Raw genomic sequence first — 55,614 nt, 5'->3', positions numbered from 1 at the left:
CAACGGAGCACTCGGCCGGCTGAGGCGGCCGGCGATCATCTGAGGCCGCGGTGCCGGGCATGCCCGTGCGGGCGGGCTGCCATGCCTCCGACGCGCTTGACCGTCGCGCCCGAGTTGATACGTCTCGGCGCGCCGCCGGCAGCCACCCAGGGGAGGCGTGGCGGCGAACACACATCACGGGCGCAGGGGCCGTGTCCTTGACGCCCTTGGTCCGCTTGTCCACGTTTACAGCACGCGGGGATCCGATCGGGGCCGGATCAAAGGAGCTGACGGATGGAAGGTTTCGGCTGGATCATGACGATCGTCATCGGCGCGCTCGCGGGGTGGATCGCCGAGAAGATCATGAAGGCGGATCACGGCCTGCTCATGAACATCATCCTGGGCATACTCGGCGCGGTCATCCTGAACGCGATCCTCTACGCGCTGATGGACCGGACCCTCGGCGGGTTCTTCGGACAGCTCATCGTGGCGGTCATTGGCGCCAGCCTCCTGATCTGGATGGGACGGCACATAAAGGGCCGCAGATAGGGAGAAAGTCCTGGTCACGCTGATCGACACGCTTCGCCCCGAGGGCGAAGCCCGGCCCCGCCATCCCGAGAAGGCGCATCGTCCCGATACGCCGCTCCTGCGGAAGCCCGAATGGATCCGTGTCCGCGCCCCCGGTTCACCCGGGTGGCGCGAGACGCACGACATCGTGCGCGAGCACAAGCTCGTCACCGTCTGCGAGGAGGCCGGCTGCCCCAACATGGGCGAATGCTGGTCGAAGAAGCACGCCTCCTTCATGATCCTCGGCGACACCTGCACGCGCGCCTGCGCCTTCTGCAACGTCCGCACCGGCCTGCCCGGGCCGGTCGATCCGGACGAGCCCGCCCATGTCGCTGACGCGGTCGCGAAGATGGGCCTGACCCATGTCGTCGTCACCTCCGTGGACCGCGACGACCTCGACGACGGCGGGGCAGGGCACTTCGCTTCCGTCATCCGCGCCATCCGCCGGCAGTCGCCGGCGACCACGGTCGAGGTGCTGACGCCCGATTTCCTGCGCAAGCCCGGGGCGCTCGAGACCGTCGTCGAGGCGAAGCCGGACGTCTTCAACCACAATCTGGAGACCGTGCCGTCGCGCTACCTGACGGTCCGGCCCGGCGCGCGCTACTTCCACTCCATCCGCCTGCTGCAGCGGGCGAAGGAGCTCGACCCGACGCTCTTCACCAAGTCCGGCATCATGGTCGGGCTCGGCGAGGAGCGGAACGAGGTGCTGCAGCTGATGGACGACTTGCGGACGGCGGACGTGGACTTCCTGACCATCGGCCAGTACCTCCAGCCGACCCGCAAGCACCACCCGGTGAAGGAATACGTGACGCCGGCTTCCTTCAAGTCCTACGAGACGATCGCCTATGCCAAGGGCTTCCTGCTCGTCTCCGCGAGCCCGCTGACGCGCTCCTCGCACCATGCCGGCGAGGATTTCGCCCGCCTGAAGGCGGCCCGCGCGAGCCGCGGCTGACGCGGGCGGTCCCGATGCCCGAGTTCCGGACGACCCGCCGGGTCCCGCACCCGCCCGAGCTGATGTTCGACCTCGTCGCAGACGTCGAGCGCTATCCCGAGTTCGTGCCGTTCTGCGAGCGCCTCGACGTGCGGGCCAGGCGGCGCGACGGCGAGCGCGAGATCCTCGTCGCCGACATGACGGTCGGCTACAAGCTCCTGCGCGAGACCTTCACCAGCAAGGTCACGCTCGACCGGCCGACGCTGGAGATCCGCGCCGACTACCTCGACGGCCCGTTCCGCTCGATGGAGAACAGCTGGAGCTTCGAGCCGCACCCCGAGGGCGGCTCGCTCATCAGCTTCTGCATCCAGTACGAGTTCCGCAGCCGCGCCCTCGCGCTTCTCATGGGCGCCATGTTCGACCGCGTCTTCCGCACCTTCGCCGACGCCTTCGAGGCGCGCGCCGCCGTCATCTACAGCGCCGCCGTCCCGATCGACGCCTGAGCCTACTCCGCCATCCGGCGCAGGAGCGTGAGCGCGGTCTCAACGGTAGCGAAGCGCACGGCCTGGCGGCCGCGGTCGCCGAAGCGGCATTCGAGGTGCTCCACGCCGGCGCCGCGCATCGCCGCGGCGATGTGGACGAGGCCGACCGGCTTGGCGGCCGTCCCGCCGCCCGGCCCGGCGACGCCCGTAACCGCGACCGCGATGTCCGCCGCGGAGCGGGCGAGCGCCCCTTCGGCCATCGCGCGGGCGACCTTCTCGCTCACCGCGCCCTCCGCCTCGATCAGCGCGGCGGCGATGCCGAGGAGGTCGGTCTTCGCGGCATTCGAATAGGTCACGAAACCGCGGTCGAAGACGGCGGAGGAGCCCGGTACCTCGGTCAGCGCCGCCGCAATCAGCCCACCGGTGCAGGATTCCGCCGTGGCGATCCGCAGGCCCTTCTCCTTGCAGAGGGCGACCAGGCCGGCGGCCCCCGCCGCGAGGTCGGCGAAGCCGTTCATGGGGCGTCGCAGGGCAGCGCGACCGTCGCCGTGGCGAAAGCGGCGATCCCCTCGCGCCGTCCCGTGAAGCCGAGCCGCTCGCTCGTGGTCGCCTTCACGCTGACGCGTTCCACGGAAACGTCCGCGATCGCGGCAACGGTGCTGCGCATCGCGTCCCGGTGCGGCCCGATCCGGGGCGCTTCGCAGACGAGCGTCACGTCGAGGTTCACGATCCGGCCGCCGCGGGCGCGCACCCGCGCGGCGGCATGCGCCAGGAAGCGCGCTGAATCGGCGCCCCGCCATTGCGGGTCGCTCGGCGGGAAATGGGCGCCGATGTCGCCGTCGGCGATCGCGCCGAGGACGGCGTCCGTCAGCGCATGGAGCCCGACATCGGCGTCGGAATGGCCGTGGAGGCTTGCCTCGTGCGGGACGCTCACGCCGCAGAGCGTCACCGCGTTTCCCACCGCGAAGGCGTGCACGTCGTAGCCGTGGCCGATGCGCGTTTCGTGCATGTCCTGCAGCATCCTTTCGGCGAATGCGAAATCGTCCGGCGTCGTCAGCTTGAGATTGGCGCGGTCGCCCGCGACGGTGCGGGTCGGAAGGCCGGCGATCGACGCGGCGGCCGCATCGTCGGTGAGATTGCCGAGGCCGAGCGCCTGCGCCTCCCGATGGGCGGCGATGATTGCGGCGAAGGGAAAGGCCTGCGGCGTCTGCACCGCGGAGACCCCCTCGCGCGGAACGTCTTCGACGATCAGCCCGCCGGCCGACCGTTTCAGTGTCTCCGCCACCGCGATCGCCGGGAGAGCGCCGTGCCCGGCGTCGCAGGCCTCCACCACGCGCGCGATGAGCGCGGGCGACACGAAGGGCCTTGCGGCATCGTGGATGAGCACGATCTCGGGCGGGTCGTCGGCGAGCGCCTCGAGGCCGAGGCGCACCGAATCCTGGCGCGTGGCGCCGCCGGAGACGGGAGGGGTGAGGCCCGGCAGGCCTGCCGTTGCTTCGTCGTAGGCGAGGCGGTCGTCTGGATGGATGACGACCGTGATCCGCGAGAAGACCTCGGCGCCCTGCAGCGCGCGGAGCGTGCGGCGGAGCACCGGCTCGCCCGCGAGCGGGGCATATTGCTTCGGGAGGGACCTGCCCGACCGGGCGCCGCGCCCGGCGGCGACGACGAGGGCGGCGATGTCGCGCCCAGAGGAGGAGAGGGTGGATGGCACAGCGTCGCAATAGCACAAGCGTCGCATATCCGTCGCCGCGGCTTGAGCTTGCCCTTTGTCCATAATATGTGCAGAAATCGAGATGATGAAGAATTGTTCAGTGACTGGGATTTGCTATCCCGCGCCGCTCCGGATCGGGCCGCTCGAGGTCCCGAACAGGGCTTTTCTTGCGCCGATGTCCGGCGTGACGGACCTGCCCTTCCGCCGCATCGCCGCGCGCTGGGGCGCGGGCCTCGTCGTGTCCGAGATGGTCGCGTGCGAGGCGAGCGGGCGCGTCACCGAGGAGGCGCGGCTGAGAGCCGAAGGTGAGGGGATCGATCTCCACGTCGTGCAGCTTTCGGGCCGGGAGCCCGACGCGATGGCGGAGGGCGTGCGGGTCGCCGAGGGCGCGGGAGCGCGCATCGTCGACATCAACATGGGCTGCCCAGCCAAGCGGGTGACGACCGGCTATGCCGGATCCGCCTTGATGCGCGATCCGGAGCGCGCCCTGCGCATCGTCGAGGCGGTCGTCGCCGCCGCGTCCGTGCCCGTCACGCTGAAGATGCGGCTCGGCTGGGACGACGCTTCGCTGAATGCGCCCGAGCTCGCAGCCCGCGCCGAAGCCGCCGGCGTGGCGCTGGTCACGGTGCACGGGCGGACGCGCTGTCAGTTCTACAAGGGCGCGGCCGATTGGAGCGCGATTCGCCGGGTGAAGGAGGCGGTCGCAATTCCGGTCATCGCCAATGGCGACCTCGCCGATGCTGCCGATCTCGATGCGATGCTCGCGGCCTCGGGCGCCGACGGCGTGATGATCGGGCGCGGCAGCTGCGGCCGCCCCTGGATCGTCGGGCAGATCGGCGCGCTCCTCGCCGGCCTCAAGCCGCGGGAACGGCCGGTCGGCTCGGCGCTCGGCACGCTCGTTCTCGGCCATTACGACGCGATCCTTGCCCATTATGGCACCGGGATCGGCATCCGCGCGGCCCGCAAGCACCTCGCCTGGTACCTCGACCATTCCGGCACCGCCGTGCCGGCAGCCCTGCGGCAGGCCGCGCTCACTTGCGAGGACCCGCGAGTTGTTGCCCGCCTGATCGCCTCGATCTTCGACGACACCCGGCAGGAGGCGGCATGAGAGCCAGAGCAGCAGTGCCCGTCGAACCGGGCGGTTCGGCCTGGGCCGGGAATGCGGGCGCGGTGCTGAATGCCCTGCCGCATCCGGTCCTGCTGATCGACCCGGACGGCCGCATCGCCGGCGCGAACACGGCGGCGGAGGATTTCTTCCAGGCGAGCGTGACGGTGCTCGCCCGCTACGACCTCGAGCGTTTCGCCCCGTTCGGCAGCCCGCTCCTGAATCTCCTCGACCAGGTGCGGGAGCGCGGGGCGACCGTGTCGGAGTACCGCGTCGACATCAGCTCGCCGCGCATCGGCTCGGAGCGGGTGGTGGACATCTACGCTTCGCCCGTCCCGGAGCAGCCGGGCTCCGTCACGCTCATGTTCCTGCCGCGCTCGGTCACCGAGAAGATCGACCGGCAGCTCACGCATCGCAGCGCCGCCCGCACGGTGACGGGGCTTGCCGCCATGCTCGCCCACGAGATCAAGAACCCGCTGTCCGGCATCCGCGGTGCGGCCGAGCTCCTGGAGACCGACGCCGAGCCGGCCGACAAGGCGCTGACGCAGCTGATCCAGGAGGAGACCGACCGGATCGTCGGCCTCGTCGACCGGATGGAGGTGTTCGCCGACGAGCGCCCGGTGCAGCGCGAGCCGGTCAACATTCACGTCGTGCTGGAGCGGGTGAAGACGATCGCCCGGACCGGCTTTGCGAGGAACATCAGGATCGTCGAGGAATACGACCCCTCGCTGCCCCCGGTCTACGCCAACCGCGACCAGCTCGTGCAGGTCTTCCTCAATCTCCTGAAGAACGCCGCGGAGGCGATCGGGTCGGCGCGCGACGGCGAGATCATGCTGAAGACCGCCTTCCGGCCCGGCATCCGCATGGCGGTCCCCGGCAGCCGGAGCAAGGTCAGCCTGCCGCTCGAGTTCTCCGTCACCGACAACGGTCCCGGCGTGCCCGAGGACCTGCTGCCCTATCTGTTCGATCCCTTCGTCACCTCCAAGGCGAACGGCACCGGCCTCGGCCTCGCTTTGGTGGCCAAGATCATCGGCGACCATGGCGGCGTCATCGAATGCGAATCGCAGCCGCGCCGCACCACCTTCCGTCTCCTGATGCCCGCCTTCACGCCGCAAGAGGGCCACGAACCCGCCGAGGACCTGAAATGACCACCGGGACAGTCCTGGTCGCCGACGACGACGCCGCAATCCGGACGGTCCTGAACCAGGCCCTTTCGCGCGCCGGCTACTCCGTCCGCCTCACCTCCAATGCCGCCACGCTCTGGCGCTGGGTCGCGGAGGGCGACGGTGACGTCGTGGTCACCGACGTCGTCATGCCGGACGAGAACGTGTTCGACCTCCTGCCGCGCATCAAGCGGACCCGTCCCGACCTGCCGGTCGTCGTCATGAGCGCGCAGAACACCTTCATGACGGCGATCAGGGCCTCGGAGAAGGGCGCCTACGACTACCTGCCGAAGCCGTTCAACCTGAAGGAGCTCGTCGCGGTCGTCGGGAGGGCGATGGCCGAGCCGCGCGGCCCGCGCCGCAACGCCGATGCCGAGGACGCGCCGGATGAGCTTCCGCTCGTCGGCCGGTCGCCGGCGATGCAGGACATCTACCGCATCCTCGCGCGGCTGATGCAGACCGACCTCACCGTCATGATCAGCGGCGAATCCGGCACCGGCAAGGAACTGGTCGCCCGCGCCCTCCATGATTACGGGAAGCGCCGCAAGGGACCGTTCGTCGCCGTCAACATGGCCGCGATCCCGCGCGACCTCATCGAATCTGAGCTCTTCGGGCATGAGCGCGGCGCCTTCACGGGCGCGCAGACGCGCTCCGCCGGCCGCTTCGAGCAGGCCGAAGGCGGCACGCTCTTCCTCGACGAGATCGGCGACATGCCGATGGACGCGCAGACCCGGCTCCTCCGCGTCCTGCAGCAGGGCGAATACACCACCGTCGGCGGCCGCACGCCGATCCGCACCGACGTCCGCATCGTTGCGGCAACCAACAAGGATCTCCGCAACCTCATCCGCCAGGGCCTTTTCCGCGAGGACCTGTTCTTCCGGCTGAACGTCGTGCCGATCCGCCTTCCGCCCCTTCGCGAAAGGGCCGACGACATTCCGGACCTCGTGCGCCATTTCCTCGCCCTCGCCGAAAAGGAGGGCCTCGCCGCCAAGACGGTGGAGCCGGACGCGCTCGAGGCCATGCAGCGCTACCGCTGGCCCGGCAATATCCGCGAGCTCGAGAACCTCATCCGCCGCCTGACTGCGCTTTATCCGCAGGAGCGGATCACGGCAGCGGTCGTGGAGAGCGAGCTCAACCCGGGCATCGAGGTCGGCGCACAGGAGGCGGAGGCCGGCCCGCACGATCTCGGCGGCGCGGTGGAGCGTTTTCTGACGCGCTACTTCGCCGAGTTCGGGGCGAACCTGCCGCCGCCCGGCCTCTATCACCGCATTCTGCGCGAGGTGGAGCTTCCCCTCATCAGCGCGGCTCTCGGCGCGACGCGAGGCAACCAGATCAAGGCCTCCGAACTGCTCGGCGTGAACCGGAACACCCTCAGAAAGAAGATGCGCGACCTCGACATCCAGGTCTCTCGGCGCGGCGTTTAGCCCGCCGGTTCCGCAGAATTTGCCGCGCCGGGCAAAAAAGACGCCACGCCGATTGATCCAGATCACCAAGCGGACCGCGCCGATCCGCTAACGGTACGGCAGAAGGACGCAATTCGGGCGCGAACGCGATGCTGAAGATACCGGACCCCGGGCCAGCGGCCGGCACGAAGACCGCCGAAGTCGAGGCGGCGCTGGGGCTCGGCCCCGGCGCGCAACGCGCAAGCCGTCTGCGCCGGGGCATGCGCTGGCTGTTGCTCGTCGTCCTCGCCGCAGGCGCTGCGCTCGGCGCCTACCTGTTCTGGGGCGGCAATGCGCCCGCGGTCACCTACGTGACCCAACCGGTCGGGCAGGGCGCCCTGACGGTCACGGTCAGCGCCACGGGTTCGATCCAGCCGACCAACCAGGTCGACGTGTCGAGCGAGCTTTCCGGCACGGTGCGGGCCGTCTTCGTGGACTTCAACAGCCCCGTCGAGGCTGGCCAGGCGCTCGCCGAGCTCGACGCGGACAAGCTGGTCGCCACCGTCGAGAACGGCCGGGCGAAGCTGAAGGCGGCGCACGCCGCGGTCGCGGAGGCGGAGGCGACGGTTGCGGAGCGGGAGGCGGCGCTCAGGCGGGCGAAGTCGCTGTCCGACCGGCAGGTCAGCTCGGTGCAGGACTACGAGGCCGCGCAGGCGGCCGCGGCCCGCGCCGCCGCCGCCCGCGACAGCGCGCTCGCCCAGGTTGAGGTTGCGCGCGCGGAGCTGCGGATCAGCGAAACCAATCTCGACAAGGCGCGCATCCTGTCGCCCATCAACGGCGTCGTGCTGACGCGGAGCGTCGATCCCGGCCAGACGGTCGCCGCGTCGCTGCAGGCGCCGATCCTCTTCACCATCGCCGAAGACCTGCGCGAGATGGAGCTGCAGGTGGACGTCGACGAAGCCGATGTCGGCCAGATCGCCGTCGGCCAGACGGCGACGTTCACCGTCGACGCCTATCCCGCGCGCGGCTTTCCCGCCGACATACGCACCATCCGCTATGCGCCGGAAACCGTGCAGGGGGTCGTCACCTACAAGGCGGTCCTCAATGTCGACAATTCCGGTCTCCTGCTGCGGCCCGGCATGACGGCGACCGCCGAGATCGTCGTGGAGCAGGTGGCGGACGCCCTTCTCGTGCCGAACGAGGCGCTCCGCTACACGCCTGAAGTCCAGGCGGAAGGCGAGTCGGGGCTGAGCTTCGTGCAGCGGCTGCTCCCGCGCATGCCGAGCTTCCGCCCGGCGAGCCGCCCCGACGCGACAGGCGCGGAACGTACGATCTGGGTCCTGCGCGACGGCGCGCCGGTCGCGGTGGTCGTTTCCGTCGGCGCCACCGACGGGCGGCGAACGGCGGTCGTCGACGGCGATATCGCCGCCGGAAGCGCGGTCATCGTCGACAGCGCCGTTCGCGGGCGACGCTGATGCCCGCCCGCCCCGCGGAGCCGCTGATCGAGCTCAGGGACGTGCGGAAGATCTACGGCTCGGGCGAGGCGTCCGTGGCGGCGCTCGCCGGCGTGGATCTCGTCATCGGCGACGGCGAGTTCGTCGCCATCATGGGTCCGTCCGGCTCCGGCAAGTCGACGGCCATGAACATCATCGGCTGCCTCGATACGCCGACTTCCGGCGAGTACCTGTTCAGGGGCGTTTCCCTGGGCGGACTCAGCCGGCGGCAGCGCACCCTGCTGCGGCGCAACTTCCTCGGCTTCGTCTTCCAGGGCTTCAACCTCCTGCCGCGGACGACGGCGCTGGAGAACGTCGAGCTGCCGCTGCTCTATCGCGGCACGCCGCCGGCGGAGCGGCGCGCCCTCGCATCGGCGGCGCTCGGCCGGGTCGGGCTCGCCGGCCGCGAGCACCACACCTCATCGGAGCTCTCCGGCGGACAGCAGCAAAGGGTCGCGATCGCCCGCGCGCTCGTCACCAGTCCCGACGTGCTTCTGGCCGACGAGCCGACCGGCAATCTCGACACGCGCACCAGCGGCGACATCATGAACCTGGTGACGAGCCTCAATCGCGACCAGGGCATCAGCGTCATCATGGTGACGCACGAGCCCGACATCGCTGCCTATGCCGACCGGACGATCGTCTTCCGCGACGGCGTGGTCGCATCTGACGAGCAGTCGGAGGAGGCCGCCTGATGCTCCTGGAGACGATCAGGCTCGCCGTCGGCGCGATCAGGCGGAATGCCCTGCGCTCGTCGCTCACCGTGCTCGGCATAGTCATCGGCGTTGCGGCGGTGATCGCGATGGTGACCATCGGCAACGGCACGACCGCCAAGGTCAGCGCCGACCTCGCCAAGCTCGGCAACAACCTCCTCTTCGTCCGGCCCGGCCAGATGGGCCCCGTGCGCGCCAGCGCGGAGGCCCGCCCGTTCAACGCGCGCGACGTGGAGGCGCTGTCCACGCAGATCCCGACGCTGCAGGCGGTGGCGCCCGTCGTGCAGGCCTCGGCGACCGTGATCTATCGCGGCGAGAGCCGTGCGACCCTCGTCACCGGGAGCGACGCCGGACTGCTCGTCGCGCAGGACTGGACCATCGCCTCCGGGCGCGCCTTCCAGGACAGCGAGGTCAGGGCCGGGCGCGCGGTCTGCCTGCTCGGCGAGACGGTCCGGGAGAAGCTCTTCGGAAGGGCCGATCCGGTCGGCGAGCGCATCAGGGTGAAGAACATCTCCTGCGAGGTGATCGCCGTGCTCGGCGCCAAGGGCCAGTCGAGCACGGGTTCGGATCAGGACGACACCGTGATCATGCCGCTGCGCACCGTCCAGCGGCGCCTGACGGGTTCGACCGACATATCGACGATCCTGCTCTCGGCCCGCGACGGCGTCGATACCGCCAAGGTGCAGGCGGACGTGGAGCGGCTCCTGCGCGAGCGGCGCAATATCACGCCCGGCAGCGAGGACGATTTCAGCGTGCGGGACATGAAGGAGCTCGTGCGCACGGTCACCAGCACCACGGCGATCATGACCGCGCTCCTCGGCGCCGTCGCCGCCGTCAGCCTGCTCGTCGGCGGGATCGGCATCATGAACATCATGCTCGTGTCGGTGACGGAACGAACCCGCGAGATCGGCATCCGGCTCGCGATCGGGGCGCTGGAAGGGCAGGTGCTCACCCAGTTCCTCGTCGAGGCGGCCGTGCTGTCGCTCTTCGGCGGGCTCGCCGGCATCGGGCTCGGCCTGGGATTGGCCTGGCTGGCGTCGAAGGGGATGGCCATCCCGTTCCTCTTCGACGGCAACATCGTCCTCGTCGCCTTCGGCTTCTCGGCGCTGATCGGCATCCTGTTCGGGTTCTTCCCGGCCCGGCGCGCCGCCCGCCTCGACCCGATCGAGGCGCTCCGGCACGAGTAGCGCGACGCGCCTTTCTCAGCTCGACGGGGGCGTGCGGCTCCCGATCCGGAAGAAGCCGATCCGGTCGAGGATCGCCCAATAGTGCGTGCTGAGGCTGTTCACGAACAGCGAGCGCGTGATGTGGAAGCCGGTGACGATGGCGACGTTGAGGTGGAGCGCTTCGGCGGTCGCCGCCATCTCGGCGAACCCGCCCGGCGAGGCGGACAGCGCCGCGCTGCCGAAGTCGATCCCGCCCCAATGGGCGATCAGCAGGCCGTAGAGGATGAGCAGCGCCGTGATGACCACGACGAGGAAGGCGCCCGAAACGGCGACGCGCGCGAGCTTCAGGACGATCTCGCGCCGGAAGCGCGCGCCGATGACGATGCCGATCAGGAACTGCCCGAGATAGAAGACCGGCCGCGGCATCCGGCCCTCCAGCAGTCCGGTGGCGGAGAGCGTTGCGGCGCCGATCAGCGCGCCGACCACCCAGGGATTGTTGAGCGGCGTCAGGCGCAGGAGCATGACGGCGGCGAGCCCGCCGGCAAGGAGCAGCGGAACCTCGATCGCCGGCAGGTCGGAGAGCCTGTCGAGCGCGTGGAAGTCGCCGGCGACGCCGAGGCTCACGATGAGCGGCGGCAGGATGCACACGACGAGCGCGATCCGGACCGCCTGGACGAGCGCGATCGGCTCGCTCTGCGCGCCCTCCCGGGCGCCGACATTCGCCATCTCGGCGAGGCCGCCGGGCATCAGGGCGAAATAGGCCGACTTCACGTCGATCCGCCCGAGCCTGGCGAGCGCCCGCGCGAAGGACGCGCTCACCAGGATCGAGACGAGCGCGCTCACGATCATGAGCGGCAGCCAGCCGACCAGCATGCCGAAGATCTCGGGCGTGAGGTTAAGGCCGATCGTCGAGCCGACGAGCAGCTGGCCGATGCGGCGGCCGGTGACCGGCGCGAACGGCTCCATGCCCGTCAGCAGCGTGAAAGTCGCCGTCGCGATCAGCGGCCCGAGCACCCAGGCGAGCGGCACGTGGAGCGAATAGGCGGCGGCACCGGCAGCCCCCGCAAGGAGCAGGCCGACCGTTGCCGCCGGCCCCGGCATCCGCCCGCCCCAGCCTCCGGTTTTCCCCACGTTCAGTCCCACCGCTCGTGTCTCGTGCGGCCGTCCCTGGCGGGGTGGTTCGGCGGGCGCGGCATCGCGCGCGTGCTTCGCTCGGCGCTTTTCGGCATGGCGGGGCTGCTCTGGCGGTGGAACGCGGTTGCGGGTGGCGCGTGCGGTTGCAGAGGGCTGCCTTAGACCTCTCTTCGCCGCCTGCCCAGCCGGAAATCGCGTCGCCCGCTTCGTACGTCACCGGCGGATGAAACGTATCTCGCCTTTGGCGATTGATCGCGCAGCCTTCCTTCCTGTAGCGCTCGCCGCAGGGCGCCGCCGCGCTACCCCGATCAGGAGCAGCCATTGCCTAAACCCGACGCGACGCGCCCGGAAGCACGCCAAGCCACCATGCGCGCCGCCGTTTTGACCGGGCCGGGAGAGTTGCACATTGCGGCGGTGCCGCTCCGCGCGCCGGGTGCGGGCGAGGTGCGGGTCAAGCTCGAAGGCTGCGGCGTCTGCGCCTCCAATCTCACGCCCTGGGCCGGGCCGGACTGGATGCGCTTCCCGACCGAGCCCGGCGCGCTCGGCCATGAGGGCTGGGGCGTGGTCGACGCTGTCGGCGAGGGCGTGGAAGGCGTGACCGTCGGAGACCGCGTCGCCGCGCTCTTCTACAACAGCTATGCCGGCTACGACTTCGGCCCGGCGGAGAACGTCGTCCGCATTCCGGACGACCTCGCCGGCCGGCCCTTTCCTGGCGAGCCGCTCGGCTGCGCGATGAACATCTTCCGCCGGAGCGGGATCGAGGCCGGCCAGGCGGTCGCGATCGTCGGGATCGGTTTCCTCGGCGCCATCCTGACGCGGCTCGCGAGCGAGGCCGGGGCCCGCGTGATCGCGATCTCGCGCAGGGCCTTCTCCCTCGACGTGGCGCGCCGGATGGGCGCGGCCGAGACGATCCCGATGGAGGATCACTGGGCTATCGTCGAGCGGGTGCGCGACCTGACCGGCGGGACGTTCTGCGACGTGGTGATCGAGGCGGTCGGCAAGCAATGGCCGCTCGATCTCGCCGGCGAACTCACGAAGGAGCGTGGCCGGCTCGTCGTCGCCGGCTACCACCAGGACGGCCCGCGGCAGGTCAACATGCAGCTCTGGAACTGGCGCGGGCTCGACGTGATCAACGCCCACGAACGCGACCCGAAGGTCTATCTGCAGGGCATCCGCGAAGCGGTCGAGGCGGTCGCCTCCGGGCGCCTCGACCCGACGCCGCTCTATACGCATGCCTTCCCGCTCGAGCGGCTCGACGAGGCGCTGAACGCCACGCGCGACCGCCCCGACGGCTTCCTCAAGGCGCTGGTGACCTGCTCATGAACGAGCATCCGGCCGGCGCACTGGCCGCGGCGACCCGCCGGCCGCGGCTCGGCTTTCTCGGCGTGGGCTGGATCGGCCGCCACCGCATGGAGGCGATCGCCCGCACCGGCGCGGCGGAGGTGGCTGCAATCGCCGACGCGTCTCCCGAGATGGCGGCGGAGGCGGCCCGCCTCGCGCCGGGTGCCGCGCTCGCCGGCGGGCTCGACGATCTCCTCCGGGCCGACCTCGACGGCATCGTCATCGCCACGCCGAGCGCGCTCCACGCCGAGCAGTCGATCCGGGCGCTCGAGCACGGCATCGCCGTCTTCTGCCAGAAGCCGCTCGGCCGGACGGCCGCGGAGGCGAGGGCGGTGGTGGACGCGGCGCGCGCCGCCGACCGGCTCCTCGCGGTCGACCTTTCCTACCGCCATACCGAGGGCATGCGGCGGATCCGGGAGCTTGTCGCGGGCGGCGCGCTCGGCCGGATCTACGCCGTAGACGTCGTGTTCCACAACGCCTACGGGCCCGACAAGCCGTGGTTCTACGACCCGGCGCTCTCCGGCGGCGGCTGCGTCATGGATCTCGGCGTCCACCTGGTGGATCTCGCCTTGTGGACGCTCGGCTTTCCGGCCGTGCCGGAGGTCTCCGCGAGCCTCGTTTCGGGCGGCGAGAGGCTCGGGGCCGCGCCCGACCGGGTCGAGGATTATGCGGTGGCGACGCTCAGCCTGGACACCGGGGCGGTCGTCCGGCTCGCCTGTTCGTGGCGCCTTCCGGCCGGCTGCGACGCGGTGATCTCGGCCGCCTTCTACGGCACGGAGGGCGGCGCCGCGCTCACGAACGTGAACGGTTCGTTCTACGACTTCACTGCCGAGCATTACCGCGGCACCGCGCGCGAGACGCTTGCGCTGCCCCCCGATGAATGGGGCGGCCGTGCCGCGGCCGACTGGGCGCTCCGGCTGGCATCCGGAGCGCGGTTCGACCCCGAGGCGGAACGGCTCGTGGTGGTCGCCGAGGTGCTCGACCGCATCTACGGCCGGTGAGGGGAGAGCCGGAGAAGCGTTGTTGCGGTTGCAACTACTATCGAAAGATCGTAGTTTCCGGCCTTACTGGAAACGCGCAGAACGAGACCGGGGCGGCGACAATGGCGATCGTGGACGTGAAGACGGACATCACCGGGAACGTCTGGAAGATTGTCGCCGAGATCGGCGCCGACCTGTCCGAGGACGACCCGATCCTGATCCTCGAATCCATGAAGATGGAAATCCCGGTCGCCGCGCCCGAGGACGGCAAGCTCGTCGAGATCCTGGTGGCCGAGGGTGACGTCGCCACCGAGGGCACGGTGGTCGCCCGCATCGAGGCCTGACCCGATGCGCAAGGTGCTGGTCGCGAACCGCGGCGAGATCGCGCGGCGGATCTTCCGTTCCTGCCGGGGCCTCGGGATCGGCACCGTCGCCGTCTATTCGGACGCCGACGCGGGTGCCGCCCATGTCGCGGATGCCGACGAGGCCGTCCATGTCGGTCCGGCGGCCGCGCGCGAGAGCTACCTTCGCGCCGACCGGGTGCTGGAGGCGGCGCGGTCGAGCGGCGCGGACGCGATCCACCCGGGCTACGGCTTTCTCTCCGAGAACGCGGATTTCGCCACCGCCGTCGCGGATGCCGGGCTGACCTGGATCGGCCCTTCGCCCGAGAGCCTCCGCCAGATGGGCGACAAGCAGCGCGCCCGCGACATCGCCGCGGCGAGCGGCGTTCCGGTCGTGCCGGGCAGCCGCCGCTTCGAGGCGGGCGATCTCGCCGGGCTCGACGAGGCGGCTGCGGCCGTCGGATATCCGCTTCTCGTGAAGGCGTCGGCCGGCGGCGGCGGGATCGGCATGCGCCGCGTCGATGCGCCGGAGAAGCTCGCCGAGGTGGTTGCCGGCACGCAGTCCATGGCCGAGAAGGCATTCGGGGACGGTGCGGTCTTCCTCGAGCGCTTCGTCCCGAAGGCCCGCCACGTCGAGATCCAGGTCTTCGGCTTCGGCAACGGCGAGGCGGTCCATCTCTTCGAGCGCGACTGCTCGCTCCAGCGCCGCTTCCAGAAGGTCATCGAGGAGAGCCGCGCGCCGCTCCTGCCGGCCGAGGTGCGGCAGGCGATGGCCGATGCCGCGGTGCGCCTGTGCAGGGCGACCGGCTATAGCGGCGCGGGGACCGTCGAGTTCATTGTCGATGCCGAAACCTTCGAGTTCTTCTTCCTGGAGATGAACACGCGCATCCAGGTCGAGCATCCGGTGACGGAAGCGATCACCGGAACGGATCTCGTCGGCATGCAGATCGATTTCGCCCGCGGCGCGCTCTCCGGGCTCGACCAGGCGAGCATCGCCCCGCGCGGCCACGCCATCGAGTGCCGGCTCTACGCCGAGAACCCCGAGAAGATGTTCATGCCGTCGCCGGGTACGCTGGAGGCGTTCCGGCTGCCCGAGGACATGGAGCACGTCCGCATCGACAGCGGCTACCGCGAGGGCGATGCGGTGACGCCGTTCTACGATCCGATGGTTGCCAAGGTGATCGTCTGGGGCGCCGACCGCGACGAGGCGCGCGAGCGTGCGATCGAGGCGCTGTCGCGGAGCCGCGTGGAGGGCATCCGCAGCAACCGCGCGTTCCTGGTCGCCTGCCTCGCCGACCCGGTCTTCGCCGCCGGGGACGTCCACACCGGCTTCATCGAGGCGCGGAAGAAGGACCTGCTCGCCGCGTGAGGCCGCGTGCGGGTTCAAGCGGCCGGGCGGAATGCCGTTCCGGCGAGGGAGCAGCGATGGTCGGTAAGCTCGCAGTCGAGGAATTGCCGTCGGCCGGGATCTTCGCCGACCTCAAGCGGCTCGGCTTCACCGAGTACGAATCGCGCGTCTACGTCCAGCTCCTGCGGGAGAGTCCCGCCACCGCCTACGAGGTCGCCAAGGCGGCGGGCATCCCGCGGCCGAACACCTATCACGCGCTCGACGCGCTCGCCCGGCGCGGCGCGGTGCTTCCCGTCAGCGAGAATCCGGTGCGCTACACCGCCGCCGACCCGCGCACGCTGCTCCAGACGATCGCGCGCCAGACCGACGCGCTCTGCTCCGATCTCGCCGGCAAGCTCGCCGCGCTGAAGCCCGCGGGCGAGGACCAGTACGTCTGGACGCTCCGCGGCGACGCGGTCGTCCACGACCGGATCGGGGCGCTCATCGCCGAGAGCCGCGAGACGGTCTGGGTGAAGGCTGCCGACACCGTGCTCCGGCGCCAGAAGGAGCGCCTCCGCGCCGCGGCCGAGCGCGGCGTCGCGCTCCTCATCGTGCTCTTCGGGCAGGATGCCGACGAGTTCCGCTTCACCGATGCCTGCCGCGTCTATCTCCACGAGGCGAGCGGCGTGCGCATGGGCACGGCCGACAACCTCTTCACGCTCGCCGTCGATCACGTCGAGATGCTGACGGCGGCGATGGATGAGGACGTGATCGCCGCGCACACGCGCAACCGGCCGATCGTGAACATGGCCGAGAGCCTGATCCGCCACGATTACTACATGGCCGAGATCTTCGCCCGCTTCGGGGGAGAGATCGAGGCGGCGTTCGGGCCCCACCTCCGCGACATCCGCATGGCCTGCTTCTCCCCCGAGCAGGCCGCCTCGTTCAAGGCACGGACGGGGCTTTCCTGAGCAGTTCTTTCTGTCGAGGATACAGCCGACACGCTGGTCGTTCCGTTATCATTTCAGAAGCGGAGGTTGTTATGCCGCTGGAAGCCGATCGTTTGGCGATTGAACTCGCGGGTGGGTGTATTGCGGCAATCCAGCAATATGCCAAAATGGCAGGAAAATTGAGAGCCCCCGAAGGCTTTATTCGGGATCTCTGCGCGGTTCACGTGCATCAAAGGACAGGGCAGCGGATCATAACCGAACACCGGCGACGTGACCTAACCGCGTTATTTGGCATTTCGGATGATGCTTTGGACGAATTCAACAATTTCAGAACAGACTTGATGATCTTCGGGAGTGAGCATTCAGTTGAGCAACCGAGCTGTGAAGCGGCGGTAGAGTTGAAATTATGGACAGATCCCAGAAAGTTGAAAGAGGATTTGCGCCGCGTACGAGGAGTTGCTCGTGCAATAGCGGATGCGACTGGAACTCCAACACCAAAGGCCTTTGTTATCGCATGCCCGCAATACGGGCCTGGTGCTCGAGTAACGGCTGACACTGCTGTAAGCGATCTTTCAAAATTCTTCACGTTTGCATGTACAGAAAAATATACGCATCCTGAAGAAAACACTGACGGCCAATGGACCTCAGCGGTTATCGTTCTGAATGCTGATACATGCAATGTGCAGGACAATGCCGTTTCCTCACGGGACGGCGAGTTCAAAGCGGAATAGGCTTTCCGCTGAACTACTTCTGCTGCTCCAGCCGGAAGAGGATCGCTTGGATCGGGTCGGGCGGGTCCATCGGGTGGTGCCGCGCTTCGTAGGCATCGATCAGCGTTGCCAGCACGTCGAGCCGGTCGCCCTCCGGCGTGCCGCTTCGTGTGCCCCACAGGCGCTCGGCTTCGGCAAGCGCCGCCTCGTAATCCGCATCGCTACGGATCGGCTTCAGGTCAGCCGCCACGGTTCACCTCCCTCACGGCGATCATGTCATAGGCCTTCTGGGTGCCGATCCACTTGATCCAGACGATGCCCTCACCAAAGGCGACAAACATCACCAGCCCATATATCTCAGCAGGGCACCGACCGCCGCCCGCCTCACCCCCGCATCGCGAACTGCCGCTCCAGGTGCCCGACCGCGGCGAGGGCGAGGGCCATTGCGGGGATCTCGTCATAGACCGGCACGTCGGCGGCGCGCGCCTTGTCGCGGTAGTGCCGCCGCTTCTCGTCGAGCTCCGGCGAGCCGTCGCTGCGCAGCGCCAGGCAGAAATGGGCGACGCCCGGCCATTTCCGCTGCGTCTCCTCGACCACCGCGAAGAGGTTGTCGATCGGGTCGACGCTGCCGCGCCCGACGAAGGCGGCGAGGTTGAGGTGCATGGCGACGGCATCCGGCCGCGCGTGCGCGTAGACGATGTCGAGGATCTCGCCCGCGACCCAGCCGTCCTTCTCCTGCAGCGTGCGGACCGGCGTGTCGATCGGGTTGGCGACGCTCGTGCCGGGCGGCAGGTTCATCGCCTCCAGCAGCCGCAGCGTCTCGCCCTCGAAGGGCGACACGTCGAGCCCCACCTCGGCGAAGGCGTCGGTGCCGAGCACGCTCGAGCCGCCGCCGTTCCCGAAGAGTGTCACGGCGTGCGTCGGCTTGGCCGGCCGCAGCTTCAGGTGCTGGAGCGCGAGGAGCACGTCGATGAAGGCGTCCACGGTCTTGACCAGCACGGCCGGCACCTGCGCGGTCAGCGCGTCCCAGGCGCGGTCGTCGCCGGCGAGCGCGCCGGTATGCGACAGCGCCGCCTCCCGGCCGCGGATCGACCGGCCGCCCTTCAGGATCACGACCGGCTTCGTCGCCCGACGTGAGCGCAGCAGGTCGAAGAAGGCGCGGCCCTCCTTCACGTCCTCCAGGTAGAGCCCGATCGCCGCGGTCTGCGGATCCTCGAGATAGTACTCGACCAGCTCGTGCGGCTTCACGTCGGCGCTGTTGCCGATCGTGACGAGGCCGCTGAAGCGCAGGCCCCGCCATTGGCCGCGCTTGATGATGTCCGTGCTGAGGCCGCCCGATTGCGACACGATGCCGATCGTGCCGACCTCCTTCGGCGCGCCGACGGGGAAGGTGAGGCCGCCGCGCGGCGAGTAGGTGCCGAGGCAGTTCGGGCCGAGCACGCGCACGCCGCCCTCCTGCGCGGCGGCGACGAGCGCCTCCTGCAGTCCCTTGCCGTCCTCGACCTCGCCGAAGCCCGACGAGATCACCTGCGCGATGCGGCAGCGCCCGCCGGCGGCGGCGAGCACCCCCGGGATGCGCTGCGCGCCCATCGCGACATAGGCGTAGTCGATCGGCTCCGGCGCCGCCGCGAGGCTCGGATAGGACTTCAGCCCCTCGATCTCATCGGCCGAGGGGTGAATCGGATAGATCTGATGCGGATAGCCGAAATCCTTCATCCTGCGGATGAAGGTGTTCGCGATCCCGACATCCTTCGCCGAGGCGCCGAGCACGGCCACGCTCCTCGGCTCGAAGAGCGGCCGGAACGCCTCCAGCCTGGAGCCCTCCGCGCCCGTCTCCGCCACGTCCGGCAGCGGCTCCGCGGCGAGCACGAAGCGCGCGTCGGCCGCCATCGCGCCCGACGGCGAGACGATCACCGGGTTGATGTCGAGCTCGGCGACGTCGTCGGCGAGGCTCATCAGCAGCCCGCCTTCGCCGCCGACCTTCACCAGGAGGTCGACCAGCGCCTCGCGGTCGACCGGCGCCTCGCCCCGCGCGCCGGCCAGCAGCGCCGCGCCCTTCAGCTCGCCGAGCATGGCGGTGGCGTCGGCGCGGCTCACGGGGCAGATGCGGAAGGCGACGTCCTTCAGCACCTCGACGAAGATCCCGCCGAGGCCGACCATCAGGATCGGGCCGAATTGCGGGTCGCGAAAGCCGCCGACGACGATCTCGCGGCCGGCCGGGATCATCTCCTCGACGAGCCAGCCCTCCACGCGCGCAGCCGCGATCGCAGGCTTCGCGGCCATCGCCTCGACGGCCGCGCGCACGTCAGCGGGCGACTGCAGCCGGAGCGCGACGCCGCCGGCATCCGACTTGTGCAGGATCTCCGGCGAGACGACCTTGGCGACGAAGGGAGCTGTGAGCCCGGCCGCCGTCCGTTCGGCATCGGCGGCGTCGCGGGCGACGGCCGAGCGCGGGGTGCGGATGCCGTAGGCCGCGAGAAGGGCCTTGCCGGCGGCCTCGTCCAGAGCGCTGCGGCCCTCGGCGCGGGCTGCGGCGATGAGGTTCGACGGCGAGGGAAGGGGCGCGTTCACTCTGTCGTCCTCAGTAGCTCGTCGGCCAGGCGCGCATCAGGTGCTGCCCGATGCCGCCGGTGCGGCGCCGGCGCTGGATGTCGAACATGCGGATGAGGTAGCTCCGCGTCTCCTGCGGCTTGATCACGTCCTGCGCCGAGAAGATGCGCGCCATGTCCCAGATCTCGAGGTCCTTCTGGATGTGCGCGAGCGCCTCCTCGAAGCCTTCCTCGCCGGCGCTGAGATTGTGGACGATGTTGGTCGCGAAGACCGGGTCCATGAAGCTTACCTCGGCCATCGGCCAGGCGATCATCGCGTCGTTGTGCGCACCGCCGCCCATCGCGACATAGGCGCGGCCGTAGGCCTTTCGGCAGATGATGGTGATCTGCGGCACGGTCGTGAGGCAGGTCGCGTTCATGAAGTTCATGATCTGCCCGGGGGCGCCGCGCCGTTCCGCATCGGTGCCGACCACGAAGCCCGGCGTGTCCATGAAGCGCACGATCGGGATGTTGAAGCTGTCGCAGAGCACGGTGAAGTCGATGATCTTGCGGCAGGCTTCGGCCGAGAGCGCACCGCCGCCGACCTGCGGATTGTTGGCGATGATGCCGATTGCCTGTCCGTCGAGGCGGGCGAGTGCGACCACGGCCGACTTGCCGAAGCGCGGCTTCAGCTCGAACAGGCTGCCCGTGTCGAAGATGATCTCGAGCACCTTCTTCATGTTGTAGACCTGCGTCCGCTTCTCGGGGATCACCCCGAGCACGCGGTCCTGGTCCTCGCCCGAGCCCTCGCCCGGCTCGACGCGCGGCGGCAGCACGCCATTGTGGCTCGGCATGTAGGACAGGAAGGCGCGGATCGCGGCCATCGCCTCCTCGTCGGTGTCGACGAACTGGTCGATGAGGCCGGTCTGCTCGGCGTGGAGGCGCCAGCCGCCGAGCTCCTCGAGGTCCACCTTCTCGCCGATCGCCATCGAGACGAGCCGCGGGCTCGACACCGACATGATCGAGCCCTTCTTCATCACGGCGAAGTCGGAGCAGCAGCACATCCACGCCGAGGAGCCGAACGAGGTGTCGAGCGCGGCCGCCGCCCAGGGCACCTCGCGCATCCGGCGGAACTGCGACGTGTCGTTGCCGAGCAGCAGCCCCATGCCCTTGGAGCCCATGGCGTCCGGCAGGCGGGCGCCGGTCGATTCGCCGACATGGACGAAGGGCATGCCGCGCTCGTTGCAGGTGCGGCGGACGTAGCCCATCTTCTTGGAATTGGTGGCGCTGGTGGAGGCCCCCTTGGTGGTGAACTCGTTCACCACCACGCCGACGTCGCGCCCCTCGATGCGCGCGAATCCGGTGAGCTTGCCGTCGCGCGGCGTATCCGCCGCGTCGCCGTCGAGGAACGAGGCGCCGAGCAGGCCGACCTCCAGGAAGCTGTCCGCATCGACCAGCGCGTCGAGCCGCTCCTGGGCGTTCAGCTGGCCGCGTTCGCGGCGCTTCTCCAGCTTGCGTTCGCCGCCCATGCGGCTCGCGGCTTTGCGGCGCTCGTCGAGATCGGCGAGCAGAGCCTCATGCGCCATGGGAATAGGTCCTCGTCGGTTGGTGGGTGAAGTCGAGCCGTTCGGCCGTGAAGCGCTCGATCTGCGCCCGGTCCGGCTGCGGGCGGTATCCGGCCGGCAGGCGGATCGACCCGGCCTCGAACGGCATCGGCGGGTCGAGCAGACGCTCGCGCGGCTTGATGAAGCCGTTGAACTCGCCGGCATTGCGGATCGTCGTGCGTGCCACGCAGGCTTCGAGCCAGTTGTGGATCTCGCTGCCGAGCCCGTCGCCGAGCACCGGCTCCATGCCGGCAGCGCGCACCGCCTCCAGCCCCTCGCGCAGGCGGTCGAGGCCGCCGAAGCGCTTCAGCTTCAGCTTGCAGAAGCGCACGTTCTTCACGTCGCCGGCGCGTGCGATGTCGGCGAGCGTGCAGATCGGCTCGTCCAGCATCAGCGGCACGGCGGAGGCGGCCGCGACCGCGGCGTTCGCCTCCCAGTCGTCGGAATCGCAAGGCTGCTCGAAGAGCTCCACGCCCTCGGGGTCGAGGGCCGAGGCGAAGGCGATGCCGTCCGCCCGGCTGAAGGCGCGGTTGGCGTCGAGCCTGAAGGTGGCGCGGCCGGCGAGCGCCTTCTGGATGACGCGGACGCGCGCGAGGTCCGCGGCCACGTCCTTCCCGACCTTCACCTTGAAGGTGCGGAAGCCCTTCGCCAGCCAGTCCTCGATCTCCGGGACGATCTCGACCTCGTCGAGCGCGTTGATCGGGGTGAGGAGCGGCAGTTCCGTGGCTTCCGGGATGTGGAGCTGCGGATTGGCTTCGAGCACCTCGATCGCGGCGACGAGGGCAGTTGAGGCGACCTTGCTCTCATCGAAGCGGGCGAGCACGCTTTCCTTGGCGTCTTCCGTGTCGGTGCCGAGGATCTCCTCGATCCGGGCGAGGCAGAAGGCCCAGCCGCCTTCCCGCGTCTCGCTGCTCGATCCCGGCGATACGTGCGCGTCGGCGAAGCCGGTCCGGCCCCCGTCGTCTTCCATCTCGACGAGGAACGGCTCGAACTCGGTGAAGGTCCGGTAGGAGAGCCGGTACGGCCGGATCAGCGGCAGCTCCAGCCGCCGCAGGCCGATGCGCGTGATCCTTGCCATGAACGCCCCTCCCGTCGGCGCGGCTCGCCAGCCCCGGGCAGGAGGTGAAGCCGTCGTCGGATTAGTTGTTGCTGTTGCTACTACGCTCGGTCGGACAATGCAACGCGGCTTGCGGAGGGGCGGGCAGTCGCCTGCGCGCCGGAGCCGTCACGCCGGCGTGGCGAGGGCGAAGGTGGCCCGTTCGCCGCCGTCGAGCTGCGCGACCAGACCCTGTTCCCAGGCGAGATAGCGGCGCGAGGCGTCGAGATTGCCGTCGTGCCGGTCGTGCACGAAGGCGAGGAAGTCGATGGCTTCGCCGGGCGGAACGTCGCGCGGCGCGATCGCGAAGCCCGCTCGGGCGAGGTCGTCCATCGGGCCCGAAAAGCGGGCGGTCCGCGCCACGCCGAGTTCGGCCAAGTCGAGCGCCGCCAGCCCGGCGTCGTCGCGCTCCGCGACGAGCACGACCTCTTCGGCCTCGGCGGCGGGGGATCGATCGAGCCGCGGCCTGATCGACCAGACCGCCTCGTCCGGCGCGCCGGCGCGATGGGCCTGCGAGCCGCGGAGGTCGATGAGCGCCGCGCCAGCCGCAACGCGTTGCCGCGCCTCGGCGGCGCCGATCGCCGGCACCTCCGGCAGCCCGGGAATGCGCCGGCTGGCGCCGATTCCCGTTTCGGCATCGGGCAGCATGTCGGAGCCGGGCATGACGAAGACCTCGTACCCCAACTGCTTCAGCCAGAACGCGGCGATCACGCCGCGCAGGCAATTGTCGTCGAGAAGCACGACGCGCGAGCGGCGCACGCCGATCCACTGGTCCGTCGCCTGCACGATCTGCACGCCCGGCGCATGGACCGCACCCGGCAGATGACCCGCCGCGTATTCCTCCGCGGAGCGCACGTCGATGCGGTAGAGCGTGCGCGAAGGATCGTCCGCGAGCCGGTCCAGGTCGGCGCGGCCGATCAGGGGAATGGCGAAGCGCGCGGCGATCGCTCGGGCGCGCTCGGCGCCCGCCGCCTTCGCATCCGGCATCGGCTCCGGATAGGGCGCCGCCCGGTTGCCGCGCTCGAGCGTCTGGCCGGCGAGGGCCCAGCCCTGCGTCCCGTTCTCGAGTGCGAAGACCGGGTTCCGAATACCGGCGACCGCGAGCCCGATGGCGCCGACGATGCCGCGGGTTCGGCCGGCGCAGGTCACGACCACCGGCGTCTCCGGGTCCGGAACCGCGGCGGCGAAGCGGTAGGGGAGTTCGCCGTTCGGCAGGCAGACGGCGCCGGGCACCCGCATCTTCGCGTGTTCGGCGGGCGGCCGGCAGTCGAAGAAGCGGAAATTCCGCCCCGTCGCCTGCCAGTCGGCGAGTTCGCCGGCAGAGATCGTCTTCGGATGCCAGACCGCTTCGGCGAGTTCCCCGAGCGTCTTGCTCGGCACGTTGACGCCCTTGAACAGGGTGAACCCTGCGGCTCGCCACGCCGGAGCACCGCCCTCCACCATCGCGATGTCCGTATACCCCGCCGCCTCCAGCCGCCGCGCTGCGCGTTCCGCCACGCCGTCGCCGCCGTCGATCAGGAGGACGGGCGCGTCGCGCCGGGGCACCAGGTCGCCGATCCGCAGCTCCAGCGTGCTGTAGGGGCAGGGGATGGCGAGGAGGGGATGGCCCTCCCCGAATTCGCCCGCCTCGCGCAGGTCGAGGAAGGCCGATTCGCCCGGACCCTCGATGAGGGCCTTGGCTTGGGCGGGTGATAGTCGGCGCGTCATGGCGGCGTTTCCTGGCGGGGGGTCGGATCGCGCGAGGCGACAGCCGAGACGCCGCGCTGTCAACCACCTTGGGGCTCGCGAAGGGAGTAGGGGACGTTAATCTCGGCTGTGCGGACCCATGGAGCGAGTCGCGCGATGGTGCAGTCTACCGCCGGATCGGTCGATGCCTGGTTGGACGAACGCCCGCCCGAGCGGCGGCCGGTCTTCGAGAAGCTGCGAGACCTCTGCCGGGAGGAACTCCGCGACTGGGAGGAGCGGATGCAATGGGGCATGCCCGGCTACGGCCCGCAGGGGCAGCCCAACGCCGTCAGCTTCAGCGATCAGAAGCGGCACGTCGCCTTCTATCCCGGCCCGACCGCGATAGAGCGGTTCCGGGAGAGTCTCGCCGGGATCGACTGCGGCAAGGGCTGCGTCCGGTACCGCCGGGCGGAGCAGGTCGATCTCGAGACGGTCCGCGCCATGCTCCGGGACGTGCGCGAAAGGGGCGAGCCGATGTGCTGAGGGGAACCGGCCGTCGGACCGGCATCGGTCGCCAGCCGACCGCGCCCCGGGTTGCGCCGCATGCGCCGGATGCGCCACTCTCGCGCACGAACGGCCCGATAATCGGTCGGCGAACATATCGAAAATGGGAGGAAGGTCTTTGCTCGAACAGGTTTCAGGCGATGAGCGGCAGGATGCCATGCTGGCAAAGCCCGTCAGGATCCGCGACATCCGCGCCAGCATCCACACGGTCTCCATCGACATCCCCCTGATCGAGGGCAAGGTCGCCGGGTACGGCCGCGAGGAGCAGAAGGAATTCGTCGTCTGCGAGGTCGTGACCGACGACGGCGTGAGCGGCTTCGGCCTGACCGGCCACTTCCTCGCCGGCGCGGTGGTCGAGGCGCTGCATCGGCACTTCCTTCCGGCCGTCAGGGGCATGGATCCGCGCGACAGCGAGGCGATCCACCAGACCGTGCTGCGCAAGCTCAACCCGCGGGCGATGACTGGCGTGATCTCCTCGGCGCTCTCCTGCCTCGACATCGCCTGCTGGGACATCGCCGGCAAGCTCGCAGGGCGGACGGTCGCGCAGCTTCTCGGCGGTGCCCGGTCGACCGTGCCGGCCTACTGCACGTTCGGCTTTCCGCAGTACGACCGCGAGCAGCTCGCCGAGGCGGCGCGGCTCCACGTCGCCAACGGCTTCTCCGCGCTGAAGCTCGTCGTCGCGGTCGACAAGAAGGGCTGGCGCGAGGACGCGGCCCGGGTCCGCGCCGTGCGCGAGGCGGTCGGCGACGGCGTCGACATCATGATCGACGCCAACTACCTGTTCTCGCCGGTCGAGGCCAAGATGCTCTGCCGCGCCATCGAGGACTGCGACATCACCTGGTTCGAGGAGCCGCTCCACCAGAACGATGCGCGCGCGCTCGCCGATCTGCGCGCCCACACCGCCATACCGGTTGCCGCCGGCCAGATGGAAGGCCACCGCTGGCGCCTGCGCGAGCTCGTCGAGAAGCAGGCCGTCGACATCCTGCAGCCGAACTGCTGCTTCTGCGGCGGCTACACCGAGGCGCGCAAGGCCGCTCACCTCGCCCAGGCCTACAACATGCCGATCGCCAATGGCGGCGGCTGGCCGATCTTCAACATGCACACCATGGCGGGGCTCTCCAACGGCTGGATCGTGGAATGGCACCTCGGCATGGTGCAGGCCGGGCAGATCCTCTTCCCGGATGCGCCCGAGCCGGCCGGCGGGATGCTGGCGATCCCCGAGCGGCCGGGGCTCGGCCTCACGATCGATCGCGACGCGCTCCGCGACACGCGCGTGGCGGCGTGAGTCCGCCGGACCGCTTTGCATCCGGCTAGTAGTTGCCAAAGCAGCAACGCCAACCTATCCTCGACATCGAGCCGTTATCGGTGATGATGCGGCCCGCCCGTTACGGGCTGAGACAACGACAAGGCGGAGCAAGTCCGCCGCCGTGCAATGGGAGGGTTTCCGACGGATGCGGCGCCGCCCGCGTCCAGCCGGATGCCCGTTCGGAATCGAACGGAGGACAATCGATGACAGTGCTGAAGACGCCGATGGGCCGGAGCGCCCTCTATGCGGCCCGCGCAACGCTCGCAGCCGGCGTGATCGCCGGCCTGCCGCTCGCCGCGAGCGCGCAGGACAAGTTCCCCTCGGGCCCGATCGAGCTGATCTCGCACGCCGCGCCGGGCGGCGGCACGGAACAGACGATGCGCATGTGGATGGACGAGGCCGCTAAGGAGCTCGGCGTCGACCTCGTGGTGGTGTTCAAGCAGGGCGGCGCCGCGCGCACCGCGCATGAATACCTGAAGACCCGGCCGGCCGACGGCCAGACCATGATGGGTACGACCGAGACGCACCTCTACACGATCGCGCAGGGCAAGTCGCCGGTGAAGATCGAGGAGCTGAAGGGCGTCGCGCGCGCCATGCAGGATCCGTCCGTGATCGTGGTGCGCGGCGACAGCCCGATCGAGGATTACGACCAGCTCGTCGAGGCGTCCAAGAGCGGCGCGCTGAACTGGGGCGTCGCGCAGGTCGGCGGGACCGAGCACATCGGCATCGCGCGCTGGGCGGAGAAGGCGGGCGTGCAGTACCGCGTCGTGCCGTTCGGCAGCGGCGGCGAGATGATCACCGGGCTGCGCTCCGGCGCCATCGACGCCACGCTCGCCAATATCAGCGAGGCCAAGGGGCCGATCGAGGACGGCGACCTGAAGGCGATCGCGGTGCTCGCCGACGAGCCGCTCGACGACCTGCCCGGCATCCCGACCGCGGCCTCCAAGGGCGCCGACGTCTCCGTCAACACGACGCGCGGCTACGTGGTGCTCGCCGACACGCCGCCGGAGCGGGTGAAGATCCTGGAGGAGGCGCTGCTGAAGGCGATGCGGACCGAGCGGTTCCAGACCTACCTGAAGAATGCCGGCCTCGACCCGGACGACAGCGTCGCCGGCAGCGAGGAATGGGACGCGCAGCTCAAGGAAGACTACGCCAACGCCAAGGACGCGATGGAGCGCCTCGGGCTCGGCGCCAAGTAGGCTACATTTCGGCCGGAGCCGCGCAGACGATGACCGACGCCGACCGAATCGATGGCTCCGAACGCCGCGGCGCAGCGCCGCCGGCGTTCGGGTTCGACCGCTCCGATCTCGCGGTCTCGGGCGTGCTGATCCTCATCTGCGCGATCCTCTACTGGGACACGACGCGCTGGGACGCCGTGCCCCAGGCGCTTGCCCAGAACGCGCCGCCGACCGTCTTTCCGCGGCTCCTGATCGGCTCCGTGTTCGTGATGGCGCTGCTCCTCCCCTTCGAGCGCATCTGGAAGGCCCGGGCGGGGATCGACCTCGGCATCGGCGGTCACACGATCGCGCGGCCGGTCGTCTTCATCACGGCCGCGATGCTGCTGCTCGCCGTCTATCTGCTTCCGATCCTCGGCGTCCTGCCGGTCATGGTGGCGACGAGCCTGCTTCTGCCGATCCTGTGGGGCGAGCGGCGCTACGTCGCCGTGGCGCTGTTCGGAATCGGGCTGCCGCTCGCCGTCACGGCCCTCTTCGCCTTCGCCCTGAAGGTCAATCTCGGCTTCGGGCTCACCGGCAACCTGTTCCGGTAGGGAGCACTCGTGGACGTCACATCCATTCTCGCGGGCATCGAGCTCATCCTCACGCCGACGAGCCTGCTCCTGATCTTCGTGTCGGTGGTGATCGGCGTCCTCGTCGGCGCGCTGCCGGGTCTCAGCTCGAGCATGGCGGTGGCGCTCCTCCTGCCGTTCACGATCGGCCTCAATCCCGCACTCGCCATCTCCATGATGGCGGCGCTCTATTGCGCCGGCACGTTCGGCGGCTCGATCACGGCGATCCTCATCAACACGCCGGGCGCGCCGCCGGCGGTCGCCTCCTCCTTCGACGGCTATCCGCTCGCCCAGCGCGGCGAGGCGGGCAGGGCGCTCGGCATCGCGGCGGTCGCGAGCGTGTTCGGCGGCATCTTCAGCCTCATCATCTTCATCATCGCCGCGCCGCTCCTCGCCAAGATTGCGCTGAAGTTCCGCCCGCAGGAATATTTCGCCCTGACGCTCTTCGGGCTCTCCATGCTCGCCGCGATCAGCGGCCGCTCCGCGCTGCGCAACCTCATCGCCGGCGCGCTCGGCGTCCTCGTCAGCACGGTCGGCATCGCGCTGGTCACGGGCACCGAGCGCTTCACCTTCGGACTTCCCGTGCTCTACGACGGCATCGATTTCGTGCCCGTCCTCATCGGCATCTTCGCCATCAGCGAGCTGCTCGGGCAGTCGCAGGCGATCGACAAGGTGAAGGAGCGCATCAAGTCGGTGGCGCTGCGCCTGCCGAGCCGGGCGGATCTCAGCCGCGTCAAGGCAACCATCATGCGCTCCAGCGTGATCGGCACGCTGATCGGCATCCTGCCGGCGGAGGGCACCACGGTCGCCGCCATCATGGGCTACAACGAAGCCAAGCGCTGGTCGAAGCACCCGGAGGAGTTCGGGAAGGGCTCGATCGAGGGGATCGCCGGCCCGGAAGCCGCGAACAATGCCGGCACCGGCGGCGCGATGGTGCCGACGCTGGCGCTCGGCATCCCGGGCAGCGGCACGACCGCGATCATCCTCGCGGCCCTGATGATGCACGGGCTCCGGCCGGGCCCGTACCTCATGCGAGAGACGCCGGAGATCCTCTACGCCATCTTCACCGCCATGCTCCTCGCGAACTTCATGTTCCTGATCGTGGGCCTTGCCGGCGTGAAGCTCTTCTCGCTCATCACGCTCATCCCGCGCACCTTCCTGTGGCCGGCGGTGTTCGCGTTCGCGCTCATCGGCGCCTATGCCTACCGGCAGAACCCGATGGACGTCTGGGTCATGCTGATCGCTGGCATCGCGGGTTTCTTCGCGCTGCGCCAGGGGTTCGGGCCGGCACCGTTCGTGATGGGGCTCGTGCTGGGGGGGCTGCTCGAAAAGTCCTGGTCGCAATCCATGATCATCTTCGACAGCAACTGGCTGCGCTTCTTCGAAAGCCCGATCTGCATCGTCTTCTACGTGCTGACCGTCCTCTCGCTCACGGGACCGTTCATCGGAAAGCGGCTGGGGCGGATGATGCAGGGTGCGATGCGGGCCTTCCCGCGGAAATCGACCCTCGAGGAATAGGTCGACGCAGCTTTCGACGGACCGGCAGTGCCGGTGCCTTTCATCGCATGGAATTCACACGGAACAGGGGGACGGCATGACGGACATGGCAGGCGCGCGCGAACTGGAGGGCACCGTCGCCCTCGTGACCGGCAGCGCGAAGAACATCGGCCGTGCCATCGCGCTGGCGCTCGCGGATGCGGGCGCGGCGATCGCCGTCCATGCCCGCACCTCGGAGGCGGCCGCCCGTTCGGTCGCGGACGAGATCGAATCCCGCGGCGGGCGGGCTGCCGTGTTCCTGGCCGAGCTGACCGACCCGCAGGCCGTCCGCGGCCTGATGGAGGGCGTGCGGAAGGAGTTCGGAAGGCTCGACATCCTGGTGAACAACGCCGCCCGCCGGGCCGACGCGCCGATCGAGCAGATCAGCTACGAGGATTGGAAGGCGATCATCTCCGGCATCCTCGATTCGGCGTTCCTGTGCTCCCAGGCGGCGATCCCGTTCCTGTCGGAGCACGACCGGGGTGCCATCGTGAACATCGGCGGCGTCGCCGGACACGCCATGGTCGGCGGCCGCGCCCATGTCGTCGCGGCGAAGGCCGGTGTCATCGGCCTGACGCGCGGGCTCGCCGCGGAACTCGCAGACCGCGGCATTACGGTGAACTGCGTGTCGCCCGGCTACATCAACACCAAGCGCGACCACATCCCGCCGCATTTCCAGGCGCGCACGGTTCCGCTCAACCGGCCGGGCGAGCCGGAGGAGATCGCCGCCGCCGTCCGGTTCCTCTGCGGTCCGGGCGCGCGCTACATCACCGGCGAGGCGATCCAGGTGGCGGGCGGCTGGAGCTGAGGCGCCCGCCGCGCGTCAGGTCTGGAACACGTAGGTGCCGGGGGCGTCGCAGAGCGGCGGATGGCCCTTGGCGCCCATCGGCGGCGGCGGCACCGGCGGCCCGGAGCGCTGCCCGAGCCAGTCGACCCATTCCGGCCACCAGGAGCCCTCCCGGCGGGGCGCGCTCTCCAGCCAGATGTCGGGATCGACGTAGCGCTCGCCGTGATGGTTCGTGAGGACACGGTAGGAGCGGCGGGGATGGTCCGGCGGGCTGACGATGCCCGCATTGTGGCCGCCGGTCGTCAGCAGGAAGGTCACGTTCGTGTCGGTCAGGAGCCGGACCTTGAACACGGAGCGCCAGGGGGCGACGTGGTCGCGCTCCGTGCCGACGGCGAAGATCGGGGCCTCGATGTCGGTGAGCGCGACGGGCCGGCCCTCGACGTTGAGCCGGCCTTCCGCGAGGTCGTTTTCCAGGAACAGACGGCGCAGATATTCCGAGTGCATCCGGTACGGCATGCGCGTCGTGTCGGCGTTCCAGGCCATTAGGTCGGTCATGGGGCTGCGCTCGCCCATCAGGTACTCGCGTACGACCCTCGACCAGATCAGGTCCTGCGACCGGAGCAGCTGAAAGGCGCCGGCCATCTGCCGCGAATCGAGATAGCCCTGCTTCCACATCAGGTCCTCGAGGAAGTGGACCTGGCTTTCGTTGATGAAGAGGGTGAGTTCGCCCGCCTCCTCGAAATCGACCTGCGCCGCGAACAGGCTGATCGTCCCCAGCCGGTCGTCGCCGTCGCGCGCCATGGCCGCTGCGGCGATCGAGAGCAGCGTGCCGCCGAGGCAATAGCCGACCGCGTGGACCTTCTCGCCCGGCACCACGGCCGCGATCGCGTCGAGCGCTGCCACGATCCCGAGCCTGCGGTAGTGATCCATTCCGAGGTCGCGGTCGCGCTCGGTCGGGTTCATCCAGGAGATCATGAAGACCGTGTAGCCCTGGCCGGTCAGGTAGCGAACGAGCGAGTTCTCCGGCGACAGGTCGAGGATGTAGTACTTCATGATCCAGGCCGGCACGATCAGCACGGGCTCGGGACGCACCGTCTCTGTCGTCGGCGCGTACTGGATCAGCTCCATCAGGTGGTTGCGGTGGATCACCTTGCCGGGCGTGACGGCGAGGTCGCGCCCGACCTCGAAGGCCTCGGCGCCGGCGGGCGGCTGCCGGTTCACCAGCCGGTCGCGGTCCTCGATGAAGTTGTTGAAGCCCTGCAGGAGGTTGCGTCCGCCGGTCTCAATCGTCCTGCGCTGCACGACCGGGTTGGTGGCGAGGAAGTTGGACGGGGAGAAGACGTCGAGGATCTGCCGCGTGGCGAAGTCGACGACGTTCTCGTGCTGGCGGGAGACGCCTTCGACCCCCTTCATGGCGTTGTGCCACCATTGCTGCTGCAGCAGGAAGGACTGGTAGAGGACGTTGTACGGCCAGGCCTGCCATTCCGGTGCGGAGAACCGCTTGTCCTGCGGCAGCGGCTCGATGCAGGGCTCGGCGCGACCGCCGAAAAGGGCCGCACTGGCCATGTACCGGCCGAGCCGCATCCATTTGCGCGTTGCCTTGCCGGCCAGTTGCGCCTGCTTGCCGGGCGAGAAGGCGAGATGCGTCGCCCAGTCGGTGTAGCAGGCCGCGAGCTCGGCCGGGGAGATGCCGCCGGTGAGGCCCGCGATCGCCGCGTGGACGTTGCGGTCCGTCTCTTCCGCGAGCCTGTCGAGGGCGTCGATGGCGTCCGGATCGGGGCGGTGCCCCTCCGGATCGCGACGCCCTGCCGGGGGCATTGCCGCGGGCGGTGCGGCGGATTCGTCGTCCCGGGAGAAGAGCGTCCGGATCTCGGCGGTGGCTGATCGCGTCATGGGGTACTCCGTTCCGCCTCGTGGTTGCCGGATCGGGCCGGCGGCGGCCATGACAAAGGTCAAAGCACGGCAGGCATGACCGCGAGTTGCGGCTGGACAAAGGCGCGCCCGCCTGCCTTCGTCCCCGTGCAGGCGTCCCGCCCGATCGCGCGGCGCGCGCCGGCATGCGGCCGCCGCCGCGAGAGGACTCGGACTGACCGTGACGGATGAACGGGCGCCCGGCGCCACCACCTGGCTGAACGGAACGCTCGGCGCGGACTGCATCGCCATCGCCGACCGCGGCTTCCTGCTCGGCGACGGCGTCTTCGACACCGCGCTCGCCCTCGGCCGCACCATCTTCGCCGCCGACCGCCACCTGGCGCGGCTCGTCGCGCACGCCGCCGCCATCGGGATCCGCCTCGATCCGGCCGACGTGGCGGAGGCCTGGCGCGCCGTGACGGCGGCGATGACGCAGCCGCACGCGATCGTCCGCACCACCGTCACGCGCGGCGCCGCCGGCCGCGGCCTCTGGCCGGGGCCGGATTGCCGGCCGACCCTCGCCGTCACCGCCGCAGCCTGGGATGCGACGCTGGCCGGCGCGCCGCTCCGGCTCGCCACCTCCACGATCCGGCGCAGCGAACGCTCGCCGCTCTCGCGCCTGAAAAGCCTCGGCTATCTGGAATCCGTGCTCGCCACCCGCGAGGCGGCCGAAAGCGGCGCGGACGACGCGCTCCTCCTGAACCATGCCGGCGCGGTTGCGTGCACGACGATCGCCAACCTCTTCACGCTCCGGGGCGACGTGCTGGCGACGCCGCCGCCCTCCGCCGGCATCATGGAGGGCACCATGCGCGCGACGGTGCTGGAGCTCGCCGGAGCGCTCGGCCTGACCGTCCGCCAGATCGTGCTCTCCAACGTCGACCTCGTCACCGCCGACCTGGTCTTCGCGACCAACAGCGTCCGCATCCTGCGCCCGGTCACCGCCCTCGACGGGGCGCCGATCGGGAGCCGAAAGAGCCGTCCGTTCCAGGCCCTCGTGCATGCCGTCGCCGGGGAGGTGCGCTCCGCCTGCGGCTACCAGCTGCTCGAGCACGAGGTCTTCGCGCGCCTCGCACGATGATCGCACAAGAAGAAGCCGCCCCGGGCGGGTCTGCCCGGAGCGGCTGATGCATGCGGCCGAAGAAGCGGCCGACTATTCTCAGGCGGCGGCCTTGCTGCGGGTCCGCTTCTTTGCGGCAGCCGGGCGCTTCTGGCCGAGGCCCATGCTCTTCGCGAGCTCGGAGCGCGCCTGCGCGTAGTTCGGCGCCACCATCGGATAGTCCGCCGGCAGGTTCCACTTCTGCCGGTATTCGTCCGGCGAAAGATCGTGGTGGGTCCGCAGGTGCCGCTTCAGCGACTTGAACTTCATGCCGTCTTCCAGGCAGGTGATGCTGTCCGGCGAGACGGACTTCCTGACGGGAACGGCGGGAACGAGCGGCTCGGGCTCCGGCTCCACCGTCGGGTTCGCGGATTGCTGCAGGGCGTTCGCGACATCGGCGATGAGACGGGGCAGATCAGCCGGCGAGATCGAATTGTGGCTCACGAAAGCAGCGACGATCTCGGCCGCGAGCTCGACGAACCCCACACGATCTTCTGATTGTTCCATATACTCGATCCTTGAATGCGTTGGATGTTGCGGACATATGCCGAAGCAGACCGCAGATCAAGATCATTCTCCGGCAAAAGAGCAATTTATTGCAGACCTGGAGCCGCCGTCGCCCGGTCTTAGTGCAAGTCCCGATAGAATTGTACGGACGAAACGCACCCTGGCGCCGCCGCCGAAGATTTGAACGGTCACGGCGACAGCGCTCAGGCGAAGCGGATGAAAAACGGGCGGAGCAAAGCGCCACCTGATCTGAGATGGCGCAAGGCATCAAAATTACGCTGCGTAAACTCAGGCACGACGAGCTGTTTTTCGATCAGCTCGTACAGAGCTTCCTCGGCCTAGAGGAGAGTTGTGTCTCCTGCTGCGGCAGAAAAGCCGGAAGACCAATAAACTTTGAGGAATATCGTATGCAACCATTCGGCGATCAGCTTGCCCAAGCGCGGAGGGCGTGCGGAAGGCTCGTCGGGGATTGGAATGGAATGCGGGCGCGGGAACTCGCCGGCCGGCCGCCTAGCTCTTGCCGGCGAGGCCCTCGATCGTTTTCTGCAGATCCTGCAGTTGCTTGCGCAGCGCTTCGATCTCGCCGTCGCGGTCGGCCGGGCGCGGCTCCTCCTTCGTCGCGGCCGCGTTCGAGAACGGCATCCAGATCCGCATCGCCTCGCTGAACAGTTCCATGTTGCGGCGCGCCTGGTCCTCGATGACGCCGAAGGCGTCGCCCTTGAACGCCTTCGCCATCTGCTCGCGGAGCTTCTCCTGCTCCCGTGTGAAGGTTGCGAGCGAAGTCTCCAGATAGGTCGGCAGCACGGTCTGCATGCTGTCGCCGTAGAAGCGGATCAGCTGTCTCAGGAATGCGATCGGAAGGAGATGCTGCCCGCGCGTCTCGTGCTCGAAGATGATCTGGCCGAGCACCGCGCGCGTGATGTCATCGCCGGTCTTCGCGTCCTGGACCACGAAATCCTCGCCGCTCTTCACCATGCGGGCGAGGTCTTCCAGCGTCACATAGGTCGAAGTTCCTGTGTGATAGAGACGGCGGTTGGCATATTTCTTGATCACCGTCGGATTCTGGTTCGCCATTTCTCCCCGACCTCCCGCCGCGCCTGCGCCGGGCAGAAGCGCCTGAGAAGCATGAAACATCCCGGTTTGAGGGTCCAGCGATTTTGCACCTGCGTCAGGGCCTTCGCGGACGCATAATTCCTTCGGCTGGATTGACACTCGCAGTCCGGCGACCTTTCTCTCCCGGTAAGCCAGCGTCCCGGCCGGCGCTATCCGGCCCGGCGAGACACAGGAGGTCACCGTGACAGATGTGGTTATTGCGGGCGCGGCCCGCACCGCCGTCGGATCGTTCAACGGCTCGTTTGCCGCCGTTCCCGCCCACGAGCTCGGCGCCGTCGCAATCGCGGGCGCGCTGGAGCGCGCGGGCGTCGCGCCGGCGGAGGTGAACGAGGTCATCCTCGGCCAGATCCTGACGGCGGGGCAGGGGCAGAACCCCGCGCGCCAGGCGGCGATGAAGGCCGGCATCCCGCGCGAGACCACGGCGTGGGGCCTCAACCAGCTCTGCGGCTCGGGCCTTCGGGCGGTCGCCATCGGCATGCAGCAGATCCAGACGGGCGACGCCGACATCATCGTGGCCGGCGGGCAGGAATCCATGTCGATGGCGCCGCACGCCGCCTATCTCCGCCAGGGCGTGAAGATGGGTGACTACGCCATGGTGGACACGATGCTGAAGGACGGGCTGCTCGACGCCTTCAACGGCTACCACATGGGCAATACCGCCGAGAACGTCGCAAGGCAGTGGCAGATCACGCGCGACGAGCAGGACGCCTTCGCCGTGGCGTCCCAGAACAAGGCCGAGGCCGCGCAGAAGGCCGGCCGGTTCAAGGACGAGATCCTTCCGTTCACGGTGAAGACGCGCAAGGGCGAGACCGTCGTCGACCAGGACGAATACATCCGCCACGGCGCGACCCTCGACAGCGTCGCGAAGCTGCGCCCGGCCTTCGACAAGGAGGGCACCGTCACGGCGGGCAACGCCTCCGGCATCAATGATGGCGCGGCCGCCGTCGTGCTGATGAAGGCCGCCGAAGCCGAGCGGCGGGGCATCCGGCCGCTCGCGCGCATCGTGTCGTGGGCGACCGCGGGCGTCGATCCCTCCATCATGGGCACCGGCCCGATCCCGGCTTCCCGCAAGGCGCTCGAGAAGGCCGGCTGGAAGATCGAGGACCTCGACCTCGTGGAGGCGAACGAGGCCTTCGCCGCCCAGGCCTGCGCCGTCAACAAGGATCTCGGCTGGAATCCCGAGATCGTGAACGTGAACGGCGGCGCCATCGCGATCGGCCATCCGATCGGCGCGTCCGGCGCCCGCGTCCTCAACACGCTGCTCTTCGAGATGCAGCGCCGGGGCGCGCGCAAGGGGCTCGCCACGCTCTGCATCGGCGGCGGCATGGGCGTCGCCCTGTGCGTCGAACGCGACTGACCGGCAGGGCCGGGGCTGCGGCTCCGGCCCGCTCGGCAGAAGAAGTCGAATAAAAACTGGAAGGGAGAGCGAATGCCCAGGACAGCACTCGTCACCGGCGGCACGCGCGGCATCGGCGCCGCCATCGCCCGGTCGCTGAAGGAGGCCGGCCACACGGTCGCGGCGACCTATGCCGGCAACACCGAGAAGGCCGAGGCCTTTCGGCGGGAGACCGGCATCGAGGTCTTCAGGTGGGACGTCGCCGATCCGCAGGCCTGCGAGGCCGGCGTGCGCGAGGTCGAGGCCGCGCTCGGGCCGGTCGACATCCTCGTCAACAATGCCGGCATCACGCGCGACGGCTGGTTCCACAAGATGGACTACGATGCCTGGTCGGCGGTGCTGCGCACCAACCTCGATTCCATGTTCACCATGACCAAGCCGGTGATCGACGGCATGCGCGAGCGCGGCTTCGGCCGGGTCGTCAACATTTCCTCGGTGAACGGGCAGAAGGGGCAGATCGGCCAGGTCAACTATTCCGCGGCGAAGGCCGGGGTGATCGGCTTCACCAAGGCGCTCGCGCTCGAGAATGCGCGCAAGGGCGTGACCGTGAACTGCATCTGCCCGGGCTACATCGACACCGACATGGTCGCGGCCGTCCCGGAGAAGGTGCTGGAGGGGATCATCGCGGGCGTGCCACTCAACCGGCTCGGCAAGGCGGAGGAGATCGGCGCGCTCGTCGTCTATTTGGTCTCCGAGCCGGCCGCCTATATGACAGGGGCGGTGCTGTCGATAAACGGCGGCCAGTACATGGCGAACGGCTAGGGTCGTGTTCCGGTCGGAGTGACGGCCGCACCGGCCGGGACCGGCGCAAGCGGGGTCGTTTCGAACGGATGAGCGTCGGAGTCGAGCATCACCCTGGGCGGCGCGACGACCGGCCGCGCCGCTCGGACGTGCAGCTGCGGCTGGACGACGTCGGGCGGTTCGGGCGGGCGGTGGGCGTTGTCCTCCGCAATGCGGTGACGGGCGTGCTCTGGCACGACGGGGTCATGGTGGCGAGCGCCATCGCTTTCTCCCTCATCTTCGCCCTCTTTCCCTTCCTCATCTTCCTGGTCGCGCTCGGGGCCGTCCTCGGCGGGCCTGACCTCGCCGACTACATCAGCCGGGAGGCGCTCGCCGCCTTCCCCGAGCACATGGTCCGGATCATCCAGCCCGAGCTGCAGCGGATCTTCGCCACGCCCAACAAGGCGAGCCTGCTGACCGTCGGCCTGACCGTCACCCTCATCAGCATCACGGGCGCGGTGGAGGCGGTGCGGGACGGGCTCAACCGCGCCTATCGCTGCGCCGAGGACCGCAGCCTCCTGAGGCGATACGGCAGCGACCTCGTGTTCGTCTTCATCGCCATGGTCTTCATCATCGCGATGGGCTCTCTCGGCATCGTGGTTCCGGTCTGGCTGCACTACATCGAGGCGCAGGTTCTCGACATCCATTTCGAGGTCAACGCGCTCCGCGTCATGCGCGAGGTGCTGCTCGTCGGCGTCATGGCACTCACCCTCGCGCTCGTGCACCTGCTTCTGCCGGCGCGCAAGCGGCGGGTGAAGAGCGTCGCCGTCGGCGCGCTCGTGACGCTCGCCGGATGGTGGATCTCGGGACGGATCTTCGGCATGTACCTGACCGAGATCGCCAATTACAGCGCGACCTATGCCGGCCTCGGCGGCATCGTGGCGCTGATGTTCTTCCTCTACATCCAGGCGCTCATCTTCATCTTCGGCGCCGAGCTCAACCGCTCGATCTCCGAGTTCCACGGCCGCAAGGATCTGTGCCGCAAGACGGCATGAGGCGCGGCGCGGGGCTTTTCCCGATCCCGCGGTCCGGCTAAGGCAGCGCCACGCATCCGGACCGTCTCCACCTCATGCAGAGCCGCACCGCCGCCACGCTCCTCGGATTCCTGGCCATCCTGATGTGGGCGCTGCTCGCGCTGCTCACGGCGGCGAGCGGAACGGTGCCTCCGTTCCAGCTCTCGGCGCTCACCTTCCTGATCGGCGCCGCGATCGGCCTGCTCTGGCTCGCGGCGAGCGGGCGCTGGGGCGACCTGCGGCAGCCCTGGCCGGTCTGGGCGGTCGGAATCGGCGGGCTCTTCGGCTACCACGCCTTCTACTTCACGGCGCTCAGGAACGCGCCCGCCGTCGAGGCGAGCCTGATCGCCTATCTCTGGCCGCTCCTGATCGTCGTCTTCTCGGCGCTGCTGCCCGGCGAGCGCCTGCGCTGGTTCCACGTCGCAGGCGCGCTGCTCGGCCTCGCCGGCACCGTCCTCGTCGTCGGCCGGGGCGGCATGGCCTTCGACGGCCGCTACGCGTTCGGCTATGCCGCCGCTGCAGCCTGTGCGCTCACCTGGTCCGGCTATTCGCTGCTGTCGCGCCGGTTCGCCGCCGTGCCGACCGGAATCGTCGCGGGCTTCTGCCTCGCCACCGCGCTCCTCAGCGGGGCGGCCCACGTCCTCGTCGAGGAGACGGTCTGGCCGGCCTCGCGCGCGGAATGGGCGGCGATCGCGGCACTCGGCCTGATGCCGGTCGGCGCCGCCTTCTACGTCTGGGACCACGGCGTGAAGCGCGGCAACATCCAGGTCCTCGGCGTCGCCTCCTACGCCGCCCCGCTCCTGTCCACGCTTGCCCTCATTTTCTCCGGCTACGCGGAGCCGACGCTCGGCATCGCGCTCGCCGCCGCCCTCATCACGGCCGGCGCGCTGCTGGCCTCGCTGCCGGCCCTCCGGCGACGGCGCGCCGCCGATGTAGCCGCTTAGGTCACCGACGCATACGGTCGCATCCAGGTTAGAGCTGCGGCGCGGTCGAGGAGCCGATGAATGGAGAACCAGAACGATGATCACCGTATGGGGAGGACAGACGTCGCGATCGATCCGGGCGGTCTGGGTGTTGGAGGAAATGGGCCTGCCCTATAGCTTGCGACACGTAGACATGCTGGCCGCAGAGAAGGACCCGGCGTGGCTCGCCGTTAATCCCGGAGACTTCCTGCCCGCGATTCAGGACGGCGACGTCACTATGGTCGAGTCAGTAGCGATCATGGAGTTTTTGATGGGCCGCTACGGACCAACGCCGCTTCAACCGTCGCCCGACGACCCTACTTTCCCCACCTACAAGCAGTTCCTCCATATGGGTGAAGCGGGCCTGGCGACGTTGATCATGGTCCCGCTGGTGAGCGGCTTCATCGCGCCAGAGGCGGAACGGGACAATTGGGGTGCACGCTGGGCGCGCGAATGCGTTGAGCGACGGCTGCTGCTCGTGAGGCGGCAGCTCGCGGGCACATCCTATATGGCCGGTGACAGGTTTACGGCCGCCGACATCTCGGTGACCTACGCGTTGAACTTGGGCGCGAACCACGCCGGCTTCGCCCTCGGCGACGCCGAACAGGCCTATCTCGCTCGCACCACTGGCCGTGACGCTTACAAGCGCGCCGTCGAAGCCTCCGCCTGAGCGGTTCCGATCGGGCCCCGTCGTGGCTGCAACGGGTCCGTTGGCCGGTGCGCGGGGGCATGGAGGCATCCGGGCAGGCAAGAACGGCTGAAGGGCCGGAGGCGTTCTGCCTCCGACCCTCCGCAATCGCTTCTGCTGGGATCAGCGCGTGAAGACGACGATGTCGCCGCCGCTCAGCACGTTGACCGCAACGACGTCGGTGATCGCCACGTTGAGGTCGTTCAGCGCGTTCTTGATGACCTCGTTGTCGTTGAGCACGTTCTGCAGCTCGAGGATCTCCACCTCGTTGCGGTTCAGCGCGTTGTTGAGCGCCTGGACATTGTTGCCGGACAGCACGCCGTTGACGTCGACCACGTCCACGACGTTCACGTTGTTCAGCGCCTGCACGTTCTGAACCTGCGCGCTGACATTGTTGAGTGCCGAGACGACGTTGCCGAAATTGGCCTGGCCGGTGCCCTGCCGGCCCGGGCCCTGGCCCACCGCCTGGCCGCGGCCGACGCCGGAATTCTGCCCGGCCTGATCGATGCCGATGTTGCCGGCCCTGCCTTCGACCCGCTCTGCGCGCTCGGCCGCCTTCTCGGCCGTGCGCTCGGCTTTCTCGGCGGTGCGCTCGGCCTTCTCGGGCGCGTTCTCAGCCGCGGCCTCGGAGCCGCCGTTGTTTCCGCCGGGCTGTGCACCGGCGGTGATCGGCGCGGCGAGCGCAACAGCAAACGCAAGCGTCGACGATGCAAGAAGCTTCTTCAACATGGTACCCTCCTTGGGTGTCAATTGGACCCTGTAAAGACGCCACGGAGGCTGCGGTTCCGACTGTTTTCCATGTGAAATATACTTCAACGTCTGCGTTCATTTCTGATCATTCAGCATTCATATTTTAGCTGGCAACGGAAACACGGCGTACGTTTCATCGCCTTTGATGGCAGGCATTGATCGAGATGTCGGGGGTCGGCGGTAGGGGGAGGGGCAATGCTGCCCTCGAACCGAAAGGTGATTTCAGCCGGACCCGAACCGAAGGCGAATCTGCTTGCGACCCGGTGTCGGCGTGATTCGGAGCACCGCCGCCTCATTCTACAACCGGCTGGCGGGCGGTTCCGCTCCGGGACGCTTGGCCAGGGACCGCGGTTGCAGGAGAGGTCGGCGTTGAAAGATGCTGGCGAGCAGAGGTTCCCGGGGGGGCAAACGAGGTGGGGCTCTGCTCGCCAGAACGCGACGGCACTTTGCGCGCAGATGGTCGGCACACGAACATGAACATGACCTGAACGGATCCGTCCATGTCCTTGCTCGCCTGCTGCAGTCCGGGTTGTCGCGTCGCGAGAACCGGGGACATCGGAATCGGCGAGGTACCGTGAATGGCGTTGCAACTGCCGCGGCGCTTCCGAGCGGCGGCTCAATCCTCCCAGCCCTCCGGCGCCCAGCCGGGCGGGGCGAGTTCAAAACCGGGGAAGTGGAAGCCGGGCGACACGGTGCAGCCGACGAGGGTCCATGCGCCGAGGCTCTCCGCAGCCTGCCAGGCGCGTGCCGGCACGATCGCCTGGGGGGCGTGGCTCGCGAGGAGGTCCGGCCCGAGCGTGTGGGACCGCACGATGCCGGCGCCGCTGACGTCGAGGCGAAGCGGCGCGCCGGCGTAGAAGTGCCAGATCTCCGCCGCGTCGACCCGGTGCCAGTGCGAGCGCTCGCCCTCCGCGAGGAGGTAGTAGATCGCAGTGCCGTGCGCCCGGCCGCCGTGGCCGTCCGCGTCGCGGAACGTCTCGCGGAAGTGCCCGCCCTCCGGATGCGGCTCGAGCGCGAGGAGGCGGACGATGTCCGCCGCTTCGAGGGCAGGGGAGAGCGGCGGCCTCGTCACGGCCGCTCCGCCCGCAACCGGATCAGCCGGACAATCTCGGCCGGAGTCGCTCCGGCCGAGGTCCCTGATCGGGCGATCGTCATGCGGTCGACCCGGCGCTCAGGCGCTGAGCGCCTTGGCGATCGGCAGCACCCGGACCGGTCGGCCGGTGGCCGCCCGGATGGCGTTCGCCACCGCCGGCCCGATCGGCGGCACGCCCGGCTCGCCAACGCCCGTCGGCCGCTCCGTCGAGGGCACGATGTGCACCTCCACCTTCGGCATCGCCTCGATGCGCAGCGGCGTGTAGCCGTCGTAGTTCTCCTGGTCGACGCGGCCGTCCGTGAGCGTCAGCTCCTCGGCGAGGATCGCGCCCAGCCCGAAGCCGATGCCGCCCTCCATCTGCGCCCGGACATTGTCCGGATTGACCGCGACGCCGCAATCGACGGCGCAGACCGCCCGCTCCACCCTGACGTTTCCGTCGGTGACGCTCGCCTCGACCACCTGCGCGACATAGGTGCTGAAGCTCTCCGCGAGCGCGATGCCGCGGACCCGGCCCTCCGGCGGCGGCGTGCCCCAGCCGGCCTTCTCGGCCGCGAGCCGCAGCACGGCGGCGTGCCGGGGCGCGTCCGCGAGCATGGCGAGGCGGTAGGCGAGCGGATCGGCGCCCGCCGCCGCCGCGAGCTCGTCGATGAAGGTCTCCACCGCATAGGCCGTGTGGGTCGAGCCGACCGACCGCCACCACAGGATCGGGACGCCGACATCCGTCGTCGTCAGCCCGACCGTCTGGTTCGGCAGCCGGTAGGGCAGGTTGGAGGCGCCCTCCACGGAGGTCGGATCGACGCCGTTCTGCACCGCCTGCTCGAAGGGCGTGCCCTTCATGATGGACTGCCCGACGATGTGGTGCTCCCACGCCACGATCCGCCCCTCGGCGTCGAGGCCGGCCTTCAGGCGGTGGACGTAGGCCGGCCGGTAGCGGCCGCCCTTCATGTCGTCCTCGCGCGTCCACTGCACCCGGACGGGCCGGCCGCCGAGCGCCTTGGACACGGCGACGGCCTCCACGATGACGTCGGCGTCGGCGACGGCGCGCCGGCCGAAGCCGCCGCCCGTCTTCATGACGTGCAGCCGGACCTTGTCGGGCGTGGTCCCGGCGACCTGGGCGGCGACGAACTGGTAGACGTCGGGCATCTGGTGCCCGCCCCAGACCTCGACCGTGCCGTCCTCGCCGATCCGCGCGACCGCATTGAGCGGCTCGAGCGCGGCGTGCGCCAGGTAGGGGAACTCGTACTCCGCGTCGATCACCTTGACCGCGGTCCCGAAGGCGGCGGCGGCGTCGCCCTCGCGACGGGCGATTGCGGCCGGCGCCTCCGCCGCGATCCTGCGGTACTCGGCGAAGATCTCGCCCGAGCCGCGGGTCTCCGCGCCCGCCTCGTCCCATTCGACCTCGACCGCGTCGCGGCCCTTCAGCGCGGCCCACATGTGCTCCGCCACGACCGCCACGCCGCGCGGCGTCGCGACCACGTCGACCACGCCCCGCACCGCCTTCGCCGCCGCACCGTCAAACGACTTCACCCTGGCGCCGAAGCGCGGCGGATGGATCATGACGGCGGTGAGCAGGCCCGGCAGCTTCAGGTCGATCGTGAAGGCGTGCGTCCCGTTGGTCTTCGACCGGCTGTCGTAGCGGCGGACGGTCTCATCGCCGATGACGGTCCAGTCCTCCGGCGCCTTCAGCGCGACGTCGGCCGGCACCGGCTGTTTCGCGGCGGCCTCGGCGAGCTCGCCGAAGCGCGCCGTGCCGGCGCCCGGGTGGCTCACCGCACCATCGGCGACGGTGATCTCGCCGGCCGGCACGTTCCAGGCCTGCGCCGCCGCCGCGACCAGCATCGCCCGCGCCGCCGCCCCTGCCGTGCGGTAGCGGTCCCACGACGAGGCGATGGAGGTCGAGCCGCCGGAGCCCTGCGCCGCACCGCCCCAGGCGAGGTTGCCGTACTTCTTCACGTCGCCCGCGCCGCCGACCACCTCGATCTGGTCCCAGCGTGCGCCGAGCTCCTCCACCACCAGCGTCGCGAGGCCGTGATAGGAGCCCTGGCCCATGTCGAACTGCGACGAGACGATCGTCACCCGGTCGTCCGGCGTGATCGTGAGATAGGCGTCGAACGGGTTCATGGCCTCCGCTGCCGCCGCCTCTCCGGCGGCGAGCGCCGGCCGGAACCCGACGGCGAAGCCGCCGGCGATTGCGGCCGTGCCGATCAGGAAGCCGCGCCGCGTGGCCCGGACCTCGGGGAGGAACGGTGCCGCGATCTTCAGGTTCGTCAGCATGGCGTCAGGCCTCCAGGCGGCGGGCGGATTCGTGGATCGCGCCGCGGATGCGGTGATAGGTGGCGCAGCGGCAGAGATTGCCGCTCATCGCCGCGTCGATGTCGTCGTCGCTCGGCCTCGGCGTCTCGGTGAGGAGCGCGACCGCCGACATGATCTGGCCGGACTGGCAATAGCCGCATTGCGGCACGTCCATCTCCGTCCAGACCGCCTGCACCGTCTCGGCGACCTTGCCGCCGACGCCCTCGATCGTCGTCACCGCCGCGTTGCCGACGTCGCCGACCAGGGTCTGGCAGGCGCGCACCGGCGTCCCGTCGACATGGACGGTGCAGGCGCCGCAGAGCGCCTGGCCGCAGCCGAACTTCGTGCCGGTCAGCCCGATCATGTCCCGGATCGCCCAGAGGAGGGGCATGTCCTCCTCGACGTCCAGCGCGTGGTCTCGTCCATTGACGTTGATCGTCACCATCTGGATGCTCCCCGACGGTCCTTGAGATGTGGGTGAATGGGTAGAGTAGGGCCCGGTCGCCCCGTTCGGGGAGGCCGGTGCCGGATGCCGCCCGGAAGGCGGCGCTGCGTTGTCGTGACTGTGCCGCCATTATCTCCCGAACCGCGGCGCCTGCGCAAGCGGCAGCGGGAGGGTCGATCTACAAGATGGCGTGAAGGGCGGACGGGCCGCGCGGCCCGCCCGTCCGGGCCGGCATGCCGACCTTAATCGGTCAGAAGCGGTCCTTGCGGCGGCGGACCTCGGCGAAGACCTCGGCCGGGTCGGCCCCGCTCAGATCCACCGCCGCCATCACGGTCGGGCTGTCGGCGCGCAGGAACGGGTTGGTCGCGATCTCGCGCCCGATCGTGGTCGGCAGCGTCGCCTTGCCGTCGTTGCGCAGCCGCTCGACCTCCCGCAGCCGCTCGGTCAGCTCCGTGTTGCTGGGATCGACGGTCGCCGCGAAGCGCGCGTTCGCGAGCGTGTATTCGTGGCCGCAATAGACAATGGTGTCGGCGGGCAGCGCCCTGAGCTTCAGGAGCGAGCCCCACATCATCTCCGGCGTGCCCTCGAAGACGCGCCCGCAGCCGAGCGCGAACAGCGTGTCGCCGGCGAAGGCGAGCTTCTCCTCGGGCATGTGATAGGTAACGTGGTCGAGCGTGTGGCCCGGCGTCGCGATCACCTCGACCGGCGTCCCGCCGAAGGTGAAGCGGTCGCCGTCCGAGACGGTTCGGTCGTAGAGCCCGGTCTCCGCCGCGCTCGCGGCCGGCCCGATCACCTCCGCGCCGTAACGCTCCTTCAGGGCCGGGATCCCTTCGACATGGTCGGAATGCTTGTGCGTGACAAGGATGTGCGTGAGCCGCCAGCCCGTCCGCTCCAGCGCCTTCACGATGGCGTCGGCCTCTGGGGCATCGATCGAAGCGGTCGCGCCGCTTGCCGGATCGTGGACGAGCACGCAGAAATTGTCCGATCGGGCCGTGAACTGCGCGATTTCGAATGCCATCGAACTCTCCCTCTGGACCGCCCGAGCCTGCTGTCGATGGCGTTATAGGGAAGCGGTTCCCTGAAGCGAAGAGCGGCCGGGTCGAATTGCGGCCGGGAAGGGGCGACAGCAACCGCTCAAGATGGATAATGGCGCGCCCGGGATTCGCGGGTCGAGGGGGCCATGTATCTCGACGTCATCGAGCTCAGGGACTTCTATCGAACCCTCCTCGGGTCGGTCGTCGCGCGCAAGGTCGGAACCGCCGTGGCCGCCCTCGGCCGTCCGGAGCCGAGTGCGCGCGTCCTGGGCTTCGGCTTCGTCACGCCCTATCTCGGCTCCCTGCGCGGCACCGTCGAGCGCGTGCTCGCCTTCATGCCGGCCGGGCAGGGCGTCCTCGACTGGCCGCCCGAGCATCCGTCCGCCACGGCGCTCGTGCATGAGGACCAGCTGCCGCTGTCGGATGCCAGCGTCGACTGGATCTACCTCATCCATGCGCTGGAAATGTCGGCGCGCCCGCAGGTGCTGATGGAGGAGTTGCGGCGCGTGCTGTCCCCCGGGGGCCGGATCGTCGCCGTTCTCCCGAACCGGCAGGGACCGTGGGCGCGGTCGGACATCTCGCCCTTCGGCTTCGGCCGGCCTTTCTCGCGCGGGCAGGCCAAGCGTCTGTTCAACTCCGTGGGCTTTCAGGCCGAGCAGTGGACGAGCGCGCTCCACATGCCGCCCGTGCGGAGCGCGCCCCTTCTCCGGGCGACCGTCCCGCTCGATCGCGTCGGCGCAGAGCTCTGGCCGGCCTTCTCGGGTGTGATCTGCGTGCGGGCGACCAAGCGCACCGAGTACGTCGCCGCGGTCCGCAAGCAGCGCGTCCTCTCGCCGGCCTTCCGGCCGGCGCTCAACCCGACGCCGGGACTGGCGGGCCGCTCACCGGGTTGAGAGAACGAAGACCGCCTGCTCCCCGATCACGTTCCAGAGCGGCCAGGGCGCCTTCTCGCTCAGGCGATGCCCGCGCCCGTAAAGCGCGACCGCCGCCTCGATCCGCGCGTCAATCTCGTCGGTCAGCGTCAGGAAGTCGTAGATCGTGCAGAAATGGATGTTCGGCGTGTCGTACCAGCTGTAGGGCAGGTTCTCCGTGATCGGCATCCGGCCGTTGAGGAGCAGCTTGGCGCGGATCCGCCAGTGGCCGAAATTCGGGAACGACACGATCGCCTTCCGGCCGATCCGGAGCAGGTGCTCCAGCACGATGCGCGGATTGTAGGTCGCCTGCAGCGTCTGGCTCAGGATGGCGAAGTCGAAGCTCTGGTCGGGATAGGTCTCGAGGTCGTGGTCGGCGTCGCCCTGCACGACCGAGAGGCCGCGGGCGACGGCGAGGTTCACCCCCTTCTGCGACAGCTCGATGCCGCGGCCGTCGACCTGCTTCTCGGTTTCCAGCCGGTGCAGCAGTTCCCCGTCGCCGCAGCCGACGTCGAGGACGCGCGCGCCCGGCGTCACGAAATGGGCGACGACGTCGAGGTCGACGCGTTCCGGATCGGCCCGCATCGTGCCGTTCAGGCCGGTGTTCGTCACGCGATTTCCCGCTTGCGCGCCGCCCCGGCGAGGAATCCGGACATCGTCGCATGCATCTCGGGCTCGTCGAGCAGGAAGGAATCGTGGCCCTTGTCGGTCGCGATCTCGACGAAGGAGACGTTCGCGCCGGCCGCGTTCAGCGCGTGCACGATGGTGCGGTTCTCCGAAGTGGGAAACAGCCAATCGGAGGTGAAGGACATGACGCAGAAGCGGGTGCGCGACCCCTTGAACGCATTTGCGAGAACGCCGCCGTAATCCGCTGCCAGATCGAAATAATCCATCGCCCGCGTCATGTAGAGATAGGAATTGGCGTCGAACCTGTCGACGAAGGTCATGCCCTGGTGGCGCAGATAGGATTCGATCTGGAAGTCCGCGTCGAATCCGAACGTGATGGCGAGCCGGTCCTGCAGGTTCCGCCCGAACTTGCGGTGCAGCGCCTCGTCGGAAAGATAGGTGATGTGGGCCGCCATGCGGGCGACGGCGAGGCCCTTGCGCGGGCTGCGGCCGAGCGTGAGGTAATTGCCGCCGCACCAGTCCGGGTCGGCCATCACCGCCTGGCGGCCGACCTCGTGGAAGGCGATGTTCTGCGAGGAGTGGCGCGCCGCCGTGGCGATCGGGATCGCCGCGAACACCCGGTCGGGATAGGCCGCCGCCCATTGCAGCACCTGCATCCCGCCCATGGACCCGCCGATGACGGCGAAGAGCGTGTCGATGCCGAGCCGGTCGACCAGCATCGCCTGGGCGCGCACCATGTCGGGAATGGTGACGACGGGCAGGGACAGCGCGTAGGGCTCGCCGCTCGACGGATCGAGGGAGGCCGGGCCGGTCGTCCCCATGCAGCCGCCGAGCACGTTCGCGCAGATCACGAAATAGCGCTCGGTGTCGACCGGCCGTCCGGGCCCCACCATCAGCGACCACCAGCCGCCCTTTCCGGTCACCGGGTGGACGTTGGCGACGTGCTGGTCGCCCGTCAGCGCATGGCAGATCAGGACCGCGTTCGACCTGTCGGCATTGAGCGCGCCATAGGTCTGGTAGGCGATCTGGAAGGACGTGAGCGAACCGCCGGAATCGAGTGCCAGCGGCTCGTCCGGACCGAAGCAGGCGACGAGGCTCGAAGGCGTCTGCGCCTCGGTCAGGCGCAACGCCTCGCTTCCGTTCGTGACCTGGTCCGCCGCTCTCATCCCGGTTCCGCCCGTTGGGCTGCCCGCTTTGGGAGCCAATCCCCCGCCTGTCAAGCGCGGAGTGGGACGGCCGGGCCCGGCCGACCCGACCCGTCTCTGACGGCGTGCTCGGCGGCCTTGTGCAGCAGCTCCTCGAGTTCGGCGAAAGCGTTCTCGACGGGGCTGAAGCCGGGGCTGCGGCGCAACGGCGCGAATGCCCGGACGCGAAGATCGCTTGGTCCCGCTCTCGGCGTCTCCGCCGGCCTCTTTGGCCGGCGGGTGGCTTGGTCGGAACCGGACGCGCGGGGAATTCCCCACGATCCGATCGGTTGGGCGCGAACCCTAGAGGGCGATCTTGCCGCCGCCCTGGCGCGTGATCACCACGACCGAGGGCCGGGTCGGCATGTCGTCGCGGAAATCCGGCCAGCGGGTCGAGAGGTCCTCGTAATAGGACGGGCGGCCGAAGCCTTCCCAGTCCTCGCCGCCGTCGGCGGGGTGCTGCACGGCCAGGAACATGGTCTCCATGTCCTCGGTGAGGAGGGGGCCGCACATCTCCGCGCCGACGGGCACGCGGTAGAAGAGCTTGGACGTGGCGCGGGCCTCGCCCTCGGTGTCCACCGCCCACAGGCCGTCGGTCCGGCCGGTCTTCTTCGGCGAGTTGCCGTCCGTCGAGACCCAGAGCCGCCCCTCCGCGTCGATGGCGCAATTGTCCGGCATGCCGAACCAGCCGTTTGCGGTCGTTGCGGTCGAGAAGGAGGCGCCGACCTCAGCCACGCTCGGGTCGCCGCACTTCAGGAGAACCTCCCAGGCGCCTTCCGTGGCCGTGAAATCGCCGCCGTCCTCGGCGATCTCGATGATGTGGCCGAAGGCGTTCGCCGCGCGCGGATTGGCGGCGTCGACCTGGTCGTCCTTGCGCCGGCTGTTGTTGGTGAGCATCACGTAGACCTTGCCGGTCTTGCCGTTCGGCTCGACGTCCTCCGGCCGGTCCATCTTGGTCGCGCCGAGGAGGTCGCCGGCCCGGCGCGCCTCGATCACCACGTCGGCCTGGCTCTGGAAGCCGTTCTCCGCCGTCAGCGGGCCTTCGCCGTGGACGAGTGGCAGCCATTGCATGCGGCCGTCCTCGCCGAATTTCGCCACGTAGAGCGTGCCCTCGTCGAGGAGGTCCATGTTGGTGGCGCGGTCGTCGGGATCGTAGGTGCCCGCCGTCACGAACTTGTACACGTAGTCGAAGCGCTCGTCGTCGCCCATGTAGAAGACGACGCGGCCGTCCGCGGCGACGATCGACTCCGCGCCCTCATGCTTGAAGCGGCCGAGCGCGGTGCGCTTCTTCGGGACCGCGTTGGCGTCGTGCGGATCGACCTCGACGATCCAGCCGAACCGGTTCGCCTCGTTCGGCTCCTTGGAGACGTCGAAGCGGTCGTAGTGGTTCGACCAGTCGTAGGTGCCTTGGGGCACGCCGACGCGCTTGTAGTTCACCGCCTCGGCATGATCGGCCGGCAGCTCGCCGCCGAAATAGCCGTGGAAGTTCTCTTCAGCCAGGATGTACGTGCCCCAGGGCGTGACGCCGCCGGCGCAGTTGTTGATCGTGCCGAGCACGCGCGTTCCGGTCGGATCCGCGCTCGTCTGGAGCCGCGGGCTGCCTGCGGCGGGCCCGGTGATCTCCATCTCCGTGTCGGCGGTGATGCGGCGGTTGTAGGGCGAGTCCTTCACCACCTGCCACTTGCCGCCGTCCTTGCGGATCTCGACGATCGTGCCGCCATGCGCGGCCATCTCGACGTCGACCCGCTCCTTGGTGGCCGGCGCGATCTGCGGCTTGCCGTCGACGATCTCGACGATGCCCGGGAACATCAGCTGCTCGGCCGTGTATTCGTGGTTGACGACCAGCAGGCCGCGCGTGTTCGACCCCTCGAGCGGGATGAAGCCGACATAGTCGTTGTTGTAGCCGAACTGCCGGCGCTGTTTCTCCGCGGTCTGCGCCACCGGGTCGAACTCCGGCGCGTCCGGGAAGATCGGATCGCCCCAGCGCAGCAGGACGTCGGCGTCGTAGCCCTCGGCGACGTGGTGATCGGCGTCGACGCCGGCCTCGACCTCCTTGAAGCTGAAGGCGGAACCGCCGTTCGCCCTGGCCTGGTCCGCCGTCATCAGCGCCAGCGGGCTGACGGTCGCGGAGATCGCCGAGACGGCGAGCGCGCCCTTCAGCAGACCGCGGCGGGAGAAGCGGGCGGCGATGATCTCGCCCATGGTCGGATTGCCGGTGGGGTTGAGCGGCTCGCCGGCCGCCGCCTCCAGCAGGCTGGTCCGGAAACCGGGATGGTTCGCGTGCTCGTTCATGTGTCGGCCCCTGAAAAGATGACTGGCTGACTCCACTTTGTTTGGAGTCATTCCAAACTGGCTAGGGGCGCTCCGTGACAGGCGCTTGTCAGCCCGATGACACTTCTGCCGACGGCGTCCGATGGCGTCGCTCCGGGCGGGGCCTGCGACTCTCCCTTTGCCTTCGCATCCGCCGGCGGCTATCACCTGCCGTCCTCCCGGAGTGATCGAAGAAGGGCGTCCGCTCGGCGGTGCGCCCTGCGGAAGCCTGCAAGAGCCGTCCATGACCGAAAAGATGCGTCCCGAGCCGCGGCCGGGTGTCCTCGAGATCGCGGCCTACGTGCCCGGCGACGACCGGAGCGCGGCCGCGAAAGTGTTCAAGCTGTCGTCCAACGAGACGCCGCTCGGGCCGAGCCCGCGCGCCGTGGAGGCCTACCGCGCCAACGCCGACCGGCTGCACGTCTATCCGGAGGGCTCGTCCCGGCTCCTGCGCGAGGCGATCGCCGCCGCACACGGGATCGGCGCGGAGCGCATCGTCTGCGGCAACGGCTCCGACGAGCTGCTCACGCTCATCGCCCAGACCTATCTCCGGCCCGGCGACGAGGCCGTCTACAGCGCGCACGGCTTCCTCGTCTACCGCATCGCCATCCTCGCCGCCGGCGGCGTGCCCGTCGTCGCGCCGGAGCGCGAGGAGACCGCCGACGTCGACGCCATCCTCGCCGCCGTCACGCCGCGCACGCGGATCGTCTACCTCGCCAACCCGAACAACCCGACCGGCACCTACCTGCCGTATGCCGAGGTGAAGCGGCTGCACGCGGCGCTGCCCGGCAACGTCCTCCTCGTGCTCGACGCCGCCTACGCGGAATACGTCCGCCGCAACGACTATTCGAGCGGGCTGGAGCTCGCCGCCGAGGCCGACAACGTGGTGATGACGCGGACCTTCTCGAAGATCCACGGGCTCGCCAATCTGCGGCTCGGCTGGGCGTTCGGGCCGGCTCACGTCGTCGACGCGCTGAACCGCACCCGCGGCCCGTTCAACGTGACCGGCCCGGCGCTCGCCGCGGGCGTCGAGGCGGCCGCCGACCGCGCCCATGTCGAGGCGGCGGTCGCCCACAATTCGGAATGGCTCGCCTGGGTCTCCGCCGAGCTCGCCCGCCTCGGGCTGCGCGTCACCCCGAGCGTCGGCAATTTCGTGCTGATCCACTTCCCGGCGGAGCCGGGCCGGGGCGCCGTCGCGGCCGACCGCTTCCTGCGCGAGCGCGGCTTCGTGCTTCGCCGCGTCGCCGGCTACGGGCTGCCGGACGCGCTGCGCATGACGATCGGCAGCGCGGAGGCGAACCGCGGCGCCGTCGCGGCCCTCTCCGACTTCCTCGGCGGGGCGTGACGATGCCTGTCCGTTTCGAGCGGCTGGCGCTGATCGGCATCGGCCTGATCGGCTCCTCCATTGCGCGCGCGGCGCGGCAGGCCGGCATCGTCGGCAGCATCGCCGTGCAGAGCCGCCGGCCGGAGACGGTGGCGACCGCCGAACGGCTCGGCCTCGGCGACGATTACACCACCGACATCGCCGAAGCGGTGGCGGGGGCGGACCTCGTCGTCGCCTGCGTGCCGGTCGGCGCGTGCGAGGCGGTGGCGAAGGCGATGGCCCCGCATCTCGCCGACGGCGCCATCGTGTCCGACGTCGGTTCGGTGAAGGCCGCCGTCATCCGCCAGATGGAGCCGCACCTTCCCGACCGCGTCCATTTCGTGCCGGCGCATCCGGTCGCCGGGACGGAGCATTCCGGGCCGGAGGCCGGCTTCGCCGAGCTCTTCCGGAACCGCTGGTGCATCCTGACCCCGCTGCCGGGCACCGACCCGGACGCGACCGCACGGCTTCGGGCGTTCTGGGAGGCGCTCGGCTCGAACGTCGAGGCCATGCCGGCCGAGCATCACGACATGGTGCTCGCCATCACCAGCCACGTGCCGCACCTCATCGCCTACAACATCGTCGGCACGGCCGCCCATCTCGAGGAGGTCACCCAGTCGGAGGTGATGAAGTTCGCCGCCGGCGGCTTCCGCGACTTCACCCGCATCGCCGCCTCGGACCCGACCATGTGGCGCGACGTCTTCCTCAACAACAGGGAAGCGGTGCTGGAGATGCTCGCCCGCTTCAACGAGGACCTGACGACCCTTCAGCGCGCAATCCGCTGGGGCGACGGCGACACGCTGCTCGAGCTCTTCACGCGCACCCGCGCGATCCGCCGCGGCATCATCGAGGCCGGCCAGGAGGTCGCGGCGCCGGATTTCGGCCGCCAGGCGATGCGGTAGCGCTCACCCGGGCGTTCCTTCGGATCGCGCCTCGCCTGTCGTGTCGGCACAGCGCTGCGCACGCTCCGGCCGATGCAGCGCCGAGGCGAGCGTATGGCCGAGCGTCTCCATGCGGTAGGGTTTGCGCAGGACCGGCAGGCCGAGCTCCGCCGCGGTCGAGAGCGACTGGCCGTCATAGCCGGTGGTGAGCACGATCGGCAGCCCCGGCCTGCGCCTGCCGATCTCGCGTGCGAGCTTCGTGCCGTCGAGCCCGCCCGGCATCAGGATGTCGGAGAAGACGATGTCGATCCTGCGCCCGTCGGCCAGGGCGCCGAGCGCGGCCGCGGCGTTCGCGACGCGCGTGACCCGATAGCCGAGCTGGCCGATCATGTCGGCGACGAGCGCGGCGACCTCGTCGTCGTCCTCCACCAGCAGGACGCTCGCGCCGGCGGCAGGGCCGTCGGGGGGAGGGGCGGCCGACCGGCCGAACTCTGCCGCGCCGGCGGCGGCCACGCTCCGTTCGGCGCGTGGCAGGAGTATCGTCACCGTCGTTCCGGCGCCGACGGCGCTGTCGATCTGGACGATGCCGCCCGACTGCTTGGCGAAGCCGTAGATCTGGGCGAGGCCGAGCCCCGATCCCTTGCCGATGTCCTTGGTCGTGAAGAAGGGCTCGAACACCCTGGCGATCACCTCCGGGGCCATCCCGGTCCCGGTGTCCGAGACCGACAGGCGCACGAAGTCCCCCGCGATCTCTTCGAGCGCGAGCGCCGGGGCGTTCTCCGCCCGGATGGAGAGAACGCCGCCGTCCGGCATCGCATCGCGCGCGTTCACGGCGAGGTTGAGGACCGCGACCTCGAGCTGGGTGGGATCGACGTCGACGGCCCAAAGGTCGGGCGCGAACTCCATCGTGACCTCGATGTCGCCGCGCAGGCTGCGCGCGAGCAGTTCGCCCATGGCGCCGATCTGCTGATGAAGCAGCAGCGGCTCCGGCTCCAGCGCCTGCCGGCGCGCGAAGGTGAGAAGCTGGCGGGTGAGGGCCGCGCCGCGGTCGACAGCCTGGCGCATGCCGTCCATCACCCGCTGCCGCCGCTCCGGATCGTCGTGCCGGAAGAGCATGTCCAGGCCGCCGGAAATGGCCATCAGGAGGTTGTTGAAGTCGTGCGCGACGCCGCCGGTGAGCTGCCCGACCGCTTCCATCTTCTGGGCCTGGGCGAGGGCGCCCTGCGCCTCGCTCAGTTCGGTGGTGCGCTCCAGGACGCGCGCCTCGAGCGTTTCGTTCAGTCGCCGGAGCTCCGCTTCGGCGCGCTTGCGGTCGCTGATGTCGCGGGCGAAGGCCTGCCAGCGCCCGTCGGCGAGGACGCGGGCGGTGATCTCCACGTCGATGGCGGAACCGTCCTTGCAGCGCAGCCGCCATTCCGATGCGAGCGACCGGCCGTCGACCTGCGTCACCATCCAGTCTTCGAAGGGGCGCTTGTCGTCTTCCACGAGCGGTATGCCGCCGGAACGCCCGAGGAGCTCCTCCCGCCGGTAGCCGAGAAGATTGCACGCGGCCGGGTTGACGTCCGTCAGGCGCCGGTCGGCGGCGGCGATGAAGATCGCGTCGGCCGCGTTCTCGAAGAGCTCGCGCAGGCGCTCTTCGCCGGCCCGGCGCTCTGCCTCCGCGCGCGCGCGCTCCTCCAGCAGCCGGGCGGCCTCCAATTGCCGCTGCCGGGCTCTGGCCGATGCCCGCGTCGCGCGGACGACCGTGTCCGGCCGAAGGGGCCGTTCGAGCAGGGTGATGTTGCCGAGCGCGTCGCGGAGAGCCGCCCGGCGCTCGTCGGCATCGTTGGTGCGCAGGGAAAGGAGGACGAACGGGAAATCCGACCACGCCGGCTGGGCCTCCAGCCATCTGCGCACCGCCTCCACGTCGCGCGCGTCCCTGAAGGCCTCTTCCGCGATGACCGCTGCGGCCGCTTCGCTCAGGCCCGCCAGCAGCCCGGCAACGTCCTGGCAGACCTCGCCCTCGAAGCCGGCGCCGACGAGGATGTGCCGGACGACGGCTCCGTCGCGGCCGATCGGCGCCAGGATGAGGACCTTCCTCGGGGGCTGATGGCTACTCTCCTGCATCGCGCGGCTCGATCAGGCGCTCGGACGAGCCGCTGAACGTCGGGACCCCGGTCAGGATGCCTCGAAACTCTTCCAAAGCGGGTCCGATGCGGATGCCGTGACCGTCGATGAAGTATTCGCGAATCGTGCGTTCGTGATGTCCGGTGCGCTTCTTCACCACGGAAATCGCATGGCGGATGCGGCCTCGCGCTTCGAAATAGCGCAGGAGGAGGACCGTGTCGCTCAGATAGGTGAGGTCGACCGGCGACTGCATGTGCCCGACGAGCCCGTGCTGCGCCAGCAGGAGCAGGGTTATGACCCCCTGCTGGTTCAGATATGTGAGCAGCTCGTGCATCTGCAGGAGCATGAAGTGCTCCTCGGGCATGGCGTTCATGAACCCGCTCAGCGAATCGAGCGCCACGATGCTGACGTCGCCATCCTCCACGGCGGCGCGGACCCGTCCGACGAGTTCGCCCGGGGAGAGCTCCGCCGGGTCGATCTGGTGCAGCTTCAGCCTGCCGGTGGCCAGGTAGGGCTCGAGGTCGATGCCCATGCCCTTCGAGCGCTTCAGGAGGATGCGGCGCGTCTCGTCGAACGAGAAGACCACCGCCTTCTCCCCGCGCTCGAGCGCGGCATGGATGACCTGGAACACGAGCGATGACTTTCCGCAGCCGGCCGGTCCCATCACGAGCGTGCTGGTGCCGCGGTCGAACCCGCCGCCGAGCAGCGCGTCGAACTCGGCCACGCCCGAGGTCGCAGGTTCCGTGTCGTCGAACGCGCGGTGATGGTCGGAGGCGACGAGCCGCGGATAGACCGTGATGCCCCC

51 protein-coding genes and 1 pseudogene (2 of these 52 running past the window's edge) are annotated in these 55,614 nt (G+C 69.5%); 31 read left to right on the top strand and 21 right to left on the bottom strand.

From position 1 onward, the window contains the following. The 4 genes from ACUN0C_RS05055 to ACUN0C_RS05040 form a co-directional block, all read left to right on the top strand. Positions 1 to 43 carry the end of a hypothetical protein gene (locus tag ACUN0C_RS05055; protein WP_445465229.1) on the top strand. The gene continues 1,160 nt to the left of window position 1, outside the view, so only the last 43 of its 1,203 coding nucleotides appear in the window; its start codon lies off the left edge, out of view; the stop codon is at positions 41 to 43. Between the two features lie 230 nt (positions 44 to 273). Then, entirely contained in the window at positions 274 to 528 is a 255-nt protein-coding gene (locus ACUN0C_RS05050; protein ID WP_445465228.1) for a GlsB/YeaQ/YmgE family stress response membrane protein, read from the top strand. Positions 529 to 547: 19 nt separating this feature from the next. Further along, complete coding sequence (gene lipA, locus ACUN0C_RS05045) at positions 548 to 1,498, top strand: lipoyl synthase (RefSeq protein ID WP_445465442.1); 951 nt, start codon at positions 548 to 550, stop codon at positions 1,496 to 1,498. Between the two features lie 14 nt (positions 1,499 to 1,512). After that, positions 1,513 to 1,980, top strand: coding sequence for a type II toxin-antitoxin system RatA family toxin (locus ACUN0C_RS05040; protein ID WP_445465227.1), 468 nt, complete (start codon positions 1,513 to 1,515; stop codon positions 1,978 to 1,980). A gap of 2 nt (positions 1,981 to 1,982) precedes the next feature. Here the strand turns inward: ACUN0C_RS05040 and ACUN0C_RS05035 are convergent, their stop codons facing one another. Both ACUN0C_RS05035 and ACUN0C_RS05030 read right to left on the bottom strand, forming a co-directional pair. Further along, positions 1,983 to 2,477: a CinA family protein gene (locus ACUN0C_RS05035; protein WP_445465226.1), complete on the bottom strand. Its 495-nt coding sequence runs from the start codon at positions 2,475 to 2,477 to the stop codon at positions 1,983 to 1,985. Next, positions 2,474 to 3,697, bottom strand: a complete 1,224-nt coding sequence (locus tag ACUN0C_RS05030) for a bifunctional 2-C-methyl-D-erythritol 4-phosphate cytidylyltransferase/2-C-methyl-D-erythritol 2,4-cyclodiphosphate synthase (protein WP_445465225.1) — start codon at positions 3,695 to 3,697, stop codon at positions 2,474 to 2,476. Before ACUN0C_RS05030 ends, ACUN0C_RS05035 begins: the two co-directional genes overlap by 4 nt. Positions 3,698 to 3,752: 55 nt before the next feature. Between ACUN0C_RS05030 and dusB the strand changes: the two genes are divergently transcribed. The 6 genes from dusB to ACUN0C_RS05000 all read left to right on the top strand — a co-directional run bounded on the left by dusB (position 3,753) and on the right by ACUN0C_RS05000 (position 10,713). Continuing rightward, positions 3,753 to 4,778, top strand: a complete 1,026-nt coding sequence (gene dusB, locus ACUN0C_RS05025; RefSeq protein ID WP_445465224.1) for a tRNA dihydrouridine synthase DusB — start codon at positions 3,753 to 3,755, stop codon at positions 4,776 to 4,778. Then, entirely contained in the window at positions 4,775 to 5,923 is a 1,149-nt protein-coding gene (locus ACUN0C_RS05020; protein WP_445465223.1) for a two-component system sensor histidine kinase NtrB, read from the top strand. The genes dusB and ACUN0C_RS05020 overlap by 4 nt, the downstream gene beginning before the upstream one ends. Continuing rightward, entirely contained in the window at positions 5,920 to 7,362 is a 1,443-nt protein-coding gene (ntrC, locus tag ACUN0C_RS05015) for a nitrogen regulation protein NR(I) (RefSeq protein ID WP_445465222.1), read from the top strand. Before ACUN0C_RS05020 ends, ntrC begins: the two co-directional genes overlap by 4 nt. 128 nt (positions 7,363 to 7,490) lie before the next feature. Beyond that, on the top strand, positions 7,491 to 8,795 hold the full coding sequence (locus tag ACUN0C_RS05010; protein ID WP_445465221.1) for an efflux RND transporter periplasmic adaptor subunit: 1,305 nt from the start codon (positions 7,491 to 7,493) through the stop codon (positions 8,793 to 8,795). Beyond that, a complete protein-coding gene (locus ACUN0C_RS05005; RefSeq protein WP_445465220.1) occupies positions 8,795 to 9,508 on the top strand; it encodes an ABC transporter ATP-binding protein in 714 nt (237 codons plus the stop codon). Before ACUN0C_RS05010 ends, ACUN0C_RS05005 begins: the two co-directional genes overlap by 1 nt. Further along, positions 9,508 to 10,713, top strand: coding sequence for an ABC transporter permease (locus ACUN0C_RS05000; RefSeq protein ID WP_445465219.1), 1,206 nt, complete (start codon positions 9,508 to 9,510; stop codon positions 10,711 to 10,713). Before ACUN0C_RS05005 ends, ACUN0C_RS05000 begins: the two co-directional genes overlap by 1 nt. A gap of 15 nt (positions 10,714 to 10,728) precedes the next feature. Here the strand turns inward: ACUN0C_RS05000 and ACUN0C_RS04995 are convergent, their stop codons facing one another. Continuing rightward, positions 10,729 to 11,793, bottom strand: a complete 1,065-nt coding sequence (locus tag ACUN0C_RS04995) for an AbrB family transcriptional regulator (RefSeq protein ID WP_445465218.1) — start codon at positions 11,791 to 11,793, stop codon at positions 10,729 to 10,731. 399 nt (positions 11,794 to 12,192) lie between these two features. Here ACUN0C_RS04995 and ACUN0C_RS04990 point away from each other — a divergent pair, with 399 nt between their 5' ends. The 6 genes from ACUN0C_RS04990 (at position 12,193) to ACUN0C_RS04965 (ending at position 17,496) form a co-directional block, all read left to right on the top strand. Further along, positions 12,193 to 13,149 carry an MDR/zinc-dependent alcohol dehydrogenase-like family protein gene (locus tag ACUN0C_RS04990; protein ID WP_445465441.1) on the top strand — a complete coding sequence of 319 codons (957 nt, stop codon included), beginning with the start codon at positions 12,193 to 12,195 and terminating at the stop codon, positions 13,147 to 13,149. After that, a complete protein-coding gene (locus ACUN0C_RS04985; RefSeq protein WP_445465217.1) occupies positions 13,146 to 14,168 on the top strand; it encodes a Gfo/Idh/MocA family protein in 1,023 nt (340 codons plus the stop codon). Before ACUN0C_RS04990 ends, ACUN0C_RS04985 begins: the two co-directional genes overlap by 4 nt. A gap of 101 nt (positions 14,169 to 14,269) precedes the next feature. Beyond that, on the top strand, positions 14,270 to 14,491 hold the full coding sequence (locus ACUN0C_RS04980; RefSeq protein WP_445465216.1) for an acetyl-CoA carboxylase biotin carboxyl carrier protein subunit: 222 nt from the start codon (positions 14,270 to 14,272) through the stop codon (positions 14,489 to 14,491). A 4-nt stretch (positions 14,492 to 14,495) separates the two neighbouring features. Beyond that, positions 14,496 to 15,857: an acetyl-CoA carboxylase biotin carboxylase subunit gene (locus tag ACUN0C_RS04975; RefSeq protein ID WP_445465215.1), complete on the top strand. Its 1,362-nt coding sequence runs from the start codon at positions 14,496 to 14,498 to the stop codon at positions 15,855 to 15,857. 56 nt (positions 15,858 to 15,913) lie between these two features. Next, the gene (locus ACUN0C_RS04970) at positions 15,914 to 16,786 is read left to right on the top strand and encodes a TrmB family transcriptional regulator (protein ID WP_445465214.1); all 873 of its coding nucleotides are present in this window, start codon (positions 15,914 to 15,916) and stop codon (positions 16,784 to 16,786) included. A gap of 71 nt (positions 16,787 to 16,857) precedes the next feature. Next, positions 16,858 to 17,496, top strand: coding sequence for a hypothetical protein (locus tag ACUN0C_RS04965; protein ID WP_445465213.1), 639 nt, complete (start codon positions 16,858 to 16,860; stop codon positions 17,494 to 17,496). Between the two features lie 19 nt (positions 17,497 to 17,515). On the opposite strand, the pseudogene ACUN0C_RS04960 reads toward ACUN0C_RS04965, so the two are convergent. The 5 genes and pseudogenes from ACUN0C_RS04960 to ACUN0C_RS04940 all read right to left on the bottom strand — a co-directional run. Beyond that, a pseudogene (locus tag ACUN0C_RS04960) lies at positions 17,516 to 17,725 on the bottom strand (helix-turn-helix domain-containing protein); the annotation flags it as partial. A 134-nt stretch (positions 17,726 to 17,859) separates the two neighbouring features. Next, complete coding sequence (locus tag ACUN0C_RS04955; RefSeq protein WP_445465212.1) at positions 17,860 to 20,046, bottom strand: acetate--CoA ligase family protein; 2,187 nt, start codon at positions 20,044 to 20,046, stop codon at positions 17,860 to 17,862. A gap of 10 nt (positions 20,047 to 20,056) precedes the next feature. Continuing rightward, complete coding sequence (locus tag ACUN0C_RS04950; protein WP_445465211.1) at positions 20,057 to 21,589, bottom strand: acyl-CoA carboxylase subunit beta; 1,533 nt, start codon at positions 21,587 to 21,589, stop codon at positions 20,057 to 20,059. Beyond that, positions 21,579 to 22,685: a mandelate racemase/muconate lactonizing enzyme family protein gene (locus ACUN0C_RS04945; protein WP_445465210.1), complete on the bottom strand. Its 1,107-nt coding sequence runs from the start codon at positions 22,683 to 22,685 to the stop codon at positions 21,579 to 21,581. Before ACUN0C_RS04945 ends, ACUN0C_RS04950 begins: the two co-directional genes overlap by 11 nt. Before the next feature lie 147 nt (positions 22,686 to 22,832). Next, entirely contained in the window at positions 22,833 to 24,410 is a 1,578-nt protein-coding gene (locus ACUN0C_RS04940) for a rhodanese-like domain-containing protein (protein WP_445465209.1), read from the bottom strand. A 135-nt stretch (positions 24,411 to 24,545) separates the two neighbouring features. Between ACUN0C_RS04940 and ACUN0C_RS04935 the strand changes: the two genes are divergently transcribed. The 6 genes from ACUN0C_RS04935 to ACUN0C_RS04910 all read left to right on the top strand — a co-directional run bounded on the left by ACUN0C_RS04935 (position 24,546) and on the right by ACUN0C_RS04910 (position 30,368). Then, the gene (locus ACUN0C_RS04935; protein ID WP_445465208.1) at positions 24,546 to 24,911 is read left to right on the top strand and encodes an iron chaperone; all 366 of its coding nucleotides are present in this window, start codon (positions 24,546 to 24,548) and stop codon (positions 24,909 to 24,911) included. 178 nt (positions 24,912 to 25,089) lie between these two features. After that, a complete protein-coding gene (locus ACUN0C_RS04930; protein WP_445465207.1) occupies positions 25,090 to 26,217 on the top strand; it encodes a mandelate racemase/muconate lactonizing enzyme family protein in 1,128 nt (375 codons plus the stop codon). Positions 26,218 to 26,441: 224 nt separating this feature from the next. Next, on the top strand, positions 26,442 to 27,437 hold the full coding sequence (locus ACUN0C_RS04925; RefSeq protein ID WP_445465206.1) for a Bug family tripartite tricarboxylate transporter substrate binding protein: 996 nt from the start codon (positions 26,442 to 26,444) through the stop codon (positions 27,435 to 27,437). A gap of 29 nt (positions 27,438 to 27,466) precedes the next feature. Beyond that, positions 27,467 to 28,006, top strand: a complete 540-nt coding sequence (locus tag ACUN0C_RS04920; protein WP_445465205.1) for a tripartite tricarboxylate transporter TctB family protein — start codon at positions 27,467 to 27,469, stop codon at positions 28,004 to 28,006. A gap of 9 nt (positions 28,007 to 28,015) precedes the next feature. After that, on the top strand, positions 28,016 to 29,542 hold the full coding sequence (locus tag ACUN0C_RS04915) for a tripartite tricarboxylate transporter permease (protein WP_445465204.1): 1,527 nt from the start codon (positions 28,016 to 28,018) through the stop codon (positions 29,540 to 29,542). A gap of 76 nt (positions 29,543 to 29,618) precedes the next feature. Further along, positions 29,619 to 30,368, top strand: coding sequence for an SDR family NAD(P)-dependent oxidoreductase (locus ACUN0C_RS04910; protein ID WP_445465203.1), 750 nt, complete (start codon positions 29,619 to 29,621; stop codon positions 30,366 to 30,368). A gap of 15 nt (positions 30,369 to 30,383) precedes the next feature. On the opposite strand, the gene ACUN0C_RS04905 is transcribed toward ACUN0C_RS04910, so the two are convergent. Further along, positions 30,384 to 32,240: a PHA/PHB synthase family protein gene (locus tag ACUN0C_RS04905; RefSeq protein WP_445465202.1), complete on the bottom strand. Its 1,857-nt coding sequence runs from the start codon at positions 32,238 to 32,240 to the stop codon at positions 30,384 to 30,386. Positions 32,241 to 32,439: 199 nt separating this feature from the next. Here ACUN0C_RS04905 and ACUN0C_RS04900 point away from each other — a divergent pair, with 199 nt between their 5' ends. Beyond that, complete coding sequence (locus ACUN0C_RS04900) at positions 32,440 to 33,336, top strand: aminotransferase class IV (protein ID WP_445465201.1); 897 nt, start codon at positions 32,440 to 32,442, stop codon at positions 33,334 to 33,336. Positions 33,337 to 33,414: 78 nt separating this feature from the next. Here ACUN0C_RS04900 and ACUN0C_RS04895 read toward each other — a convergent pair whose 3' ends face one another. Together ACUN0C_RS04895 and phaR are read right to left on the bottom strand one after the other, a co-directional pair. Further along, positions 33,415 to 33,861 (bottom strand): MucR family transcriptional regulator, encoded by a 447-nt coding sequence (locus ACUN0C_RS04895; RefSeq protein ID WP_445465200.1) that lies wholly within the window; start codon positions 33,859 to 33,861, stop codon positions 33,415 to 33,417. A 510-nt stretch (positions 33,862 to 34,371) separates the two neighbouring features. After that, entirely contained in the window at positions 34,372 to 34,935 is a 564-nt protein-coding gene (gene phaR / locus ACUN0C_RS04890; RefSeq protein WP_445465199.1) for a polyhydroxyalkanoate synthesis repressor PhaR, read from the bottom strand. Between the two features lie 220 nt (positions 34,936 to 35,155). Here phaR and ACUN0C_RS04885 point away from each other — a divergent pair, with 220 nt between their 5' ends. The 5 genes from ACUN0C_RS04885 (at position 35,156) to ACUN0C_RS04865 (ending at position 39,795) form a co-directional block, all read left to right on the top strand. Beyond that, a complete protein-coding gene (locus ACUN0C_RS04885; protein ID WP_445465198.1) occupies positions 35,156 to 36,331 on the top strand; it encodes an acetyl-CoA C-acetyltransferase in 1,176 nt (391 codons plus the stop codon). 72 nt (positions 36,332 to 36,403) lie between these two features. Further along, positions 36,404 to 37,132, top strand: a complete 729-nt coding sequence (gene phbB / locus ACUN0C_RS04880; protein ID WP_445465197.1) for an acetoacetyl-CoA reductase — start codon at positions 36,404 to 36,406, stop codon at positions 37,130 to 37,132. Positions 37,133 to 37,200: 68 nt separating this feature from the next. Beyond that, positions 37,201 to 38,145, top strand: a complete 945-nt coding sequence (locus tag ACUN0C_RS04875) for a YihY/virulence factor BrkB family protein (RefSeq protein ID WP_445465196.1) — start codon at positions 37,201 to 37,203, stop codon at positions 38,143 to 38,145. A gap of 74 nt (positions 38,146 to 38,219) precedes the next feature. After that, positions 38,220 to 39,107, top strand: coding sequence for an aromatic amino acid exporter YddG (yddG, locus tag ACUN0C_RS04870; protein WP_445465195.1), 888 nt, complete (start codon positions 38,220 to 38,222; stop codon positions 39,105 to 39,107). A gap of 76 nt (positions 39,108 to 39,183) precedes the next feature. Next, complete coding sequence (locus ACUN0C_RS04865; RefSeq protein ID WP_445465194.1) at positions 39,184 to 39,795, top strand: glutathione S-transferase family protein; 612 nt, start codon at positions 39,184 to 39,186, stop codon at positions 39,793 to 39,795. A gap of 141 nt (positions 39,796 to 39,936) precedes the next feature. On the opposite strand, the gene ACUN0C_RS04860 is transcribed toward ACUN0C_RS04865, so the two are convergent. The 5 genes from ACUN0C_RS04860 to gloB all read right to left on the bottom strand — a co-directional run bounded on the left by ACUN0C_RS04860 (position 39,937) and on the right by gloB (position 45,411). Next, positions 39,937 to 40,542: a hypothetical protein gene (locus ACUN0C_RS04860; RefSeq protein ID WP_445465193.1), complete on the bottom strand. Its 606-nt coding sequence runs from the start codon at positions 40,540 to 40,542 to the stop codon at positions 39,937 to 39,939. A 637-nt stretch (positions 40,543 to 41,179) separates the two neighbouring features. Continuing rightward, positions 41,180 to 41,635: a cupin domain-containing protein gene (locus ACUN0C_RS04855; RefSeq protein ID WP_445465192.1), complete on the bottom strand. Its 456-nt coding sequence runs from the start codon at positions 41,633 to 41,635 to the stop codon at positions 41,180 to 41,182. 99 nt (positions 41,636 to 41,734) lie between these two features. Further along, positions 41,735 to 43,930, bottom strand: coding sequence for a molybdopterin cofactor-binding domain-containing protein (locus ACUN0C_RS04850; protein WP_445465191.1), 2,196 nt, complete (start codon positions 43,928 to 43,930; stop codon positions 41,735 to 41,737). A 4-nt stretch (positions 43,931 to 43,934) separates the two neighbouring features. Beyond that, on the bottom strand, positions 43,935 to 44,393 hold the full coding sequence (locus ACUN0C_RS04845) for a (2Fe-2S)-binding protein (protein ID WP_445465190.1): 459 nt from the start codon (positions 44,391 to 44,393) through the stop codon (positions 43,935 to 43,937). Positions 44,394 to 44,643: 250 nt separating this feature from the next. Beyond that, entirely contained in the window at positions 44,644 to 45,411 is a 768-nt protein-coding gene (gene gloB / locus ACUN0C_RS04840) for a hydroxyacylglutathione hydrolase (RefSeq protein WP_445465189.1), read from the bottom strand. 162 nt (positions 45,412 to 45,573) lie between these two features. On the opposite strand from gloB, the gene ACUN0C_RS04835 reads away from it, so the two are divergent. After that, complete coding sequence (locus ACUN0C_RS04835) at positions 45,574 to 46,320, top strand: class I SAM-dependent methyltransferase (protein WP_445465188.1); 747 nt, start codon at positions 45,574 to 45,576, stop codon at positions 46,318 to 46,320. On the opposite strand, the gene metW is transcribed toward ACUN0C_RS04835, so the two are convergent. The 3 genes from metW to ACUN0C_RS04820 all read right to left on the bottom strand — a co-directional run bounded on the left by metW (position 46,309) and on the right by ACUN0C_RS04820 (position 50,441). After that, positions 46,309 to 46,923 carry a methionine biosynthesis protein MetW gene (gene metW / locus ACUN0C_RS04830; RefSeq protein ID WP_445465440.1) on the bottom strand — a complete coding sequence of 205 codons (615 nt, stop codon included), beginning with the start codon at positions 46,921 to 46,923 and terminating at the stop codon, positions 46,309 to 46,311. The two genes, ACUN0C_RS04835 and metW, sit on opposite strands and share 12 nt — an antisense overlap. A gap of 23 nt (positions 46,924 to 46,946) precedes the next feature. Beyond that, entirely contained in the window at positions 46,947 to 48,131 is a 1,185-nt protein-coding gene (gene metX, locus ACUN0C_RS04825; protein WP_445465187.1) for a homoserine O-acetyltransferase MetX, read from the bottom strand. 321 nt (positions 48,132 to 48,452) lie between these two features. Further along, positions 48,453 to 50,441, bottom strand: coding sequence for a PhoX family protein (locus tag ACUN0C_RS04820; RefSeq protein WP_445465186.1), 1,989 nt, complete (start codon positions 50,439 to 50,441; stop codon positions 48,453 to 48,455). Positions 50,442 to 50,703: 262 nt separating this feature from the next. Between ACUN0C_RS04820 and ACUN0C_RS04815 the strand changes: the two genes are divergently transcribed. Beyond that, positions 50,704 to 51,804 (top strand): pyridoxal phosphate-dependent aminotransferase, encoded by a 1,101-nt coding sequence (locus tag ACUN0C_RS04815; protein WP_445465185.1) that lies wholly within the window; start codon positions 50,704 to 50,706, stop codon positions 51,802 to 51,804. A gap of 2 nt (positions 51,805 to 51,806) precedes the next feature. After that, entirely contained in the window at positions 51,807 to 52,724 is a 918-nt protein-coding gene (locus tag ACUN0C_RS04810; protein WP_445465184.1) for a prephenate/arogenate dehydrogenase family protein, read from the top strand. A 3-nt stretch (positions 52,725 to 52,727) separates the two neighbouring features. Here the strand turns inward: ACUN0C_RS04810 and ACUN0C_RS04805 are convergent, their stop codons facing one another. Together ACUN0C_RS04805 and ACUN0C_RS04800 are read right to left on the bottom strand one after the other, a co-directional pair. Then, positions 52,728 to 54,809, bottom strand: coding sequence for a PAS domain S-box protein (locus ACUN0C_RS04805; RefSeq protein ID WP_445465183.1), 2,082 nt, complete (start codon positions 54,807 to 54,809; stop codon positions 52,728 to 52,730). Continuing rightward, on the bottom strand, positions 54,796 to 55,614 hold the 3' portion of the coding sequence (locus ACUN0C_RS04800) for an ATPase domain-containing protein (RefSeq protein WP_445465182.1). 717 nt of this gene lie beyond the right edge of the window; the window shows 819 of its 1,536 coding nt (coding positions 718–1,536); the start codon falls outside the window, past its right edge — the gene reads right to left on this strand; it ends in the stop codon at positions 54,796 to 54,798. The genes ACUN0C_RS04805 and ACUN0C_RS04800 overlap by 14 nt, the downstream gene beginning before the upstream one ends.

This window comes from Faunimonas sp. B44, assembly GCF_052655945.1.
This window is presented reverse-complemented; position numbering and strand designations above follow the sequence as displayed.

Excerpts from the sequence above, each read along its gene's own strand:
- ACUN0C_RS05050 (WP_445465228.1), top strand. The coding sequence starts at position 274 with ATGGAAGGTTTCGGCTGGATCATGACGATCGTCATCGGCGCGCTCGCG.
- ACUN0C_RS05040 (WP_445465227.1), top strand. The coding sequence starts at position 1,513 with ATGCCCGAGTTCCGGACGACCCGCCGGGTCCCGCACCCGCCCGAGCTG.
- ACUN0C_RS05035 (WP_445465226.1), bottom strand. The coding sequence starts at position 2,477 with ATGAACGGCTTCGCCGACCTCGCGGCGGGGGCCGCCGGCCTGGTCGCC.
- ACUN0C_RS05030 (WP_445465225.1), bottom strand. The coding sequence starts at position 3,697 with ATGCGACGCTTGTGCTATTGCGACGCTGTGCCATCCACCCTCTCCTCC.
- dusB (WP_445465224.1), top strand. The coding sequence starts at position 3,753 with ATGATGAAGAATTGTTCAGTGACTGGGATTTGCTATCCCGCGCCGCTC.
- ACUN0C_RS05020 (WP_445465223.1), top strand. The coding sequence starts at position 4,775 with ATGAGAGCCAGAGCAGCAGTGCCCGTCGAACCGGGCGGTTCGGCCTGG.
- ntrC (WP_445465222.1), top strand. The coding sequence starts at position 5,920 with ATGACCACCGGGACAGTCCTGGTCGCCGACGACGACGCCGCAATCCGG.
- ACUN0C_RS05010 (WP_445465221.1), top strand. The coding sequence starts at position 7,491 with ATGCTGAAGATACCGGACCCCGGGCCAGCGGCCGGCACGAAGACCGCC.
- ACUN0C_RS05005 (WP_445465220.1), top strand. The coding sequence starts at position 8,795 with ATGCCCGCCCGCCCCGCGGAGCCGCTGATCGAGCTCAGGGACGTGCGG.
- ACUN0C_RS05000 (WP_445465219.1), top strand. The coding sequence starts at position 9,508 with ATGCTCCTGGAGACGATCAGGCTCGCCGTCGGCGCGATCAGGCGGAAT.
- ACUN0C_RS04995 (WP_445465218.1), bottom strand. The coding sequence starts at position 11,793 with ATGCCGGGGCCGGCGGCAACGGTCGGCCTGCTCCTTGCGGGGGCTGCC.
- ACUN0C_RS04990 (WP_445465441.1), top strand. The coding sequence starts at position 12,193 with ATGCGCGCCGCCGTTTTGACCGGGCCGGGAGAGTTGCACATTGCGGCG.
- ACUN0C_RS04985 (WP_445465217.1), top strand. The coding sequence starts at position 13,146 with ATGAACGAGCATCCGGCCGGCGCACTGGCCGCGGCGACCCGCCGGCCG.
- ACUN0C_RS04980 (WP_445465216.1), top strand. The coding sequence starts at position 14,270 with ATGGCGATCGTGGACGTGAAGACGGACATCACCGGGAACGTCTGGAAG.
- ACUN0C_RS04975 (WP_445465215.1), top strand. The coding sequence starts at position 14,496 with ATGCGCAAGGTGCTGGTCGCGAACCGCGGCGAGATCGCGCGGCGGATC.
- ACUN0C_RS04970 (WP_445465214.1), top strand. The coding sequence starts at position 15,914 with ATGGTCGGTAAGCTCGCAGTCGAGGAATTGCCGTCGGCCGGGATCTTC.
- ACUN0C_RS04965 (WP_445465213.1), top strand. The coding sequence starts at position 16,858 with ATGCCGCTGGAAGCCGATCGTTTGGCGATTGAACTCGCGGGTGGGTGT.
- ACUN0C_RS04950 (WP_445465211.1), bottom strand. The coding sequence starts at position 21,589 with ATGGCGCATGAGGCTCTGCTCGCCGATCTCGACGAGCGCCGCAAAGCC.
- ACUN0C_RS04945 (WP_445465210.1), bottom strand. The coding sequence starts at position 22,685 with ATGGCAAGGATCACGCGCATCGGCCTGCGGCGGCTGGAGCTGCCGCTG.
- ACUN0C_RS04940 (WP_445465209.1), bottom strand. The coding sequence starts at position 24,410 with ATGACGCGCCGACTATCACCCGCCCAAGCCAAGGCCCTCATCGAGGGT.
- ACUN0C_RS04935 (WP_445465208.1), top strand. The coding sequence starts at position 24,546 with ATGGTGCAGTCTACCGCCGGATCGGTCGATGCCTGGTTGGACGAACGC.
- ACUN0C_RS04930 (WP_445465207.1), top strand. The coding sequence starts at position 25,090 with ATGCTGGCAAAGCCCGTCAGGATCCGCGACATCCGCGCCAGCATCCAC.
- ACUN0C_RS04925 (WP_445465206.1), top strand. The coding sequence starts at position 26,442 with ATGACAGTGCTGAAGACGCCGATGGGCCGGAGCGCCCTCTATGCGGCC.
- ACUN0C_RS04920 (WP_445465205.1), top strand. The coding sequence starts at position 27,467 with ATGACCGACGCCGACCGAATCGATGGCTCCGAACGCCGCGGCGCAGCG.
- ACUN0C_RS04910 (WP_445465203.1), top strand. The coding sequence starts at position 29,619 with ATGACGGACATGGCAGGCGCGCGCGAACTGGAGGGCACCGTCGCCCTC.
- ACUN0C_RS04905 (WP_445465202.1), bottom strand. The coding sequence starts at position 32,240 with ATGACGCGATCAGCCACCGCCGAGATCCGGACGCTCTTCTCCCGGGAC.
- ACUN0C_RS04895 (WP_445465200.1), bottom strand. The coding sequence starts at position 33,861 with ATGGAACAATCAGAAGATCGTGTGGGGTTCGTCGAGCTCGCGGCCGAG.
- phaR (WP_445465199.1), bottom strand. The coding sequence starts at position 34,935 with ATGGCGAACCAGAATCCGACGGTGATCAAGAAATATGCCAACCGCCGT.
- phbB (WP_445465197.1), top strand. The coding sequence starts at position 36,404 with ATGCCCAGGACAGCACTCGTCACCGGCGGCACGCGCGGCATCGGCGCC.
- ACUN0C_RS04875 (WP_445465196.1), top strand. The coding sequence starts at position 37,201 with ATGAGCGTCGGAGTCGAGCATCACCCTGGGCGGCGCGACGACCGGCCG.
- yddG (WP_445465195.1), top strand. The coding sequence starts at position 38,220 with ATGCAGAGCCGCACCGCCGCCACGCTCCTCGGATTCCTGGCCATCCTG.
- ACUN0C_RS04865 (WP_445465194.1), top strand. The coding sequence starts at position 39,184 with ATGATCACCGTATGGGGAGGACAGACGTCGCGATCGATCCGGGCGGTC.
- ACUN0C_RS04860 (WP_445465193.1), bottom strand. The coding sequence starts at position 40,542 with ATGTTGAAGAAGCTTCTTGCATCGTCGACGCTTGCGTTTGCTGTTGCG.
- ACUN0C_RS04850 (WP_445465191.1), bottom strand. The coding sequence starts at position 43,930 with ATGCTGACGAACCTGAAGATCGCGGCACCGTTCCTCCCCGAGGTCCGG.
- ACUN0C_RS04845 (WP_445465190.1), bottom strand. The coding sequence starts at position 44,393 with ATGGTGACGATCAACGTCAATGGACGAGACCACGCGCTGGACGTCGAG.
- gloB (WP_445465189.1), bottom strand. The coding sequence starts at position 45,411 with ATGGCATTCGAAATCGCGCAGTTCACGGCCCGATCGGACAATTTCTGC.
- ACUN0C_RS04835 (WP_445465188.1), top strand. The coding sequence starts at position 45,574 with ATGTATCTCGACGTCATCGAGCTCAGGGACTTCTATCGAACCCTCCTC.
- metW (WP_445465440.1), bottom strand. The coding sequence starts at position 46,923 with ATGCGGGCCGATCCGGAACGCGTCGACCTCGACGTCGTCGCCCATTTC.
- metX (WP_445465187.1), bottom strand. The coding sequence starts at position 48,131 with ATGAGAGCGGCGGACCAGGTCACGAACGGAAGCGAGGCGTTGCGCCTG.
- ACUN0C_RS04820 (WP_445465186.1), bottom strand. The coding sequence starts at position 50,441 with ATGAACGAGCACGCGAACCATCCCGGTTTCCGGACCAGCCTGCTGGAG.
- ACUN0C_RS04815 (WP_445465185.1), top strand. The coding sequence starts at position 50,704 with ATGACCGAAAAGATGCGTCCCGAGCCGCGGCCGGGTGTCCTCGAGATC.
- ACUN0C_RS04810 (WP_445465184.1), top strand. The coding sequence starts at position 51,807 with ATGCCTGTCCGTTTCGAGCGGCTGGCGCTGATCGGCATCGGCCTGATC.
- ACUN0C_RS04805 (WP_445465183.1), bottom strand. The coding sequence starts at position 54,809 with ATGCAGGAGAGTAGCCATCAGCCCCCGAGGAAGGTCCTCATCCTGGCG.